This window comes from Aeromonas bestiarum (assembly GCF_000819745.1).
Lineage (GTDB): Bacteria > Pseudomonadota > Gammaproteobacteria > Enterobacterales > Aeromonadaceae > Aeromonas > Aeromonas bestiarum.
On sequence record NZ_CDDA01000030.1, the window covers coordinates 151,335 to 209,005 of the forward strand.

53 protein-coding genes (2 of these 53 cut by a window edge) are annotated in these 57,671 nt (G+C 61.8%); 12 read left to right on the top strand and 41 right to left on the bottom strand.

What is annotated here, in order from left to right; all coding sequences use genetic code 11:
* From BN1118_RS15780 to BN1118_RS15805, 6 genes are all read left to right on the top strand, one after another.
* Positions 1 to 267 carry the 3' portion of a MarC family NAAT transporter gene (locus BN1118_RS15780; RefSeq protein WP_043139769.1) on the top strand. 450 nt of this gene lie to the left of the window's left edge, so only the last 267 of its 717 coding nucleotides appear in the window; its start codon lies beyond the left edge, outside the window; its stop codon occupies positions 265 to 267.
* Positions 268 to 428: 161 nt separating this feature from the next.
* Positions 429 to 632, top strand: coding sequence for a hypothetical protein (locus BN1118_RS15785; protein ID WP_042868639.1), 204 nt, complete (start codon positions 429 to 431; stop codon positions 630 to 632).
* A gap of 286 nt (positions 633 to 918) precedes the next feature.
* Positions 919 to 1,815: an N-acetylmuramic acid 6-phosphate etherase gene (murQ, locus tag BN1118_RS15790; protein WP_043557070.1), complete on the top strand. Its 897-nt coding sequence runs from the start codon at positions 919 to 921 to the stop codon at positions 1,813 to 1,815.
* A gap of 117 nt (positions 1,816 to 1,932) precedes the next feature.
* The gene (gene murP / locus BN1118_RS15795; RefSeq protein WP_043557007.1) at positions 1,933 to 3,375 is read left to right on the top strand and encodes a PTS N-acetylmuramic acid transporter subunit IIBC; all 1,443 of its coding nucleotides are present in this window, start codon (positions 1,933 to 1,935) and stop codon (positions 3,373 to 3,375) included.
* Between the two features lie 100 nt (positions 3,376 to 3,475).
* Positions 3,476 to 4,549 (top strand): porin, encoded by a 1,074-nt coding sequence (locus tag BN1118_RS15800; protein WP_043557009.1) that lies wholly within the window; start codon positions 3,476 to 3,478, stop codon positions 4,547 to 4,549.
* A 52-nt stretch (positions 4,550 to 4,601) separates the two neighbouring features.
* Positions 4,602 to 5,216 carry a DUF2057 family protein gene (locus tag BN1118_RS15805; protein ID WP_043557011.1) on the top strand — a complete coding sequence of 205 codons (615 nt, stop codon included), beginning with the start codon at positions 4,602 to 4,604 and terminating at the stop codon, positions 5,214 to 5,216.
* 63 nt (positions 5,217 to 5,279) lie between these two features.
* Here the strand turns inward: BN1118_RS15805 and BN1118_RS15810 are convergent, their stop codons facing one another.
* The 27 genes from BN1118_RS15810 to BN1118_RS15940 form a co-directional block, all read right to left on the bottom strand.
* Positions 5,280 to 6,143, bottom strand: coding sequence for an SIS domain-containing protein (locus BN1118_RS15810; RefSeq protein WP_043557013.1), 864 nt, complete (start codon positions 6,141 to 6,143; stop codon positions 5,280 to 5,282).
* A 32-nt stretch (positions 6,144 to 6,175) separates the two neighbouring features.
* Entirely contained in the window at positions 6,176 to 7,624 is a 1,449-nt protein-coding gene (tldD, locus tag BN1118_RS15815; RefSeq protein ID WP_043557014.1) for a metalloprotease TldD, read from the bottom strand.
* A 211-nt stretch (positions 7,625 to 7,835) separates the two neighbouring features.
* Complete coding sequence (locus BN1118_RS15820; RefSeq protein ID WP_043557015.1) at positions 7,836 to 8,657, bottom strand: carbon-nitrogen hydrolase family protein; 822 nt, start codon at positions 8,655 to 8,657, stop codon at positions 7,836 to 7,838.
* 25 nt (positions 8,658 to 8,682) lie between these two features.
* Entirely contained in the window at positions 8,683 to 9,003 is a 321-nt protein-coding gene (locus BN1118_RS15825) for a Dabb family protein (protein WP_043557016.1), read from the bottom strand.
* A gap of 37 nt (positions 9,004 to 9,040) precedes the next feature.
* On the bottom strand, positions 9,041 to 12,940 hold the full coding sequence (locus BN1118_RS15830) for a YhdP family protein (protein WP_043557017.1): 3,900 nt from the start codon (positions 12,938 to 12,940) through the stop codon (positions 9,041 to 9,043).
* Positions 12,941 to 14,410 carry a ribonuclease G gene (gene rng, locus BN1118_RS15835; protein WP_042868629.1) on the bottom strand — a complete coding sequence of 490 codons (1,470 nt, stop codon included), beginning with the start codon at positions 14,408 to 14,410 and terminating at the stop codon, positions 12,941 to 12,943.
* A gap of 194 nt (positions 14,411 to 14,604) precedes the next feature.
* Positions 14,605 to 15,192 carry a Maf family protein gene (locus BN1118_RS15840; RefSeq protein WP_042868627.1) on the bottom strand — a complete coding sequence of 196 codons (588 nt, stop codon included), beginning with the start codon at positions 15,190 to 15,192 and terminating at the stop codon, positions 14,605 to 14,607.
* 51 nt (positions 15,193 to 15,243) lie between these two features.
* Positions 15,244 to 15,729, bottom strand: a complete 486-nt coding sequence (gene mreD, locus BN1118_RS15845) for a rod shape-determining protein MreD (protein WP_042037959.1) — start codon at positions 15,727 to 15,729, stop codon at positions 15,244 to 15,246.
* The gene (gene mreC, locus BN1118_RS15850) at positions 15,729 to 16,634 is read right to left on the bottom strand and encodes a rod shape-determining protein MreC (RefSeq protein ID WP_042868624.1); all 906 of its coding nucleotides are present in this window, start codon (positions 16,632 to 16,634) and stop codon (positions 15,729 to 15,731) included. Before mreC ends, mreD begins: the two co-directional genes overlap by 1 nt.
* Positions 16,635 to 16,676: 42 nt before the next feature.
* Entirely contained in the window at positions 16,677 to 17,717 is a 1,041-nt protein-coding gene (locus BN1118_RS15855; protein WP_005308111.1) for a rod shape-determining protein, read from the bottom strand.
* Positions 17,718 to 17,921: 204 nt separating this feature from the next.
* Positions 17,922 to 21,569 (bottom strand): DUF6701 domain-containing protein, encoded by a 3,648-nt coding sequence (locus BN1118_RS15860; RefSeq protein ID WP_043557018.1) that lies wholly within the window; start codon positions 21,567 to 21,569, stop codon positions 17,922 to 17,924.
* A complete protein-coding gene (locus tag BN1118_RS15865) occupies positions 21,566 to 22,036 on the bottom strand; it encodes an MSHA biogenesis protein MshP (protein ID WP_043557019.1) in 471 nt (156 codons plus the stop codon). Before BN1118_RS15865 ends, BN1118_RS15860 begins: the two co-directional genes overlap by 4 nt.
* Positions 22,026 to 22,937: a PilW family protein gene (locus BN1118_RS15870; RefSeq protein WP_084214152.1), complete on the bottom strand. Its 912-nt coding sequence runs from the start codon at positions 22,935 to 22,937 to the stop codon at positions 22,026 to 22,028. The genes BN1118_RS15865 and BN1118_RS15870 overlap by 11 nt, the downstream gene beginning before the upstream one ends.
* Positions 22,937 to 23,497 carry a prepilin-type N-terminal cleavage/methylation domain-containing protein gene (locus tag BN1118_RS15875; protein WP_043557021.1) on the bottom strand — a complete coding sequence of 187 codons (561 nt, stop codon included), beginning with the start codon at positions 23,495 to 23,497 and terminating at the stop codon, positions 22,937 to 22,939. The genes BN1118_RS15870 and BN1118_RS15875 overlap by 1 nt, the downstream gene beginning before the upstream one ends.
* Positions 23,484 to 23,984 (bottom strand): prepilin-type N-terminal cleavage/methylation domain-containing protein, encoded by a 501-nt coding sequence (locus tag BN1118_RS15880; protein ID WP_043557022.1) that lies wholly within the window; start codon positions 23,982 to 23,984, stop codon positions 23,484 to 23,486. The genes BN1118_RS15875 and BN1118_RS15880 overlap by 14 nt, the downstream gene beginning before the upstream one ends.
* Before the next feature lie 53 nt (positions 23,985 to 24,037).
* Positions 24,038 to 24,472: a prepilin-type N-terminal cleavage/methylation domain-containing protein gene (locus tag BN1118_RS15885; RefSeq protein ID WP_043557023.1), complete on the bottom strand. Its 435-nt coding sequence runs from the start codon at positions 24,470 to 24,472 to the stop codon at positions 24,038 to 24,040.
* A gap of 14 nt (positions 24,473 to 24,486) precedes the next feature.
* Complete coding sequence (gene mshB / locus BN1118_RS15890) at positions 24,487 to 25,158, bottom strand: MSHA fimbrial major subunit MshB (protein ID WP_043139708.1); 672 nt, start codon at positions 25,156 to 25,158, stop codon at positions 24,487 to 24,489.
* Between the two features lie 77 nt (positions 25,159 to 25,235).
* Entirely contained in the window at positions 25,236 to 25,697 is a 462-nt protein-coding gene (locus BN1118_RS15895) for a hypothetical protein (RefSeq protein ID WP_043557024.1), read from the bottom strand.
* Positions 25,698 to 25,760: 63 nt separating this feature from the next.
* A complete protein-coding gene (gene mshG / locus BN1118_RS15900; RefSeq protein ID WP_043557025.1) occupies positions 25,761 to 26,981 on the bottom strand; it encodes an MSHA fimbrial biogenesis protein MshG in 1,221 nt (406 codons plus the stop codon).
* Between the two features lie 68 nt (positions 26,982 to 27,049).
* The gene (gene mshE, locus BN1118_RS15905; RefSeq protein ID WP_043557026.1) at positions 27,050 to 28,759 is read right to left on the bottom strand and encodes an MSHA fimbrial ATPase MshE; all 1,710 of its coding nucleotides are present in this window, start codon (positions 28,757 to 28,759) and stop codon (positions 27,050 to 27,052) included.
* Positions 28,760 to 28,791: 32 nt separating this feature from the next.
* On the bottom strand, positions 28,792 to 29,877 hold the full coding sequence (locus BN1118_RS15910) for a tetratricopeptide repeat protein (protein WP_043557027.1): 1,086 nt from the start codon (positions 29,875 to 29,877) through the stop codon (positions 28,792 to 28,794).
* Entirely contained in the window at positions 29,874 to 30,764 is an 891-nt protein-coding gene (locus BN1118_RS15915; protein WP_043557028.1) for an ExeA family protein, read from the bottom strand. The genes BN1118_RS15910 and BN1118_RS15915 overlap by 4 nt, the downstream gene beginning before the upstream one ends.
* An 83-nt stretch (positions 30,765 to 30,847) precedes the next feature.
* The gene (gene mshL / locus BN1118_RS15920) at positions 30,848 to 32,527 is read right to left on the bottom strand and encodes a pilus (MSHA type) biogenesis protein MshL (protein WP_043557029.1); all 1,680 of its coding nucleotides are present in this window, start codon (positions 32,525 to 32,527) and stop codon (positions 30,848 to 30,850) included.
* A 70-nt stretch (positions 32,528 to 32,597) separates the two neighbouring features.
* Positions 32,598 to 32,918: a SctD/MshK family protein gene (locus BN1118_RS15925; RefSeq protein ID WP_043557030.1), complete on the bottom strand. Its 321-nt coding sequence runs from the start codon at positions 32,916 to 32,918 to the stop codon at positions 32,598 to 32,600.
* On the bottom strand, positions 32,911 to 33,558 hold the full coding sequence (locus BN1118_RS15930) for an MSHA biogenesis protein MshJ (protein ID WP_043557031.1): 648 nt from the start codon (positions 33,556 to 33,558) through the stop codon (positions 32,911 to 32,913). Before BN1118_RS15930 ends, BN1118_RS15925 begins: the two co-directional genes overlap by 8 nt.
* The gene (locus tag BN1118_RS15935) at positions 33,558 to 34,151 is read right to left on the bottom strand and encodes a PilN domain-containing protein (RefSeq protein ID WP_043557032.1); all 594 of its coding nucleotides are present in this window, start codon (positions 34,149 to 34,151) and stop codon (positions 33,558 to 33,560) included. Before BN1118_RS15935 ends, BN1118_RS15930 begins: the two co-directional genes overlap by 1 nt.
* Positions 34,151 to 35,014, bottom strand: coding sequence for an MSHA biogenesis protein MshI (locus BN1118_RS15940; protein ID WP_043557033.1), 864 nt, complete (start codon positions 35,012 to 35,014; stop codon positions 34,151 to 34,153). Before BN1118_RS15940 ends, BN1118_RS15935 begins: the two co-directional genes overlap by 1 nt.
* A gap of 69 nt (positions 35,015 to 35,083) precedes the next feature.
* Between BN1118_RS15940 and BN1118_RS15945 the strand changes: the two genes are divergently transcribed.
* The gene (locus BN1118_RS15945) at positions 35,084 to 36,031 is read left to right on the top strand and encodes a 1-aminocyclopropane-1-carboxylate deaminase/D-cysteine desulfhydrase (RefSeq protein ID WP_084214154.1); all 948 of its coding nucleotides are present in this window, start codon (positions 35,084 to 35,086) and stop codon (positions 36,029 to 36,031) included.
* A gap of 22 nt (positions 36,032 to 36,053) precedes the next feature.
* Here BN1118_RS15945 and BN1118_RS15950 read toward each other — a convergent pair whose 3' ends face one another.
* Positions 36,054 to 37,982 (bottom strand): EAL domain-containing protein, encoded by a 1,929-nt coding sequence (locus tag BN1118_RS15950; RefSeq protein ID WP_043557036.1) that lies wholly within the window; start codon positions 37,980 to 37,982, stop codon positions 36,054 to 36,056.
* 543 nt (positions 37,983 to 38,525) lie between these two features.
* Here BN1118_RS15950 and BN1118_RS15955 point away from each other — a divergent pair.
* Positions 38,526 to 40,055, top strand: coding sequence for an EAL domain-containing protein (locus BN1118_RS15955; protein ID WP_043139772.1), 1,530 nt, complete (start codon positions 38,526 to 38,528; stop codon positions 40,053 to 40,055).
* A gap of 15 nt (positions 40,056 to 40,070) precedes the next feature.
* Here the strand turns inward: BN1118_RS15955 and BN1118_RS15960 are convergent, their stop codons facing one another.
* Positions 40,071 to 40,721, bottom strand: a complete 651-nt coding sequence (locus BN1118_RS15960; protein ID WP_043557037.1) for a class I SAM-dependent methyltransferase — start codon at positions 40,719 to 40,721, stop codon at positions 40,071 to 40,073.
* Positions 40,722 to 40,985: 264 nt separating this feature from the next.
* On the opposite strand from BN1118_RS15960, the gene BN1118_RS15965 reads away from it, so the two are divergent.
* On the top strand, positions 40,986 to 42,083 hold the full coding sequence (locus tag BN1118_RS15965) for a calcium:cation antiporter (RefSeq protein ID WP_043139740.1): 1,098 nt from the start codon (positions 40,986 to 40,988) through the stop codon (positions 42,081 to 42,083).
* Between the two features lie 70 nt (positions 42,084 to 42,153).
* Here BN1118_RS15965 and hutH read toward each other — a convergent pair whose 3' ends face one another.
* The 10 genes from hutH to ftsY form a co-directional block, all read right to left on the bottom strand.
* The gene (gene hutH / locus BN1118_RS15970; protein WP_043557039.1) at positions 42,154 to 43,686 is read right to left on the bottom strand and encodes a histidine ammonia-lyase; all 1,533 of its coding nucleotides are present in this window, start codon (positions 43,684 to 43,686) and stop codon (positions 42,154 to 42,156) included.
* 1 nt (position 43,687) lies between these two features.
* The gene (gene hutU / locus BN1118_RS15975) at positions 43,688 to 45,391 is read right to left on the bottom strand and encodes a urocanate hydratase (protein ID WP_043557040.1); all 1,704 of its coding nucleotides are present in this window, start codon (positions 45,389 to 45,391) and stop codon (positions 43,688 to 43,690) included.
* Between the two features lie 55 nt (positions 45,392 to 45,446).
* Entirely contained in the window at positions 45,447 to 46,391 is a 945-nt protein-coding gene (gene hutG, locus BN1118_RS15980; RefSeq protein WP_043557041.1) for a formimidoylglutamase, read from the bottom strand.
* The gene (hutI, locus tag BN1118_RS15985) at positions 46,384 to 47,619 is read right to left on the bottom strand and encodes an imidazolonepropionase (RefSeq protein WP_043139748.1); all 1,236 of its coding nucleotides are present in this window, start codon (positions 47,617 to 47,619) and stop codon (positions 46,384 to 46,386) included. The genes hutG and hutI overlap by 8 nt, the downstream gene beginning before the upstream one ends.
* Before the next feature lie 156 nt (positions 47,620 to 47,775).
* A complete protein-coding gene (hutC, locus tag BN1118_RS15990; RefSeq protein ID WP_043139749.1) occupies positions 47,776 to 48,480 on the bottom strand; it encodes a histidine utilization repressor in 705 nt (234 codons plus the stop codon).
* A gap of 11 nt (positions 48,481 to 48,491) precedes the next feature.
* Positions 48,492 to 49,151, bottom strand: coding sequence for a carbonate dehydratase (gene can, locus BN1118_RS15995; RefSeq protein ID WP_042868573.1), 660 nt, complete (start codon positions 49,149 to 49,151; stop codon positions 48,492 to 48,494).
* A gap of 125 nt (positions 49,152 to 49,276) precedes the next feature.
* Positions 49,277 to 50,131, bottom strand: a complete 855-nt coding sequence (rpoH, locus tag BN1118_RS16000; RefSeq protein ID WP_011899178.1) for an RNA polymerase sigma factor RpoH — start codon at positions 50,129 to 50,131, stop codon at positions 49,277 to 49,279.
* A 452-nt stretch (positions 50,132 to 50,583) separates the two neighbouring features.
* Positions 50,584 to 51,537, bottom strand: a complete 954-nt coding sequence (gene ftsX / locus BN1118_RS16005; RefSeq protein WP_042868569.1) for a permease-like cell division protein FtsX — start codon at positions 51,535 to 51,537, stop codon at positions 50,584 to 50,586.
* Positions 51,538 to 51,646: 109 nt separating this feature from the next.
* Entirely contained in the window at positions 51,647 to 52,315 is a 669-nt protein-coding gene (gene ftsE / locus BN1118_RS16010; RefSeq protein WP_043139753.1) for a cell division ATP-binding protein FtsE, read from the bottom strand.
* A 69-nt stretch (positions 52,316 to 52,384) separates the two neighbouring features.
* Entirely contained in the window at positions 52,385 to 54,358 is a 1,974-nt protein-coding gene (gene ftsY, locus BN1118_RS16015) for a signal recognition particle-docking protein FtsY (protein ID WP_084214156.1), read from the bottom strand.
* Between the two features lie 111 nt (positions 54,359 to 54,469).
* Between ftsY and rsmD the strand changes: the two genes are divergently transcribed.
* Positions 54,470 to 55,099 (top strand): 16S rRNA (guanine(966)-N(2))-methyltransferase RsmD, encoded by a 630-nt coding sequence (gene rsmD, locus BN1118_RS16020; RefSeq protein WP_043557043.1) that lies wholly within the window; start codon positions 54,470 to 54,472, stop codon positions 55,097 to 55,099.
* Between the two features lie 110 nt (positions 55,100 to 55,209).
* On the top strand, positions 55,210 to 55,521 hold the full coding sequence (locus BN1118_RS16025; RefSeq protein WP_043557045.1) for a DUF1145 domain-containing protein: 312 nt from the start codon (positions 55,210 to 55,212) through the stop codon (positions 55,519 to 55,521).
* Positions 55,522 to 55,559: 38 nt separating this feature from the next.
* Here the strand turns inward: BN1118_RS16025 and BN1118_RS16030 are convergent, their stop codons facing one another.
* Together BN1118_RS16030 and fabR are read right to left on the bottom strand one after the other, a co-directional pair.
* On the bottom strand, positions 55,560 to 55,925 hold the full coding sequence (locus BN1118_RS16030) for a YijD family membrane protein (protein ID WP_122974306.1): 366 nt from the start codon (positions 55,923 to 55,925) through the stop codon (positions 55,560 to 55,562).
* Positions 55,926 to 55,945: 20 nt separating this feature from the next.
* On the bottom strand, positions 55,946 to 56,566 hold the full coding sequence (fabR, locus tag BN1118_RS16035; RefSeq protein WP_043139764.1) for an HTH-type transcriptional repressor FabR: 621 nt from the start codon (positions 56,564 to 56,566) through the stop codon (positions 55,946 to 55,948).
* A gap of 149 nt (positions 56,567 to 56,715) precedes the next feature.
* Here fabR and BN1118_RS16040 point away from each other — a divergent pair, with 149 nt between their 5' ends.
* Positions 56,716 to 57,671, top strand: partial view of a fatty acid desaturase gene (locus tag BN1118_RS16040; RefSeq protein ID WP_043557047.1) — the 5' portion only. Its footprint extends 163 nt past the window's final position; the window shows 956 of its 1,119 coding nt (coding positions 1-956); the start codon lies at positions 56,716 to 56,718; the stop codon falls past the right edge of the window.

The following is a 57,671-nucleotide window of genomic DNA, read 5'->3' on the forward strand; positions in this document are numbered from 1 at the left end:
GCCTTCGCCCTGATGAGCGCACTCAGCTGGGGCGTGCTCAAGCTGGCGGATCCTGTCTGCAAGATCCTCGGTGCCACCGGTATAGATGCCATGACCCGGATCATGGGCTTCCTGCTGGTGTGCATGGGCATGCAGTTCTGCATCAACGGCATCAAGGAAGTGGCACAGGATCCCGTGTTCCACGGCGCCACTGCGGCACAAACGGCACCTGCATTGCCACATGTATCCGGTGCACTCGAACAATTGGAAGAGGCCCGCCAGCCCTGACTGAAAACGGTGTCATAACCGCCGACAATCGTCACTGATCTTGCGCCTGATCATGTTGCTGACACATAAATGAGATAGTGTGTTTTTTGTACAGACTCGATTCAGAGTGTGCTTGATAGGTTTGTGGGTGGAGACACCCACTCACTGCAGGAGATGTGCAAATGGAAAAGATGCTGACCGAGATTGGAAGCTACAGCCTGTTTCATGAATATCTGAATGTGGTCGGTGCAGCCAGCCCCGCCCTGGCCAGGATAAAAACACGGTGGGAATACAAACAGAGCGATCGTCTGGTTGCCCAGATCAGGGTCGATCCACAAGGCAATGCGCGCTTCTACATAGACGCCAGAGCCATATCGGTCAACTGACCCAGTCACCCTATCCACCAGCCCCGGCCATGTGCCGGGGCTTTTTGTTGTCCGGCACCCGATACGCTGATGAGGCACGCGCTTGCAGCCGGCCTTCCTCTCCTTGATACCCAGCAGCCAGAGACTCATTCAAGAAGGAATATTAAAACCAAATAATTATTTTATTTTGGAATAATTAATTATGCGATATTGATCTCATAACTGAAATCAAAAATCGATGAACATAGCCACCATCAAGAAGAGGACTCTTCGCAGGGACAAGCGACCCGCTGACACAGAGGAAATGATGACTATAGATTTATCCAGCATGATCACCGAAACCCGCAATCCGGCCAGTAACGGGATCGACCGTCTGCCGACTCTGGCAATGCTCAGGGTGATCAATCAAGAAGATCAACAGGTTGCTCTCGCCGTTGACCAGATCCTGCCCGAGATAGCCAGAGCGGTCGACGCTATCACAGCCGCCTTCCAGCAGGGTGGTCGCTTGGTGTATGTAGGTGCCGGCACTTCTGGCCGGCTGGGCATTCTGGATGCAAGCGAGTGTCCGCCCACTTATGGTGTCTCACCCGAGCTAGTTGTCGGCCTGATCGCCGGGGGCCACAAAGCCATCTTGCAAGCGGTCGAGAATGCCGAAGATGACCGGGAGCTCGGCGCCCAGGATCTGCAGCGGATCGATTTCTCGGCCAACGACGTGCTGGTCGGCATCGCCGCCAGCGGACGCACCCCCTACGTCCTGGGTGCCATGGCCCACGCCCGTACTCTTGGCGCCACAGTGTGCAGCATCAGCTGCAACCCCGGCAGCCCCCTCGCCCGGGAAGCAGACATCAGCATGGTGGCCGTAGTCGGCCCCGAGATCGTGACCGGCTCTTCTCGCATGAAGGCAGGCACGGCGCAGAAGCTGATCCTCAACATGCTGTCCACCGGTGCCATGATCCGTACCGGCAAGGTATACGGCAACCTGATGGTGGACGTGGAAGCGACCAACGCCAAGCTGATCGAGCGCCAGAAGCGCATAGTGATGGAAGCGACAGAATGCGATCGTGCCACCGCCGAGACTGCGCTGGTGGCGGCCGACAGTCACTGCAAGACAGCCATCGTCATGATACTTGCCGGCCTGGGTGCCGATGCTGCCCGCCAGAAGCTGCAGCAGCAAGGTGGATTCATCAGCCCATGCGGTGCCTGAACATCCCTGGCCAGGGATGGCTCCGGTTTTAAATAAACACATAACAATAACGAGCAGACGCCCTTTTTATTTGGCAAGTCACCCTCCACACAAATTCAGAGACTGACTGGGAAGGATATGGCAAAAATAACTGACACCATGATTGGACAAATTATTCAGGCCATTGGCGGCCGTAATAATATTGCCAATTGCGGCCATTGTATGACCCGACTGAGACTTGGCCTGACGAATAACCAATATGCCGATCACGATGCCATCAAGCGCATTGCCGGCGTACTGGGCGTTATCGTCAGCGATAAGCAGTTTCAGATCGTTCTGGGGCCAGGCAAGGCGCAAACTGCCTGCGAGATGATGAGCGACATGTTGGCCAACACTGCGGACAACGGCCCGGATTCCAGCGAGCTGAAGGATGTGGCCGCCGCCAAGAAGCAGGAGCTCAAGCAGAAGCAAACCAGCGTGGCCCATCGCTTTCTGGCCAAGTTTGCCACCATCTTCACCCCGCTCATCCCCGGTTTCATCGCCGCCGGCCTGTTGCTCGGGGTAGCCACCCTGCTGGAGCAAACCTATATGCTGGAAGGCCAGCAGACCGGCTCCATGATGGCGGAAGTGATCAGCTACATGAAGCTGTTCAGCAAGGGATTGTTTAGCTTCCTCAGCATCCTCATCGGCTACAACGCCCAGAAGGCGTTCGGTGGATCCGGGGTCAATGGCGCCATCCTAGCCTCCCTGTTCGTGATGGGTTATGACCCCCAGGCAACCAGCGGCGTCTATTCAGGGATCAGCGACTTCTTCGGCCACCAGATAGATCCGCGCGGCAATATCATAGGGGTACTGATCGCCTGTATTCTGGGGGCCTCAGTGGAGCGTCAGGTACGCCGCTTCATCCCTGACAGTCTGGACATGATCCTCACCTCCTGCATCACCCTGCTGTTCATGGGCGTGATCACCTTCCTGCTGATCATGCCGATCGGCGTCCAGCTCTACAACGGCATGTCCTGGCTCTTCATCAACCTCAACGGCAACCCGATCGGCACAGCTATCCTGGCCGGCCTGTTCCTGCTCTCTGTGATGTTCGGCATTCACCAGGGGTTCGTGCCCGTCTACTTCGCGCTGATGGATGCGCAGGGGTTCAACTCCCTGTTCCCCATACTGGCACTGGCTGGGGCCGGCCAGGTGGGCGCCGCACTCGCGCTCTACAGCCGGGCTGGCAAGGACTCCCTGCTGCGCACCCAGGTGAAGGGCACCATAATCCCCGGCATTCTGGGGGTCGGTGAGCCGCTGATCTATGGCGTCACCCTGCCGAGAGTCAAACCCTTCATCACCGCCTGTCTGGGTGGTGCACTGGGCGGCTTCTTCGTCGGTCTAGTGGCTTACATGGGCCTGCCGGTCGGTCTCAATACCGTGTTCGGTCCCTCCGGTATAGTGGCCCTGCCGCTGATGACCTCCGCCCAGGGGATCTTCCCCGGCATGATGGTCTATGCCGCCGGTCTCGCCATCGCCTACTTCGGTGGCTACCTCTTCACCCTGATGTTCGGCTGCAAAGACGTCGATTTGAGCTGATCCCCGATTTACTGCCAAGACCACGGGTTCCGATTCATCGGAACCCGTCAAAAACATACCTGAAATCTGCTCGTCGGATTATTTAAGGAATAATTATCCCATGAAAAAATATATTCTGGCCTCGTCCATTCCCGCCCTTATTTTTTGTGCGACCAGTCATGCTGCCGTTATTTATCAGGCCGATGACGGCTCCAACGTAGACCTGTATGGTCGACTCGGATTCAATATTTCAGACAAGAAGAGCGGCAATAACCAAGGCGACTTCGATGGCCGCATCGGTTTTACCGCCAGCCAGACCGTCAATGATTCCGTCTCCGTGATTGGCATGGCGCAATATCAAGTAAACGCCGCCGAATATGCCAATAACGTGCAGAAGAACAGCAGCGACCTCACCGCCCGCTATGTCTGGGCCGGTATCGATGCTGGCCAGTATGGCAAGCTGACCGGTGGCCGGGTCTCCTCCGGTCTCATCATGTTTACCGACATAGGTGACGTGTTTGCCGCCTCCGACGTCGCCATGGCCCGTCAGGCCAGCAAGATAGACGCCACAGCAGTGCAGGTGTTCCGGCAGGATGGCACCCTGCAGTATCAGAACAGTCTGGGCAATCTGGACTTCTCCCTCGGCTATATCCTGGGCAATGGCACCTCGGATCTCGATTACGGCTACAACGCCGCCCTGCGCTACACCATCGACATGGGGGCTGCGGGTCGGCTGGTACCCGTACTGGCCTATCAGCAGAGTCAAGCCGCCCAGAGTGATGCCAGCATGGTCAGCGAAGATGCCGACCAGTATCGCTTCACCGGTGTCGGCAGCCGTTATTACCTTGGCAAGCTGATGCTGGGGGCGCTCTATGCCAGGGATCAGGTGAGCTATCGCCACGGTCTGGCTGACAGTGAAGACAAGGTATGGGAGCTGACTGCCGTCTATGACATCGATCCCAAGTGGAGTCTTCGCGCCGGTTACCGCCACCTGGACAACGAAGGAGGTGATGGCATGGCGCTGCGCGACACCACGCTAGAGGTGCAGTACAAGCTCACGCCTAGATCCTCCCTCTACAGCGCCTATGTCTTCCGTGATGGCGAGGATGGCCTGCAGGGCAATACACGCACCAGTTTTGGGGGCAGCAGCAACAGCGATGACTTCTATCATCTGGGGCTGAGATACGAATTCTGATCCTGCCAAAGGGGCTGGCCCGTGCCGGCCCCGTCACCGAGGAACCATGTCCATGATAAAACCCATCCGAACCCTGCTGCTGGCGACACTGACCCTGAGCCAGGGCGCCTGGGCTACGACTCTGACCCTCGCCGATAATCTGGCACTGCTGGCAACCCAGATGGCTAGCCCCACCACCTTTGAGCAGACCTTACCCCTGCCAGAGAGCGACACCCACCTGCTGGTGCGCTTCGACAGCCCGCGAGATCCTCGTTCTGCCAACGAGAGCCAGGGCAGGATCACCTCTTCCCCCTTGCTGCTGACTCTGAACGGCAAGGAACGGGGACAATTGCGACTGAGCACGCCCCCGCTCGACACGCCACAGGCGGTGCGTGACTTCGCCCGCACCCCACGCCTGTTGCTGCAAGATGAGCAGGGCCAACCTGTGCCCTTCACTCTGCGCCCGCTCAAAGGCGGTACCCTGTTTACCGACTATCAGGCCCTGCTCGCGACCGAACTGGCGCCACAGCCCTCATGGTCGGCGAGACCTGCTGCGCCGGTCACCGCCAGCCAGCTGCCGGCAGGTGCCCTCAACCAAGAACAAGCCGATAAACTGCTGCGCACCCTCTATCAGCAGGCGGACGGCGAGCGCCGCAAGTCCTTCATGCGCTGGGCGCTGGATCTGTAGAGCCGGGAACGACTATCGACCCGAATGCCGGAAACGAAAAGGGGAGCCGAGGCTCCCCTTTTGTCACTCCTTGTTGAGCCGGTCGATGGCGCCCCGGGTGCCATCGATCAGGGCCCAGGCCTGCTCATCACGCCGTTGTACCAGCCCCAGGAAGAGGATATCCGTGATGGTGTTCTGAGCCGTGCGCGACGAGATGGAAGAGATGCGCAGTTCGTTCTCCTCAGCGACCGTATCCAGCACCAGATCCGCCATCTGTCGTAACGGTGTGCTGCGAAACGAGGTGACCGCGATCAGGGTCGCACCATTGCGTTTGGCCAGCTCGGCCGCCGCCAGCACATCCCGGCTGGAGCCGGAGTAGGAAACCACCAGTTGCACATCGCCCGGCCCCAGCGTCTGGGCGATGGAGATCTGCACATGGCTATCCTGGGCAAACAGGGTCGTCACCCCGATCTTGAGCAACTTGTACCAGAGATCCTTGGCGGTCAATGCCGAGCCGCCTATCCCCACCAGTTGCACTCGCCCCGCCTGATTGATGGCATCAAGCACCCGCTCCAGCGTCCCGTTATCGATCGCCTGGGTCGTCTCTATGATGGAGTTGATCTTCTCCTGTGCCAGCTTCTTGGCCATGGTCTCCAGATCGTCGTCCCGACCTATGCCGTTGTAGAGATCACCGATATTGTCAGTCTTGATGGCATGTTTGCGACCCAGATCCTCGCTGACTGCCAATTTGAAGGCGGTGAAGCCCTTGAACCCTATCTTCTGGGTGAACTTCACTATGCTCGACTGGCTCACATCGGCCTGCAGGGCCAGCTCCTGCGAGGAGAAGTGGGTCACCTGCTCCGGGCTAGCCAGGATGTAATCAGCGATCTTGAGCTCGCTGGGGGAGAGCTGACTCCTGATATTGGATATTTTTGACAGGGTAAGCATGGGTTCTCTCTGTTCTTGTTTTGCCGAAAACCTTACTGGGTGCCACCCACTGTGAGCTGGTCCAGCTTGAGGGTGGGCTGGCCGACCCCGACTGGAATGCTCTGCCCCTCCTTGCCGCAGACGCCGACCCCGCGATCGAGCGCCAGATCCCGACCCACCATGGAGACCTGGCTCATGGCCTCGGGGCCGTTGCCGATCAGGGTCGCGCCCTTGATGGGGGTCGTTATCTTGCCATCCTCGATGAGGTAGGCCTCGGAGGCGGAAAAGACGAACTTGCCGGAGGTGATATCCACCTGACCGCCGCCGAAGTTGGGGGCATAGATGCCCTTCTTCACCGAGGCGATGATCTCCGCCGGATCATACTGACCCGCCAGCATGTAGGTGTTGGTCATGCGCGGCATCGGCAGGGCGGCGTAGGATTCGCGGCGACCGTTGCCGGTGAGCGGCACGCCCATCAGGCGGGCGTTCTGCTTGTCTTGCAGATAGCCTTTCAGGATCCCGTTTTCGATCAAGACGTTGTAGCCGCCCGGCGTCCCCTCGTCATCTATGCTGACGGAGCCGCGCCGACCCGGCAGGGTGCCGTCATCGACTATGGTGCAGTGTTTGGAGGCGACCTGCTCGCCGATGCGACCGGCGAAGGCGGACGAGCCCTTGCGGTTGAAGTCCCCCTCCAGACCATGGCCCACGGCTTCGTGCAGCAGCACGCCGGGCCAGCCGGCACCGAGCACCACCGGCATGGTGCCAGCCGGGGCGTCTATGGCCTCGAGGTTGACCAGCGCCTGACGCACCGCCTCGCGCACATAGCCGAAGGCCCGGCTCTCCAGCCCGTCCAGCTCCAGGAAATAGTCATAACCACAGCGACCACCGCCACCCGCGCTGCCGCGCTCGCGGCGATCCCCCTTCTCGGCGATCACTGTCACCGACAAACGTACCAGCGGGCGCACGTCGGCGGCGAGCGTGCCGTCGGTGGCGGCCACCAGTATCTCTTCATAGACGCCGCTGATGGAGGCCATCACCTGATTGATCGCGGGATCCAGGCTGCGGGCAAACTTGTCCATCTGCTCCAGCAGGGCGATCTTTTGGTGCTTGTCGAGGGTCTGCAGGGGATCCATGGCCGGATAGAGCAGGTTGGCCTCCGTGCGGGCCCAGGCCTTCACCTTGCCCTGGGCACCGGCGGCGGCTATGCCACGGGCAGCGGTAACCGACTGTTGCAGCGCCAGCAGGCTCAGCTCATCGGAATAGGCGAAGCCCGTCTTCTCGCCACTGACGGCGCGGACCCCGACCCCCTGGTCGATGTTGTAGCTGCCATCCTTGACGATGCCGTCTTCCAGCATCCAGGACTCGTGCCAGCTGCGCTGGAAATAGAGGTCGCCGAACTCCACCTGATGGCTCATCAGGCTGCCGAGCAGCTGCTGCAGGCGGCCTTCATCTAGGTCGTTCGGGGCCAACAATGAGGCACTAACCTGGCTCAATAGACTCAATCTTCTTCTCCACTCTCGTAACGAGATGTTTTAACCGTTTGTCGACTCGCAGGGTCGATTGGCCGCATGGCGGCATCATCGAATGGCTGCGAATCCAATTGCATAGGGTCTGCATCACGGCCGATCAGGCTTTGCCCAATCGACCCGACAACAGCCGGACCCGGCTTAGTAGCGGTCAGCGGCTGCGTTTCAATAATTGTTCATCACGCCATCAGAGCAGACGGGCGTGGCTCAGCACCGGCATAGTGCGCTTCAATTCATCGACAAGCCTGGCATCCATCTGTGCCAGCACTGTGGCGCGGCCCGTTGGCTGGCAGGCCAGCACCCGGCCCCAGGGGTCGATCACCATGCTGTGGCCCCAGGTCTGACGCCCCGTCTCGTGGGTACCGCCCTGATTGGCGGCCACCACATAGCACTGATTCTCGATGGCGCGGGCCCGCAGCAGCGGTTCCCAGTGCGCCTCGCCGGTCACGGCGGTAAAGGCGGCAGGCACCAGCAGCACGCGGGCTCCGGCCCTGGCCAGCTGGCGGTAAAGCTCGGGAAAGCGCAGATCATAACAGATAGAGAGGCCGAGGGGACCAAAGGGGGAGTCCACCAGCACAGGCTGGCTCCCCGGGCTGAAGGTCTCCGACTCCCGGTAGCGACCCTGATTGTCGGCCACGTCCACATCGAACAGGTGGATCTTGTGGTAGTGCCCCTTGAGCTCGCCACTCGGGTCAAACACCAGCGAGCTGGTATGGATATGCTCCGAACCTGCGCTGGTGGTCGGCATGGCCCCCGCCACCAGCCAGATGCCGTAGTCGCGGGCCCACTCGGCCAGCTGTTGCTGGATCGGCGCTGCTCCGCCCAGATCGGGGCCTATGGTCTCAGCCCCGTCCAGATAGCCCTGCCGCTCGCCAAACAGGGCGAAGTTCTCCGGCAGCAGCACCAGCAGTGGCCGCTCACTCGGCAGCAGGGCCAGCTCGGCGGCGATCTGCTCCCGGTTATCCTGCCAGCAACGGCCGGACACCAGCTGTATTGCGGCTAACCACATGACTCTCTCCTTGTCGCTCTGGCCGTCAGACAGTGACAGCATCCCCCGCTTGCAGGGTGTAATCCAGCACTATGATGCGTTCCAGCACGGGACGAAAGAGCGCCTTGAGGGCGTCGTGATCCGGGTGGGGCAGATAGCGCTGGCGGGCGGCCTCGTCGGCGAAGGTCATCAGCACGCTGTGGGTAAAACCCTCGGCACGCCCCTCCGGACTGTCATTTTGGCCCCACTCCACGGCCAGCACGCCACTGACCTGATGGGGGATGGCGAGAAAGGCCGCCCTGACGGCCGCGATAGCGTCGGGACTGGCCTCACCCTTGAAGGTGATCAGCAGAATATGTCGGATCATGGCTCACTCCTTGTGATGGCAATACCCGCCACCAGCCTCAGCGCTGGGCGGGCCCCGCGTGTTTGGGGGTCAGCAGGAAGGGGGTGACCTCCTGCGCCGGCAGATTGGGCGCCACCGCATCGACCGCCTCCTTCTGCTGCTGGTTGAGCTTGATGCGAGCCCTGTCCCGCCCCGCCTCGATCAGCTTGGGAGCATCCAGCGGACCCGAAACCCGAAAATCGATGCGGGTGACCACGTCCACCACCGGCTCCAGCAGCTTGGAGAGGGCCAGCACATAGAGGCCGGTGATCGGGGTCAGGGAGAAGGCCGCCACCACCGGCAGGGTACCGCCCAGGTTGGGGGAGAAGCTCAGCTCGTAGTCGAGTCGCCAGCGTACCAGGTCGGCGATGCCTTCGCCGCGCAGGTTGCCCGCCGCTCCCTTCATGTAGAAGTCCTGATTATCCACCACCCCTTGCTTGATCTTGGCGGAGGCGGACATGGATTCGAAATAGAAGCCCTTGTCGAACACATCGCGGAAATCAAGCCGCAGCTTGCGCAGCAGGGAATCGAGGCTGAGCAGAGAGAGCAGGCGCGCGCCCTTGTCATTGACCTCGCGCAGCGTGCCCCCCTCCAGCTGATAGTTGGCACTGCCGGCCAGGGTCGGCACATCCAGCCGATAGGGCACATCGTTCCAGTTCAGATCCAGCGCCATCTTGCCGGGCGCATCGCCGATGGGCGAGGTATAGCCGAGCCGCTTGAGCAGCAGCTCGCTGTTGTTGCTGCTGATGCTGGCACGGGCATGGGTCTGCATCCGGCCGGGCTGGGCCAGCCAGTCCACAGTGCCGGTCAGCTGGCTGCCCGCCAGCCGCATGTCCAGCCCCTTGAGGGTCAGCTTGTTGGCGCCGGGCACCAGCTCTCCCTTCACCTCCCCCAGCGGCAGGGCGCCGAAGCGGCAGTCCACGCAGCTGAAGGTGAGCCAGGGAATGGCGTCCATGATAGCCCTGTCCTGTCTGGCATCGGGCTCGGGGCTCAGATCCGAACTCTTGCCGGACCAATAGATGCGGGCAAATTTCGCGTCTATGGGCTGACGCTCGGTCACCGGCAGGCGCACCACTCCCATCACATCCGGGCTGTCGATCATCACCTCGGTGGCCTGCTTGACCGGCCCCACGGTGAAGTGCACCGCCTTGAGGTTGGCGCTGCCGATGTCGGCGCGGGCCAGCTGGCCGTCCACCCACCACTCCTGGGGCAGGAAGGCGGGACCGACCACGGCATTGCCGCCCGCCGCCGTGCTCGCCGGCAGCCATTGCTTGAGTCGGGCCAGCCAGCCGGCCACATCCGCCTGCTGCTGGTTGATGGCCAGCAGCAGGGGCTTGTCACGCAGCACCCGGGCTCCGGGCTGACCCACGTCCACCCGCACCCGGCTGAGGTAAGGCACCCCATCGCCATAGACCAGCCGGCTCTGCATATCCACATCCGCCCCCAGCACGGCGCGAATGTCGGCGCTGCCGTCGCGGCCACGGGCTGTCACCTTGAGCGGCAAGCGGCTGTTGGCGTCCTTGGCCAGCGGCGAGGGCAGATCCAGCCCCATGCCCTGCAGGTTGGAGTCCAGCGCCAGCTGGAAGCTGAACGGCTTGTCATTGGGCAGGGTCAGCCCCAGGGTGCCGGCCCAGTTGCCACGCCCCTTGAGGATGTCGAGCACAGGCAGATCGCGGCGCTGGCGGCTGCTGTCCCACAAGCCCTTGAACTTGAGGTCGACCTGATAGCGGTTCGGCTGCTGCCGGCCCTGATAATCCAGGGTCAGCGGCTGGTTCCACAGGCTCGCCTTGAGGTTGCTGAAACGGGTCTGCTCGTTGTCATATTCGAGCCGCCCCTGCACCTGCTCCAGCGGCAGATCCAGGCTGGCCACCCGCACCTTGTTGTTGCTGAACAGGGCGTCGCCGCTCGCCTTGACCTCGCTCTCGCCATCGAGGGGGATATCCAGCTTGACCGAGCCCTTGAGCGGGCCCCGGATCTCGATCTCCCGCAGCGCCTGACCGACGGAGTCCCCCAGCGGGGAGTCCTGCAGGTAGTCGCTGATGGCCTTGCCCTCGCCCTCGACCTTGGCATCCACATAGAGGTGGGCGCCCGGGTAGAGATCCGGGATCCAGGCATGGACCGAGTCGGAGCCGGCCTTGCCGAGCCGGGTGGAGCGGCTGTTCATGTCGAGACTGGCGTTCTGGAACAGCAGGTCTATCTGCAGATCGGTGAGCGGTTGCCAACCGGGGAAGAACTGGAAGGTGGCCCGTTCCAGCGGCACCGCCACCTGGAAGATGCCCTCGCCCTTGCTGTAGGGGAAATCCTTGAACTCGCCGTACCAGAGCAGATCCGCGCCCCTGGCCTGGCCGCCCTTGATGGCACCGCTCAGGTAGTCCACCAGGCTCTTGCTCATCACCTGCAAGGGATAGTAGCGATCCGCATTGCCCGCATTCTTGACGTCGATGCGACCGGTCAGGGCGAGGAAGGTGTGTTCGTACAGATCCATTCTGAAACGGCTGGCGAGGGTCAGATCCGGGTTGTCCAGCGCCACGTCCTGACCATAGAGCACCCAGCCCCTGGGATCCTGCCACCAGTCGAGCCGCGCCGAGAAGCTGTCAACCGGGATCGGCTCCTTGAAGTGGCGAGCCGGATCCACTTTATCCTTGTGCAGCGCCAGCCGGGCGCTGCCGCCGGTCGGGGTCAGCCAGAACTCGCCATTGAGATCCTGCACGCCGGGCACGTCCTGCCAGGCGGTGACCTTGATGTGGGAGAGCTGGCCGCTGAGGGAGAGCCCGCGCCAGTCGGCGTCGGCCTGCAGGACAAGATCCTGCAGCTGGCCCTTGGGCTGGGTGCGCTTGAGGGTTTCGGTCAACTCTGGGTAGAGGCCGGAGACCAGCTGGCTCAGATTGGCGACCTGATCCAGATCGATGGAGGGCACATAGCCCTGAATGCGGGAGCCAACCCGCTCGAGCTGCAACCGGCTCTGCAGCCAGGGCTTGCCGTCGAGCTTGAAGGTCACGTCATGGCTGGCAAGCTGCCACTCTTCGCCGTCCCGGCGCAGCTGGATCTTGCCCCCCTGCAGGCCGAGACGGTGCATGGCACCCTGCTTCTCATCCTGCCAGATCAGGTAGTTGTTGCCGAATGCCAGCAGGGATTCCCCCAGCTGACCGCTGGCAAAGGTGCTCCAGAGCTGGAAATCGAGCTGGCCGGCCACCCGTGGCTCGCCGGCATGGATCCGTGCCAGCATGGGGCTGATGTCAAGCTGGCTGGCCCCCAGATAGAGCTGCCCCTTGAGCCGATCGAGCCGCGCCTCGGGGGCATCCACATCCAGGATGAGATCTATGGTGCTCTCGCCCACCCCGTTGATCAGATAGGCCTTGCCGACCCCCTGATGGCGCTTGCCGCGGTTCTGCCAGCGCAGCTGGGCGATGTCGAGGGCCCGCACCTCCCCCAGCGCCGTGGTCAGGCTGAGGCGGGTGTCGTGAATGTCGAAGGTGGAGAGCTGGGTCAGCAGGAAGCGCAGCAATGCCTGCTGCTGATCACGGCCGTCACTGGGCTCGGGGTCGGCCGGTTGGGCCAGATCCAGCGCTATGTCGCCATCGCTCAAGATGAGCTGGCCGAACACAGGCCTGAGTTCATTGAGGGAGCGCCAGAAGTCGAGGTGCGCCCATACCTTGCCAAGGCGCAGGGCAAAACGGCCGGAATCCGGCGCTATCACCAGCTGTTGCAGCTCGAGAGCCGGGCCGCGCTGGGTCCAGTCCAGGCCGATGCGATCGACGCTGGCTTCCAGCTTGCTGTCAGCCAGCAGGGTGTCGAGCAGTGCCTGTCTGTGCTGGTTGAGCAAGGGGCCGCCAAAGCGCACCAGACTGACCAGGATGGCCAGCAGCACGAAGAAGACCCCGAGGGCTAACCAGCCCCGACTCAGCCAGCGATAGACCAATTACATCATCACCACATCGAATTGTTCCTGGCCGCAGAGCGGTTCACTCACTACCCGGACCTGCTTGCCGATGAACACCTCCAGCTCGGCGAGGCTGTGGGACTCTTCACCCCGCAGGTAGTCGGCCACGGCCGGTGCGGCGTAGACGGTGAACTGATCCGCATCGTAGGCGCGATTGACCCGGATGATCTCCCGCAGGATCTCGAAGCAGACCGACTCCACCGTCTTGACCCGACCGCGCCCCTTGCACTCGGGGCACTCGGAGCAGAGCACGTGCTCCAGGCTCTCGCGGGTACGCTTGCGGGTCATCTCCACCAGGCCGAGCTGGGAGAAGCCGTTGACGTTGGTCTTGGCCCTGTCCTTGGAGAGCGCCTGCTCCAGGCTGTGCAGCACCCGTCGGCGATGATCCTCGGACTGCATGTCGATGAAATCGATGATGATGATGCCGCCGAGGTTGCGCAGGCGCAGGTGACGGGCGATGGCCGCCGTCGCCTCGACGTTGGTATTGAAGATGGTCTCTTCCAGATTGCGATGGCCGACGAAGGCGCCCGTGTTGATGTCCACCGTGGTCATGGCTTCGGTCTGGTCGATGATGAGGTAGCCGCCGGATTTCAGCTCTACCTTGCGATCCAGCGCACGCTGGATCTCGTTCTCCACGTCGTAGAGATCGAAGATGGGCGACTCGCCGGAGTAGTATTCCAGCTTGCCGGCCAGTTCGGGCACGTACTCCTCGGTGAAGCGCTTGAGCTGATCGAAGCTCTGGCGCGAGTCGACCCGGATCTTGTCGAGCTCGGCGCCGACGAAATCGCGCACCACCCGGAAGGCCAGGCTGGGATCTTCATAGAGGATCTTGCAGGGCGGGTACTTCTGCTTGCGCTCCAGGATCTTGCGCCACAGCCGCTTGAGGAAGGCGGCGTCCTGCTCCAGCTCCTGCTCTCCCACCCCTTCGGCGGCGGTGCGAATGATATAGCCACCGAGATCATCCACATAGCTGGCCACGGTACGCTTGAGGCGCTCGCGCTCCGCTTCGGACTCGATGCGCTGGGACACCCCCACATGCGCACTGCCCGGCATGAACACCAGATAGCGGGATGGCAAGGTGATGTCGGTGGTGAGACGGGCGCCCTTGGTGCCCAGCGGATCTTTCACCACCTGCACCATGATGTCCTGCCCCTGGCGTACCAGCTCGGCTATGTTGCCGGCCTGGAACTGCTCCTTCTCCTTCACCGCCACACACTCGGTGTGCGGCACTATGTCGGAAGCGTGCAGGAAGGCCGCCTTGTCCATGCCGATATCGACGAAAGCCGCCTGCATGCCGGGCAGCACCCGGCTGATCTTGCCTTTGTAGATGTTGCCCACTATGCCGCGCTTGGCCTGACGCTCTACGTGCACTTCCTGCAGCAGACCGTTTTCGACCAGGGCGACCCGGGTTTCGGAGGGGGTGACGTTCACCAGCAGTTCTACCGACATAAGTTACCTTGCCTTTCTAGTTTTAAATTCTGGCAGCCAAACCGGCGCGTGCCCGGTGAGTAACGCAGTAAGAAACAGCCGGCGAGTTTCACCGACCCATGCCTTGCCTGTGATGGCTTCAAATTCTGACCGCCATGTTCCGACCCTGTGCCTGCCCGCGGAACGGGCCTTGCAGAACATGGCTGGCGGATAGATTACCGAGACTGTTCCAGATGATGCTTGATCAGCAGATCCGTTTCCAGCAGGGGCAGGCCGACCACGGCGCTGTAGCTCCCCTCGATGCGGCTGACAAACTTGCCGGCAATCCCTTGAATCGCATAGGCACCGGCCTTGTCGCAGGGCTCACCCGTGCGCCAGTAAGCCTCGATCTCGGCCTCGTCCAGCTTGCGAAACGCCACGTTGGTGGTGACCAGGCGCACATCGCAGCGCTCCGGAGTCGCCAGCGCCACCGCCGTCATCACCTGATGCACCTTGCCGGAGAGCGCCTCCAGCATGTCTTTGGCATCGAGCAGGTCGGACGGCTTCTCCAACACCCGATCCCCCAGCACCACTATGGTGTCGGCGCCCAGCACCGGCAGCGCCGTCGGGGCTGCTGCCACCCCGGCCATCGCCTTGTCACGGGCGAGGCGGCAGACGTAATCCTGCGCCTTTTCACCCTCTTCCCGCCGCTCCGGCACATCCAGTCTGAGTACCTCGAAGCGGTACCCCAGCTGGGCAAGCAGTTCATGACGGCGGGGCGAGCCCGAGGCGAGATACAGTTGCAGTTCGTTGTGCTTGTTCATATTCACTTAATGAGATGAGGTAAAGTTACAATGCATTGTTTTTGCTCATATTCACTTGATATTGAAGCGGCGGCGCACCTTGCGCAAGACCAGAAACACCCAGGGCCATATTAGCATCGTGCTCAGGGTCGACCAAAAGTAGGCAAGATTGAGGCTGGCACGGCTGAACAGGTGTTCGGCCCAGAAGATGGTCACCTTGCCCACCAGCGAGAGACAGCCGATGATCAGCGCCTGTTGCCAGAGGGAGAAGTTGCGGATCTTCTGGAACTGGAAGGCCGCCAGATAGGTGGTGATGGCCATGGCCATGGCCCGCACGCCGAGGGTGCTGCCCAGCAGCACGTCCAGCAGCAGGCCCGCCACCCAGGCGGAACCGACGTTGGTCCTGTGCGGCAACGCCAGCGCCCAGTAGATGAGCACCATGGCGAGCCAGTCCGGACGGAAGGGTTCAAATTGAAAGGGAAGCGGCAGGATCGACAGGCACAGAGCCAGCAGGATCGAGATCCAGATCCAGATCCTGCCGCTGGCGGGTTGCAACATCAGCGCGTCGCTCCCGCAGCCGAGGCTGCCGCTACCGGCGCAGCCGCCGGGGTCGGCGCCTCTTCATCATCGTGCACGTCCGGCTTCTTGTCGGTCCAGAGCAGCAGCAGATAGCGCAATCTGTCCAGTGCCACCAGCGGCTTGGCCTCGACCTGGGCGAAGGGCTTGCCCTCCACATAGTCGGAGCGGGTCACGGTCGCCACCGGATACCCTTCCGGGAAGCGGCCGCCAAGGCCGGAGGTGACCAGCAGGTCGCCAACCTGAACATCGGTGTTGCGCGGCAGGTTGCGCAGCTCCAGCTTGTCCAGCTCGCCGCTGCCGGAGGCAATGGCGCGCAGGTCGTTGCGCAGCACCCGCACCGGGATGCCGTGGCTGGAGTCTGTGATGAGCAGGACGCGGCTGGTGGTGGAACCCACGTGCAGCACCTGACCTATCACCCCCTGATCGTTGATCACCGGCTGGCCGTTGTAGACACCGTCCAGCGCACCCTTGTTGATCAGCACCTGATGGCTGAAGGGGTCGGAATCCACCGACAGCAGCTCGGCCACCATCTTGCGGGACTCCTTGTGCACCGGAGAACCGAGCAGCTCACGCAGACGCTGGTTCTCGTGCTCCAGATGGTCCATCTTGAGCAGGCGCGAACGCAGGGTGAACAGCTGTTGTTCCTGCTGCTTGGTCTGCTCGATCAGGCCGGCCCGGGTCTGCACCTGGGTCGACATGGTATCGAGCATGATACCTGGCGCATTGGCCATGTATTGCAGCGGGCTGACGAGCGAACTGAGGTAGACGCGGACATGGGTAAACACACCGAAGCGAGAGTCCGCTACGATGGCAGCAATGGAGATGATGACGGCGAGAAACAACCGTAACTGAAGCGAAGGGCCTCTACCAAAAATGGGTTTCATGAGTCGTCAAAAAAGAGCCGGCGCGCTGGCCGGCTTTGGGTCTTATTCGTAGTGGAACAGGTCGCCACCGTGCATGTCGATCAGCTCCAGCGCCTTGCCGCCGCCACGGGCCACACAGGTGAGGGGATCTTCGGCAACCACTACCGGTATGCCGGTCTCTTCCATCAGCAGACGGTCGATATCCTTCAGCAGTGCGCCACCACCGGTCAGCACCATGCCGCGCTCGGAGATGTCGGACGCCAGTTCCGGCGGAGACTGCTCCAGCGCCACCATCACGGCGGAGACGATACCGGACAGCGGCTCTTGCAGCGCTTCCAGGATCTCGTTGGAGTTGAGGGTGAAGCTGCGCGGCACACCTTCGGCCAGGTTGCGACCACGAACTTCGATCTCGCGCACCTCTTCGCCCGGATAGGCGGAGCCGATTTCGTGCTTGATGCGCTCGGCAGTGGCTTCCCCGATCAGGCTGCCATAGTTGCGACGCACATAGCTGATGATGGCTTCGTCAAACTTGTCGCCACCGATCCGCACGGACTGGGAGTAAACCACGCCGTTCAGGGAGATGATGGCCACTTCGGTGGTACCACCACCGATGTCGACCACCATGGAACCGGTCGCTTCGGAGACCGGCAGGCCGGCACCGATGGCGGCAGCCATGGGTTCGTCGATCAGGTAAACCTCACGGGCGCCGGCGCCCAGTGCGGATTCCTTGATGGCACGGCGTTCTACCTGGGTAGAGCCACACGGCACACACACCAGCACACGCGGGCTGGGGCGGAAATAGTTGTTGTCGTGAACCTGCTTGATGAAGTGCTGCAGCATCTTCTCGGTCACGTAGAAGTCGGCGATGACGCCGTCTTTCATCGGACGGATGGCGGAGATGTTGCCTGGGGTACGACCCAGCATCTGCTTGGCGGCATGACCGACGGCAGCGACCGATTTGGCGTTCCCGCGCTCTTGGCGAATGGCGACAACTGAGGGTTCGTTAAGGACGATCCCTTGATCTTTTACGTAGATCAGGGTGTTGGCAGTTCCCAAGTCGATCGACAGATCGTTGGAAAAGACGCCTCTGAGCTTTTTGAACATGGCTACGGGAAATCCTAAGAATTTGGAGGTGCAGAAAACCGGCTAACTTTACCAATGCCCACCCCAATGGGCAAGCGCTCAAACTGTCGCCAACCCATCAGGCGCGACAAAAATGCGAGTCATCACTCACCCGCACAGGCTGACAAACGCTAATAAACAAGAAGATAGGGGGGAAGATCGCGAAGATCCGCCGCCCCGCCTCCATTACGGCATCACTTCACGCCGATAAATAATTCTGTCATTGCCCCGGCTGGAGCCAAAAATGGCCTCGCCTTGCAGAGTAACAGGGTCAGACAACCAGAGCGGCCGTGATGGCTGTTTTGACAAATCGACCTTGTAGGGGATCCGTACCGAGATATCCGGCTTGGCAAACTGGAACAGGATCTCGCCATCTTTCGCCTGGGCAGATTCGCCCCCCGGCGCCGCACTACCCAACCCCAGCCGGATCTTGCGATTGCCTCCCAGACTCAGGTCACGGCTGGTCGCATCAAAGGTCTGGCCCGGATTGAGGAAACTGAACCCCTGATTGGCCAGAGAGAGCTGGGTACATTGGTCCAGCTTGTTCAACTGCCAGTTGCCCGCCTCGTAATATTGCATCTGCAAGGGAACGGCCAGCGGCGCAGAGGCAAGACCCGCCCCCGTGCCCGCCAGCAATCGACCGAAATAGACCTGCATGGCCACACTGTCGATCAGCCGGGCATTGCAACCAGCGCCGCTGCAATTGCCGGCCACGGCATCGTTGAAGTCGGGGCTGGCAATCAGGGTACGTTCGCCATCGTTGTCTTTCATATAGAGGCCAAACAGCAAAGACTTGTAAGGGCCATCCTGTTGAGTGTCGGAGAGGCGCACAAACTCGCTGCTACCGGTAGTCAAGGCCGCCCGGCCATTGAGCCAGGGCAGAGCAGACAGGCTGCGCAACCGGGCCGACAGGGATTTGCCATCCTTGTTGTTGGCAACCGAGAGATAGGCACTCCCCTTGGCAAACAGCCCCGTATAGTTCTGGGTCTGCCCGCCAGACAGGTTGCGGGCCCGCACATCCAGCGTGACCCCAAAGGGCTGCCCCATATAGGAGAAGGCATTGCAGGCCGGCACTATGTCGCCGCTGACCAGATTGAAATCGGCGGGGATAAAACGGCCCACCGGCTGGCTCTGGGCGGATGGGATTGTGTAAGTGAAGTAACCGTTGGCTGGCGGGGTCGCCGTCATTCGGAACACCCCCACCTCGCTCACCGTCTGGTTGACGCTGTTGAGACTGTTGGCGGCGGCCCCATGGTTATAGCTGGTGGTGCCAAGCGCGGCATTGGTGCCCGGGCTGGGTGCCACCAGGGTGCTGCCCAGACCTATGCCGCTCAGTACAAAGTTGGGCGTGGTCTGATTTCCGGCGCAGATATCCCCATCATTGGCGGATTCCCAGGCCATCGCCTTGATGTCTAGCTGGAATGTTTCTCCCGCTGTCTTGAACACAGGGCAGCTGCTATCCCCTGCCGCACACACACCTTGCGGGGGTGTAATGCACAAGCCGACAGGACGCGCCACAAACTGGTCGGCGCCGAGCATCACCAGACCCGCCTCACTGCCCGTGCCGTCGTAACGGGCATCCAGTTGCACCTGACCGGCGTCCGGGTAGCTGACCGTCATGGTCGACTGCCCCTGGGCATCAAACATGAGGGACACTGGCGTCGCAGTGCCCAGACTGGTACCGATCACACTGCTGTTGACACTCATCTTGCTGTTGTAGTTATTGCTATTCGGCAAGAGATAGCTGCTCCAGAACTTGATGCTCTTGCTCTGGCTGGCGAAACCCGGCACGCACTGCTGAGTCAGGTCGCTCTTCTTGACCGCCTTGATGGTCACCGTCTGCGGCTGGTTGGAATAGGTATCCGGCACGTCGAAGAAAAAGCCGCTATCGGCAAAATTCAGGGTACAGGCTGCCGCACTGGGCGTCCCGGCGCCAGCCTTGCACAAGGTGGTGCTGAATGGCTTGGTGGCAGGGGTCGAGCCGGACACCCCTATGGTAACCGCAGTGGCGGTGTTGTTGCGCAACTGAACGGTCGTGGAGCCGCCACTGAAGGTCACAGTATTGCCGCCGATCCAGCCATTGCTGATGGAAACTGGATCCAGACTCAGGGTCGCTGTCACAGGGTCGGTGATCAAGATGGTGCAAGCCACATCTGCACACGCCTTGATAGTCACAGTCTCCGGATTGCAGGTCAGCGCCTGACCCGAGTGATCGAGCTGGAAGTGGTCGATCTGCACCCCGACCGGGTTGGAGCGCAGAGCGCAGATCCGCACGTTGTCGATCTCGTGGTAGTTGGTTACCGAACCGGTGGAGCCGGTCAGGGAGAGCAGGAAATTGGCTGGCACTGCCGCCTGGCCGGCCTGACTCGCCATGTTGATGGGACTGATCAGGGTGCTATAACCCGAGCCGGTATCCCGCTCTACTTTCGCCAGCGAGCTGCCAGTCGTCCGGGAGTCGACTGTGATGCGGTAGCGGTGGGGGCGATTGCCGTTGATGCCGCTGTCGACGGACGGACTCAGGTTGCTGACGGTACCGGCCAGATAGTTGTAGCCGGAGGTGCCCGAACCCGAGCCACGGATGGAAACCGCCTGAGGACGGGACCCCCAGTTGTAGCTGCCCCCTTCGTTGGCATAGTTGCCGTACTCGTCGAGCCCCACCCCGAGCCAGCCGCCCGCGAAGCCGCTGATCCCTGTCTTGAAGCCATACCCCAGCGGACCGCCAAAGGCACCAGGCTGGGGGGTCAGAGTCGCATCCGAGAGTACCACCGCCATCCCATCCGCCCCGCTCGTGCCAAAGGTCTTGTAGGCGTATTGATCGAATTCGACCGTCACCAGGTTGCCGGCTCCCGGGAAGAGGCGCTGGAAGGTGGCCGAGGTGGCCTGGTCGGTGACGTTCTGGGTGAGGCGCAGACGACCATTTTGCACCGATGGCAAGGTGCTGTTGTTGCGCTGGGCCACCACCCAGCCGTCCGGGTTGATCTGGGCGCTGTCAAAACCGTCCTCGAAACAGGTCAGTGGAGGAGGAACGGCATAGTCGTTGATGCTGGATTGGGTATCCATGCTCAGATAACGGGCCGTCACCCGCCCATAAACGGTGGCATTGTTGTTCATGGTCAAACGACCATCGGTGTAGAGGTAGCCATAAAATCGGGAGTTGTTGTCTATGGTCATGTCGCCATAGTTGACCCAGACAAGCCTGCCCTGATTGGTCGCATTGATGTTGACCGTGTTGAGCAGCTTCACGTCCTGATTGACAAAAATACGGGTCGTGCCGCTGCCGGACAGGCGGATGGTGGCATTGTCGAGGATCAATGAATCGATAAAGTAATCCCCATCCCCCAGCACCAGAGTACCGTTGTTGCGAACGCTCAGCGATTTGATCTGGTAGGTGCTGCGGCTCGGGAAGGTCACTGTGCAGTTCTCGACCGTGGCAGCCCCGTAGTCCGAAAAGAGAGCGGTCTGCTGGCCCTGCTGACAAAGAAGCGGCATCACAGACGTGATGGAGGGAAATGCGTTGTTTCCTGTCAAAGGGAGGCCACGAATATCGCTGCCGGTGATGGCACATACTTTGTAGCCACCGACATCATTATCACAGCGGGGGGTATTGTTCTGATCGGGCCGAATGGAGCAGAAGTTGAGCGGCAGCCCGCCGGTGCCATTGATCTTGGGATTGTTGTATTGCGTCAGCTGATAACCGCTGATCTGGTGGCAGGTGTTGTTGTTGTTGCCATGATGGCCCTGCACCACGGCAGGGAAGAAGGTGCTGGTGTCGATGGGGTCAAATGCCCAGACCGGGCTAGTGAAGAGGGCCAGCGCCCATAGCCATTTCATCATGAACCTCCATCATAGGCTTCAACGGCCAGAGTGCGGCTCACGGCAAAATCCGGGTTGGCACTATTGATATCCTCTACCCCACAAGCCCCTGTGCTGACCAGACGGTAACCGTTCGTGACGTTGCCATTGTAGGTAACAGGCACCCTGGCGCAGCTCACCTCGGCCCTGCAGCCGGCAAGGCCCGCATTGCCGGGGAAAGAGGTCACAAAGCTGGCGTCACAGAGCGCCGGCGGCAGAGGTTGCGCCAGGGTGCGATTCGGGAACAGCCGATAAAGAGTGACCTCAAGCCCGCTCTGGGCTGCCAGCAGGGCACGCACACTGCGCACCTCCACCGTGTTTTTCTCGCTGCTGTCGGTCAGGAAGCGGCCCATGGCGGCCGCCAGCAGTGCCATCACCACTATGACAAACAGGGCTATCATCAGGGCGCTGCCCCCCGCCCGTCTCGGTTGCCTGACATCAGGGCACATTGAGCACCCCTATCTTGTGGTTGAAGGTGACAGATTCACCTTTGCGCTCAAACACCAGCCGCATGCCAAACTCCCCTTGTGCGTTGAAGGCCAAGGTTTCCCGATAGAAAGCGCCAGTACGAAGGGACTCCGCCATCAGTACTCCCGTGGCAGGTAACGCAGTAGCGATGGCAGCGCTGGCACGGGTGAGCCGGTTCCCTGCCATGCAGTAGCGCACCTGCTGGCTGGCAAAGTAGACCCGACTGCCCGGCGAGAGGCCTGCCAGGGTCTCGCTACTGCTGTAGCGAATGGTCTGGGCCCCGGATACCGGAGCCAGCACCTCGGTCACTCGGGCGACACAACGGCCATACTCACAACCAGCGATCAGTGAATCCACGCCTGAATCCGGCACCGGGAAGACGGCCATCAGATCCCCTGCCTTGACGGCATTGGCATCCTGACTCAGTGGATTGGCCGCAGAGGCGGGGGTTGCCATCACCAGCTCCAGGGTAGCGCCGCTGCCCGACATGGCTCGATTGAGGGCAAGATAGCGGCTGGAAGCACTGATGGGCCAGAAACGCAGGCAGGCCCCCTCGTCAAGCCAGTTGCCATTCTGGTCTTCAATCCGCTCTGAACCCGGCACAGCATCACGCAGCTCGCGATTGAGCCGCTCCATGGCGAAGCGGGCATCACTCATCAACTGCTCGCGGCTGCTGGCATCGCCATAAATCTGGGTGCCAATGCCGATGAACTGGCTGGTAAAGGTCGCCATTATGCCCAGCAGCAGGATCACCATCACCAGTTCGACCAGAGTAAAACCGCGGGCACGCCCAAGTCTGGCGCAGGTTCGATTAGTCTGCTGGCGTAATCGGACATCGGAAGCAGGATTGGACACTCGGAAACGATCGCAAAGCCGATCCATCAGTAGTTCCCCCGATAGAAGGAGAAGTCGAGCCGACTCTCGTCAGGCAGCTTCACTTGCAGATCAATGCGTTTGCCCACAGAGCAGGGGGCGGCGCAGCTTTTGAAAGTGCCATCGCTGAAATCGACCGCATTTACCGCGATTTTGACCCGATAGTTGCGATACTCCTCGCTGCTGATCCCCGCTGCCGTCTGGGTAAACAGATTGGCATCCACCCAGTTACCCGAGGTATCGAAGTCATCCACATCGTTGAAAGCATAAGGGGCTGGCTCGCCATCCGGGCCATAACGGGTCGAACAGGGGAGGATGACGACGCCGACGACCGCCTCGCCACAGCGGTAACGGCCACCGTTGTGATCCGAGTTCTCATCGAACGACTTTTGCAACATCTCCCCGGCCAGGCGCTGGGCCAGCTGGGCGGCACGTACCTGCTGCACCGGGCCCACCGCCTGGGGCGCCTGATTGATCAAGAGCCCGAGAATGCCGGTCAGCGCCACCGCCAGCAGCACTATGCCGACGATCAGCTCTATCAGGGTAAAGCCGCGCTCAGGGGCTCTCATGGATATACCCCTCGGATTCGATCTTGATGCGGCTGGTCTCACGGCCATCGCTCACCTGCAGAGTGCAGCCCCCCGCACAGGCGCCAAGCGGCCGTCCCATCTGATCAAAGCGGAGCACAAAACGATCATTACCGGTACCGACCAGAGAGATCTGCAGGCCGGATGAGGCGCTCACCACTCGACCACGGGTCAGTTGGTTGTCAGTCCAGCCAGTCAAGGGATCGCTGCCCGGACAAGGCGTCTGGGCCGTGACGCCATAGGTGCGATGGGCAAAACGTGGGGAGGCGACGATCAACTGAGTACAGCGGCTGGCAGGTTCGTGCATATTGACGGTCTGCACCAGCCGCAGCCGGGTCAGCAGCTCATCGCGGAGGGTTTGAGTTTCAAAGCCGCCTTTGCCCAGCAATTTGGGCACGGCAAAGGCGGCCAGAATCCCGAGCAACAGGATCACCAGTACCAGTTCAATCAGGGTGAAACCTCTGCGCATTGAAATCTCTTATGACAAAGAAAGGCGAGGCACTTGGCCTCGCCTGATACCTATCACTCACAACCGTTCAAAGTTGTTGCTGCAGCGGAAGTTTCGGATGCTGCAGTGTAGTTCACAGTGCATTTGGAACTACTGGTCGAGAAGACATAGGAGTTACCAGACACTTTACCACTCCAAGAGCCATCGATGGTGACTGCATTCTTGATCCCATCATCGGTTGCTTCCGGATAACCATAGACAGTTTTAATCTTTGTACCGTCAGAACCAGTAACCACTGCGCTGCTAGCACGCTCTTTACCTTCCAGTGCTGACTTGCTGTAAACCAGCTGAGCTGAGCTGCTGACTGCGGCCTGTACGCCCTGAGCGGCGGACTTCTTGGCATCGTCCTGCAGATTCAGGAACTTGGGCGCAGCTGTCACTGCCAGAATGCCCAGAATGATGATCACTATGACCAGCTCGATCAGGGTAAAACCCGCCTGTTTTTTCATTTTACTTTCCTCTGTCAATTGATATTGGTGGTCACCTGACCGGAAGCCGGACGGTAACTGAAACTCATGAATGCATCAGTACTGCCTTGCGGATCCTGATACTTGCCATCACTACCCTTACTCAAACTATTGACCAGATAGTAGCGGCAGACTGAGTCCAGGCCGTTATTGGTCACACTGACATAGTATTTCAGGTCATTGCCGCTACCGCGCACCTCGTTAAAGCTGGCAGTAGCCTTGGGCGGGTTCTGCAACAGACCCTCCCAAATCTTGAGACAGCGCGGGGCCGTCAGGTTGGCCGGGTCCACATCGATACCGCCACCCGCCGAGGTATCCATTGGATAACCGGGGGAGAGCTCGCCATTGCTGACCTGGGTCTCGGTCGGCGTGGTCAGATAGAAGCGGGAACCGTCATACAGCACAGTATTGAGGCTGTCCTGCTTGGCACGTCCCTCCGCCTCCCACTGGGCCCGCACCAGGGAAACGCCGGTGGCAAAGCCGCCGGAGACCCCTTCCACGCTGGCCTTCTTGGCCTCGTCGGTCACATCGAGGAAGCGAGGCAAGGCGGTCACCGCCAGGATCCCCAGGATAACGATGACGATCACCAGTTCGATCAACGAGAAACCCGCCGCCCGAGACGTCATCACCAACCCGGGATGTGTTGGTGCCATTCGATTTGTTGCCATGGTCCCTCCGTAATAACCCGCATTATTTCATGCAGATATAAAAAAATCATTTAACTGAGCCACACAATCGGCCTCATTCAAGGCTTTTGTTGCACTCTGCCATCAGAAAATTGATAAATCAGCCAATTATCTTCCCAACCGAACTCGCATCCCCCGCCATCGCGGCTCGCCAGCGCTTGCAGCGGCGGCAGATCCTGGCTCTGTGCACCTATGATCGACAACCAGAGCTGGCGGCAATTTTCCGAGGGCGCCAGCGGGGATCCGGCCCCGATCGGCCAACCCCTGTCATCGAACTGCCAGGCCAGACCATCGGCGAACAGACTCGTGGGACGGCGCTGATCCAGCCAGAGCCCGTGCAACCTTTGTGCCCGCTCGGCAAACTGTTCCCCCAGCAGGGCCAGGCTGAGGGCCAGCGCCTCCGCTCTGTGGGTGCGATAGCTCTGGGCCAGGGTCGCCACTATGATCAGCAGCAAGATCAGCACGGCCATCCGTCTATATCCCCCCAGCCAGCGATCATCCTGTTGTGACTGTCTGCTCACCCGTTTCGCTCCACATCTTGCCGCTTATCCACTCCCCGCATCACTGACGGTAAAGCTGCCTGTTTACTTGCCACGCACGGCCCGCATCATGTCCCACATGGGCGTGAAGATACCGAGCGCCAGCACCAGCACCATGACGGCGACTATGCCGATCAGGATGGGCTCGATACGGGCGGTCAGGCTCTTGAGGTCATAGTCCACCTCCCGCTCGTAATACTCGGCGGCCTCGTGCAGCAGATCGTCGACCTGCCCCGTCTCTTCCCCCACCGCGATCATCTGCATCACCAGGGGGGTAAACAGGCCGCTGCTGCCGGCGGTGCGCAGCAGACTCTCACCCCGTTCGATACCGGCCCGCATGTCGCGGATCTGGCCCGCCATCCAGGCGTTGTCCACCGCATCGGCGACCAGGGTCAGCGCCGTATTGAGCGGCACCCCGGCCTTGAGCATCATGGAGAAACTGCGGGCGAAGCGGGCCAGCAGGGAGCGCTCTATGATGGTGCCGACGATGGGCAGCCTGAGTTGCCATCTGTGCCAGGTCAGCTTGCCCTTGACCGTGCTCACCCAGCGGCGCCAGCCAAACACCATGGCCAGCAGCATGCCGAGCAGCAGCCACCAGTAGTGGACGAAGAAGTGGGAGGTGGCGAGCAGGATCCGGGTCGCCAACGGCAACTCGACGCCGAACTTGGCAAACATGCCGGCGAAGACCGGGATCACCATGATATTGAGGATCACCATGGCGATGCCGATGGCCACCAGCACGAAGCTGGGGTAGCGCATGGCGGTCTTGATCCGCTTGCGGGTCTCCAGCTCCAGATCGAAATAGTTGGCGAGCTGCAAGAAGGCCTCTTCCAGCTGACCCGTGTTCTCGCCCACGTGAATAATGGCGACGAACAGGCTGCCGAATACCTTGGGGTGGGCCTGCATCGAGCTCGACAGCGGCCGGCCGTTGCCAAGATCTTCCCCCAGCGCGTGCAGCGCTCGCTTGAGCGGCTTGCTGTGGGCGCTCTCCTCCAACCCGGCGATGGCACGCAGTATGGGGATCCCCGCCCGGGTCAGGGCGTACATCTGGCGGCTGAACACCACCAGTTCATCCAGCTTGACGCCCCCTTCCAGCAGCAGCGACCAGTCAATGGCAGCGGATTTCGCCTTGCCCGGCTTGAGTTCGGTTGGCATCACGCCGCGGCGCATCAGCTGCTCGGCCGCCGCCATCTCGTTGGCGGCGTCCACCACGCCGTTGACGGCATTGCCCTGGCTGTCGCGCCCCTTGTAGGCAAAGGTACTCATGAGGAATGTCCCTGACCGACAGCGTCATGGCAACCAGCACGGGTGTTGGCGTTGAAGTGAGTCATGGCTTACCCCAGATCCTCGGCCAACCGCAGCACCTCGTCCACCGAGGTGATCCCCTGTCGGGCATAATCCAGCGCTGTCAGGGCAAGCGGCCGGTAGTGTTCATGTTGGCGCGCCGCCTTGGCGAAGCCCTCGGCATCGTTGCGGCGCAGGGCATCCATCATGGGTTGATCCAGCTCCAGCAGCTCGTAGACCCCGATCCGGCCAGAGTAACCGGTGAAGTTGCAGCTCTGGCAGCCACGCCCCTTGTGATAGACATGCTGACCGGGCGCCTCCCCGGAGAGCACTGTCAACCAGGTGGCCTGCCCCTCGTCCGGCGCCCTCTCCTCGACGCAGTGCTCGCACACCCGTCGCACCAGCCGCTGGGCCACCACGGCCCGCAGCGCACTCGCCACCAGATAGCCAGGCGCGCCCATGTCGATGAGGCGCAAGGCGCTGGTGACCGCATCGTTGGTGTGCAGTGTGGTGAGCACCAGGTGGCCGGTGATGGCGCCACGCAGGCCTATCTCCACCGTTTCGTTGTCCCGCATCTCGCCCACCAGCAGTATGTCCGGATCCTGGCGCAGGGTGGAACGCAGCACGTGGGAGAAGGTGAGGCCAATCTTGGGGTTCACCTGCACCTGGTTGACCCTGGGTAGCCGGTATTCCACCGGATCCTCCACCGTGATGATCTTGTGGCTGGCCTGATTGAGCTCTGAAAGGGCGCCGTAGAGGGTGGTGGTCTTGCCGCTCCCGGTCGGGCCCGTCACCAATATCATGCCGTGGGGGCGTTTGAGCTGACGACGGAAACGGGTCAGGATCTCCGGCGGCATGCCGGTCTCGCTCAGCGACAGTATGCCGGAGGATTGATCCAGCAGACGCATCACCACCGACTCGCCGTACTGCACCGGCATGGTGGACATACGCACATCCACGTCCCGGCCGCGCACCTTCATGTTGAAGCGGCCATCCTGGGGCAGCCGCTTCTCGGAGATGTCGAGTCCTGCCACCAGTTTCAGGCGCAGCACTAGCGCCTGGGCGATGCGCACCTCGTTCAGGATATTCTCGTGCAAGATGCCGTCGATCCGCTGGCGAATGCGCAGCACCTTCTCATCCGGCTCTATGTGGATATCGGAGGCCCCTACCTGCACTGCGTCCTCGAACAGGGAGCGCAGCAGCTTGGCGACCGTCGCCTCCCCCTCGTCGTTGGCCCCCAGATTGCTGGAGCCCAGCTCGAAGCCGGTATCCTGATACTCCTCGTGCAGCTGTTCGGCGAAGCTCTCGATCTCGCGGGTACGACGATAGAGGCGGTCGAAATACTCCAGCAGCTGGCCTTCCCGCGCCACTGCCAGCACCATCTCCCTTGGGCGCAGCAGCGCCGCGATGGCGTCGAGGGCGCTCAAGTCCGCCGGATCCGACATGGCCACAGTCACCCGGTTGTCGGTGAGGTTGACCGCCAGCGCGCGATAGCGACGTGCCTGTACTTCGGGCAGCAACGGCACCGCCGAGGCGTCTATGGTGAGGTTGTTGAGATCGAAGAAGGGCACGTCCAGCTGGCGGGCAAGAAATTGCAACAGCTGTACCTCACTGATGAAGCCGAGATCGATCAGGGTGGTGCCCAGCTTGCGGCCGGTCTGACGCTGCTGCTGCAGGGCAAGCTGCAGCTGATCATCCGAGATGATCTGCTCTTGCACCAACAGGTCGCCGAGGCGCATTTTCAGTCTGGGTTGTGCCATGCAAACTCCAAAAAAGTTAACCGTCTCGCCCGTCAGGGGGCAAGCTGGGCAATTCGCTGTTCAATCCAGCTGGCCGATGCCTCGCCGAGGTTGCCGTGCAGCTGGGCGTTGCGATAGGCGTCGAGCGCCCGCTGGCTGTGACCCTGGCCATCTTCGGCCACGCCGAGCCCGAGCCACCAGCGGCCCTGATCCGGCTGCTGACGCAGCAAGGTCACATAAATCTCGGCCGCCTCGGCGTTACGGCCCAGCTCCTGGGTCAGGCCGGCCCAGGTGGCGTAATAATCCAGATTGCTGGCCAAATCAGGTTGATAACCGGTCAACCAGCCGAGCGCCTTGAGCTGATCGCCGCTGCTGATAGCAAGCCGCGCCAGCAACAACCGAAAATCCGCCTGTGTGGGATCTAGCCGGATCCCCTCTTCCAGCAGTTGGGTGGCCTCGCTCAGCCGACCCTCGCCATAAAGCAGACCCGCCAGTTGTTCACGGGCGCCCTGATTGTGCGGGTCGTGGGCCAGCACCTGATAGTAGTTGTCCTGGGCATCGCGCAGTTGCCCCCTGGCCATGGCGGTGGTGGCCTTGCGCTCGGCCAGGGTCGCCAGCTCGGCCTCGGAGAGGTTCACCGTCTCTATCTTCAGCACGCCCGGTTTGCGCGGCGGCGGGGCCACCGCCTCTTGTTCCGCTTCCAGCTCGGCATAGAGATCGGGCTGCAGCGCCTCATCGCTCGGGGGCACAGCGTCATAACCGGTTTCGTCCTGATCTTCCGCCGCTGGCTCGGGGTCAGCGGCAGCGTGGGGCTCGGACCTGGCGCCCGGGGTGGGCAAGGCCACCACCAGATCCACCGGCTCCTGCTCCTCGTCCGTCGGCCTGATGGGCACGGCGCGGGCAACCGCATCAGGCCCGGGTTCGCTGGCCGCCTGCGCCAGACTCTGCGGTGCAACCCGCTGGCTCTGCTGCCAGTAGATCCAGGTCCGCCAGCCGAGAATGCCGAGTGCCAGGCCGCAGATCAGGGTCAGCACCAGCATCCACCAGCCCTGCTGCCGCACGGGAGGCACATAGACTGCCCCCTCGCCCCCCTGCTGACGCTGTTCCAGATCCTTGAGCATCTGGTTGATCACGCTCATGGCCAGACTCCATAGGCCAGGGCACACCCCAGCAGTAGTAACAGTGGCCACCAGCGCCCTCGACCGGGGCGACTGGCATCGTCGGTATCGCGAATGGCGAGGTGCACCAGACCGGCATCGATCTGGCGCTCACCCCGGCCATAGGCCAGCATCAGGCACTTCTGCGCCAATATGTTGATGAGTCGCGGTATGCCACGGGAAGCACGCCACAGCAGACGCATGGCGCGGCCACCGAACAGCGGGGCCCCGCGATAACCCGAGACCTGCAATCTGTGCTCCAGATAGGCGCGGGTCTCGTCAAAGCGCAGCGGCCGCAGGCAGTAGGAGAAACCGATCCGCTGGCGCAACTGGCGCAAATGGGGTTTGGCCAGCCTGGTGTCCAGCTCGGGCTGGCCGAACAGCACTATCTGCAGCAGCTTGCTCGACTCGGTCTCCAGGTTGCCGAACAACCGGATCGCCTCCAGGGTCTCGTCCGGCAGGGCCTGCGCCTCGTCAATAAGCACCACCACCCGGCTGCCCTGCTGATGCAGGCCTATGAGGTGGCGATGAATGCGATCCGTCAGATCCAGCTCGTTGCCTTCGCGCACCGACAACCCCAGCTCCAGGGCCAGCGCGGTGCGCAGCTCGGCCGGGCTGAGGTGCGGGTTGGGCAGCCAGGCCAGGCGCACAGGACAGGCCTCCGAGCCCAGCTCGCTCAACAGCTTGCGACAGAGCAGCGTCTTGCCGGTGCCGACCTCGCCGGTCACTTTGATAAAGCCCTCCCCCTGCATCAAGGCCCAATTAAGAACCTGCAGCGCCTCCTCATGGGGAGGCAGCCCGTAGTAAAAACCTGTGTTGGGGGTGAGGCCGAATGGCACCTCCTGCAAACCGAAGTGGTTCAGGTACATGAGTCGTCACCGGCCTGGGGGCCTGCCGTGGCACCGAGCCACAGGCCGCATGGAACAAGGCCAACCGCGTGCTGTGTCATGGCTTAGCCCTTGGGCGGATACCACTTGTCGAGCAGATCGGAGGAGCGCTGCAGTTCGTTCTGCCAGGTGTCCTTCTCCACCACGGTCGGCTTGAGCAGGATCACCAGCTCCACCTTCTTGGTGCTCTCGCGCCGGTTGGTGAAGGCCTCGCCAATCCAGGGGATGTCCCCCAGCAGCGGCACCTTGCTGACGATCTCCTGCTTGTCGGTCTTCATCAGGCCGCCGATGACTATGATGTCGCCGTTGTTGGCCTGCACCACTGTATCGGACTCGCGGATCGAGCTCTTGGCCAGCGGCAGTTCCAGCTTGCCGCCTGTGGTGCCCATGTCGATCACCTTGTTCTGCTCTTCGGTATCGATGACGGAGGGGTGGATGTGCAGCAGCACCTTGCCCTCTTCGTCTATCTGCGGCGTCACGTCTAGCGCTATGCCGGAGAAGAAGGGGGTCAGCTCCACGTTTGGCGTTTTATCCGAGACGCCAGACGAGTTGGTAGTGATGGTGGTGGAGGCATTGGTGACGAAATATTCATCCGTCCCCACCTTGATCACCGCCTTCTGGTTGTTGGTGGCGGTGACGCGCGGGCTGGAGAGGGTATTCACATCGCCCTGGGTCTTGAGCAGGTTGACCGCCACGTTGAAGTTGCCGTCGGAGATCTTGAAACCGGCCCCGCCCCCCAGCGCGCTGAAGATCTGGTTGGGTGTGGTGGGCAGTTGGGAAGACGCTGCCGAACCGCCACCAGTGATCCCCTTGTTGCCATCCCAGCTGGCAGAGAGGCCGCTCCAGTCCACCCCCTGCTCGTAACCCTCGTTGAGGGCCACTTCCAGAATGCGCGCCTCCAGCACCACCTGGCGCTTGAGGTGGGTCTCGGACTGGCTGAGGAATTCGCGCACAGCTTTGAGCTCTTTCGGATAGGCGCGGATGGTGACCAGACCCGCCTGCGGGCTGGTGATGACGGCACGACCATCGCCACTGCCGATCAGCATCTCCAGCGAGGTGCGCAGATCGGTCCAGTAGTCGCTGTTGGTGTCTGTCTCTATGCGGGTGCCGTTACTGTTATTGGAACTGGCATTGCCGTTGGAGGCATTGCTGCTACTGCTGTTGTTACTGCCGCCGTTGGCGTTGTCGAAGCTGCTGTTATTGCTGTTGTTGCTGTCGTTGGCCGTCACCCCGCCCGTGCTGACCGAGGTACGGGACAGGCCACGACGGGACATCATCAGGTAGTTGACCGGTATGGTTTCGGTGCGCAGCCCAGCCGGATAGACGTGGAACACATTGCCCTTGCGCTGCACATCGAAGCCATACATGTCACCCACCACCGCCAGCACCTCGGGCAGGGTCACGTCCTTGAGCTCGACGGAGATCTGGCCGGCCACGCCGGGATGCACGGCCACGCTGTAGCGGGAACCCTTGAACAGGGAACCGAAAAACTCCACCGCATCCACATCGTGGGCGGCGATGCGCAACCGCTGTTCCGGCATGCTGAGGGCCTGGGGCGGCCGGTTCATCTGCAGCAGTTCGCTCTGTACCGACTTGGGCACGGTCGCCAGTGCCCCGACTTTGTTCTGCTCGGTCATGGCGTGCTTCAGTGCGTCCTTGGCCTGCACGGGTTCGGGGTGCCGGTAACTGGTACAGCCTGCCGCCAGCACGGCCACAGAGATCAGGCAGAGATGATTTTTTTTCATGTAATGAGTGCACCCTGACTTGCAATTAAACTCGACAAACCTTGCCCCACCCATCCCGGGCGGGGCGCGTTCAGATGCGGACCTTGCTGGCGAACAGGGTCAGCGACTGGCGCTTGCCCCCCTTCTCCAGCACCACGGCATCTGCACTGATGGCCACCAGTCGATATCCCTCGACCTGCTGGCCCACCCGGTAACTTTTCCCGTTGAGCACCGCCAGTGCAGGGCCATTGCCCAGCATCACGCTCTGCAATGTTGGCAAACCTGCGCTCTGGCTGGCGGTGGCTCCCGCCTGACTGTTCATCCCGTCCAGCGGTTCCGTGGGATCCTGCAGCACCTCGGCCTGGGCCACCGGACCCAGCAGACAACACAATAGCGTCAGCCATCTAACCACGAATAAACTCCTTGCTGGTGCTCAGGGTGTAGATTTCCATCTCCACCACGGCCTTGGGATGCTCCTGCACCTGGTAGTCAAACTGCTTCCAGTAGAAGTGGCGGGGCAGCGCCTCCAGCGCCTTCAGGTACTGATAGACATCGAAGTAACCGCCCTCCAGCTTGAGCCGGATGCCGTGCTTGAACAGGTTGATGCGCTGATCCCCCGCCATCAGCGGCTGGGGAGCGAGGGAGGTCAGCGCCAGCATGTGCAGATTGGCCGAGCGCGACAGCAGGGCCTCCAGCACGGCCGGCATCTCGTGGGCCTGGATCAGGTCCACCGTCTGGGCCTTGAGCTCGGCATCCAGCTTGCCGATATCCCCCTCGACCCGCACCAGCTGCTCGCGCACGTTCTGATCGGGATCCCGCGCCAGCCTGGCCTGCTTGCCCAGGTTCTCGAGATCCATGATCTCCAGATCCCGCTGGACCGTGGTCAAGGCCACCCTGTCCTGCTCCAGCCGCAGGGCGGCGCCATCCAGCCAGCCATAGATGGCGCCGGCACAGACCAGCACCAGACCGGTCAACAGGATCAATACCCGCTCGCGCTGGCTGAGGGCGGCAATCTTGTCCGCCCATGCCTGCCATTGTGCTTTCAGGCTCATCAGGGCTTCTCCCGCTCGATGCCGCTGAGCTGGAAGGCCAGCCGGCCCTCCTTGTCACGGCTCAGGGTCAATTCACCAAACTGCTTGCCCGCCAGCGACGGGGTCTGCTTGAAACGGTTTACCCAGGCGGGCACATCCTGGCTGCGACCGGCAAAGCCGGACAGATTGATGCGCCCCTCGGCGATCTCGATCCGCTGCAAGGAGAGCTGCCTGTCCCGAATGCGGGAGAGATCGGCCATCAGACCGGCGTAGCCCTGGGATTTTTGCAACGCCAAACTGCCCAGCTGGCGCATCAGCCCCTGCTTGGCGGTCAGTTCTTCCTGCTTGCTGGCAAGCTGCTGTTGCAGCAGGGTATTGGCCTGGTGGCGGGTCAGCTCGGCATCCAGCCGCTGGGCCTCGCCCCGCTTGACCTCCAGCGCCGCGCGCACCTGCGCCAGCTCACGGCCGACCCCTTGCTGCTGCCAGCCGTAGAAGGCAGCCATGCAGAGCAGCAATGCCACACAGCCACCCCACACCAGCGCCATCTGGTTGAGGCTGGCCCACTGGCGTCTGGGGCGAAATTCGGCGCCATAGAGGTTGATCTGACGTTTCATCAGGCATCCTCCCCGAGGGCGGCGGCATAGGCCGAGAGATATTCAACGCCAGAGAGGATCGCCTTGTTGGCCATGGCGGAGACGGCAAAGCCGAAGGTCTGCTCCATGTGGCGCACCAGGGTGCCGATGAAGGAGGAGGCGATGGCGAGCTGCATCTGACCCAGCTCAGGCAGCTTGAGCTGGCCCACCAGGTAATCGAGAGAGCGCTGGATCTCCAGCGCCAGGGAGTCGAGCAGCATGCTGTCCGGCTCATGCTCGCCGGTGAGGGCGGTGAAGCCGCGCAACTGGCGGGAGAAGCAGAGGCCGCCCTGATGAAATACCAGCAACTGCAGATCCTGCCCCCTGGGTTGCCACAGCAGCATGCGCACCGTGTTGTCGGCCTCATAGAGCGCCGTCATGGCCAGCTCGTCGCTGACGATGGCATCCAGGCTGGCAATGCCGTTGACCGCATCCGCCAGTTGCTGCACCCGCGCCTTGGGCACGCAGATCACGCTGATGCGCGGCCGGCCGGCAGGCGGCGTGGGCAAATCCACGTAGTCCATGGCGAGCTGCAACACGGGTTCATTGACGTAATCCTTGACCGCCCAGGGCAGGGCGCCGGCCATTTCGGCCTCGGGCACGGCGGGCTTGTCGATCTGGACTTGCTGATAAAGGCTGGCGGCGAGGGCGACCCGCACCTTAGACTTGGCGAGGCCATGGCGGCTGAACAGCTCGCTCATGGCAAGCGACCACTCCTGCGGGCCATTGATGGCGCGGGTAGCGAACACTGGCTGGGGCCCCAACGAGGCCAGCATGATACGATCGCTGGCCAGCAGGATCCCTACCTGACGGCTCGGGGTCGAACGTCTGAAAAGTTGTTTCATTGAAACCCGCACCTGGCTGCATAAAACGGATTAAACCTTAGCATAAACAGGGTATTAGCCTCCAGATAAATGATGGATCACTCATTGCAACCCAACTCGACCCGCTCGCAGGTGTTTGCCCTGCAGCCGACCCGGCTTCCCTCGCCGCTCCAGGCCATCTCGCACCCTCTGCTGACAGCACATGGCGTCACGCTCTGGTGCAAGCGGGATGACCTGATCCACCCGACCATCTCGGGCAACAAGTGGCGCAAGCTCAAGTACCAGCTGCAACACGCCCGGGCGCAGGGCATAAAGCACCTGATCTCCTTTGGTGGTGCCTACTCCAACCACATACATGCACTAGCGGCGGCAGGGTGCCAATCCGGCCTTAACACTACCGGCATCATACGCGGTGAGCCGGAGGCTGCCAGCAATTCCACCCTGAGCGCGGCAAAAGGCTGGGGCATGGATCTCATTTTTGTCGACCGCCAGAGTTACCGGCGGCGGCAGGATCCGGACTGGCTGGCCCAGTTCGCGGCACCCGATACCCTGATAGTGCCGGAAGGGGGCAGCAGCCCGCTCGCCCTTCCCGGGGTGGCCGAGCTGGTCGACGAGGTGCCCTTCTCGCCGGATCTCTGGGTGCTGCCCTGCGCCAGCGGCGGCACCCTGGCGGGCCTCATCGCCGGCAAGCGGGAGCAGGAGCGGATCCTCGCCATCGCGGTACTGAAAGGCGCAAGCTTCATCGCCGACGAGGTGTGCCGCCTTCACCCGGCCGCGGCCACCACCCCCGGCTGGCAGATAGCGCTGGATCACCATGATGGCGGCTATGCCAAATTCAGCCCGGCGCTCTGGCAGTGGGTGCAAGCCTTCAGTGCAGAGACGAGCCTGCCGCTGGAGCCCATCTACAGCGGCAAGGCCATGTGGGGGCTGTTTCGCGAACTGGCCGCCGGGCGCATCCCCCGCGGCAGCAAGATAGTCTTCATCCACACGGGTGGCATGCAGGGACTCGCGGGTTTGCAAGAACAGGGCCGGATCTGAAAACGGCCCTGCGGTCACAGGATCAGGCGCCGGCCGGTTCCATCACCAGCCGCTCCGGCTCGGCGAACCAGGGCCCCTGCCCGGCATGGACGCCGAGGTGGCGCAGCATCTTCCACTCGTCGCCACTCTCCACCCCCACGGCTATGACCCGGGTACGGGTGTTGGCACAGCCTCCCACCAGGCTGCGCACCGCCATCTGGTTGACCTGACGGGTGTGGATCTCCCGCACCAGACTGGGGTGGAGCTTGAGGAAGTTGATCTCGAACTCCTTGATGTATTGGGTACTCACCACATCCTGACCGGCGTGATCGATGGCCAGCTGGCAACCCAGCATGCGCAGCGCCCGCAGCGGCCGCTTGAGCGCCTCGTAGTGGCGGGTCACCTGGGCCTCCGACAGTTGCAGGACCAGCCGCTCGTTGGTGCTGCGCGGCAGCTGGAACAGATCGAAGAAGAGCCAGCGCTGGAACTCGCGGTGCAGCAGGCTCTGGGCGCAGAGGGTCAGGCTGATGGGGCAACTCTGCTCTGAGCGCTGACGCAGCAGTCGCAGGGTCTGCTCCGCCACCAGCCGATCCAGCGGCAACAGCAGCCCCGCCTTCTCGGCCATGGGCATGAAGACACCGGCCTGCAACTCCCGCCCCTGCTCGTCGTGAATGCGGATCAACAAGTCCTGCTGCAGCACCACCTGATCCCGCTCCTGCTGCACCGGCTGGACGTAGAAGTCGATGCCGTGCTCCTCGATGCGACGGCCGATCAGGGTGCGCCAGCGTACCGTGCCCTTGCTGCTCTGCTCCTCATCCAGCTGCTTCTCGTAGAGGAACCAGCCGGTGTGTCCCTGCAGCCGTGCGCTCTTGAGCGCCAGCTCGGCCTCTTCCTGCACCTTGAGCAGGGAATCCTGCGCCTGATAGCAAACGGCGCCGAGGTAGACGGCGGTTTCGACATTGACCGCCTCGGGCCAGTGCAGCCGTTGCAGACTCTTGTGCAGCTGACCCGCACCGTCCACCATCTCGCTCTCGGACATGTTGGGCAGCAGCACGGCGAACACCTGGCCGGCGTAGCGGGCCTGCAGGGCACCGTTGTGCTTGCGCACGAAGGCGGTGATGGAGGCGCTCGCCTCCATCAGCAGATCCTGGCTCTGGCGCCCGCTCAGCTCGGGATCCAGATCCTCCAGCCCGGCCAGCTCGATCAGCAGCACGCCACCGCTCATCACGCTCGCCTCCATGATGGCGCTCTCCAGCCGGTTGTCGAAGAACAGGCGGTTGCCTATGCCGGTCATCTTGTCGACGAAGGCGTTGCTGCGAATGAAGTTGTCGAAACGACTGCGCTCCTTGCGGGCATCCGTCAGCTCGGCCAGCAGATAGTCGAGGGCCTGGCTGGCGGAGACGGGCCACTCATCGGCCGGATCGTGGGCCAGCTTGGTAAGCTTGTTGTCGAGGATCAGCTGGGCGCGCTCGGCCAGCAGCTCGGCGCCCCGCAGTTGCAGCCGCAGCCAGCGAATGGAGTACCAGAGTCCGAAGATGACGATGAAGACGCCGAGGGAGATGCCGGACATGGCCCGCATGGAGTATTCAAACTCCTTGAACGGCCGCTCCAGTTTGAAGTCGGCCTGCATGCCGGCCTGATGGGAGATGGGCTGGCTATAGGAGATCAGCAGGCTCTCGTCGGTCTGCTGCTGCACGTCGCGAAACCAGTAGACCCGCTGCTTGCCCTGACGGATCTCCAGCTCCACCACATGGGCCGAACGCAGCAGGGTCGGCAGCCAGCGGGTGAGATCCTGGTGGTCGTCGGCCACTTCCAGCTGCTTGTCGATGATCTCGACCAGGGAGTTGACCTTCTTCTGCTGCAGCTCCATGCCCAGCTCGCGAAAGCTGAATACCCCGCCGAGCAGCACCATGGCCATGGCGGCGATCACGCACAAGGTAATAAACGAGACAAGCTGAGTGGTCAGTTTCATGTGCCTTTCCGTATGCCCGACAACATCCATGTGGCTTCATCGTATCAGCCAACGCCGAAGCGCGCCTATGGACGAAGATCCCGCTTCTGGAATTAAGCGGGCGAGCATAACCAAATGGGCACCGGAACACCAAGCCTGACGGCAAGCCGGCCATGAAAAATGGCCACGGGGGCAGGAAACGGGAGATGGGCGACGGGATCAGGGAATTTCAGGCAGAAAAATGGTCCCACTAAGGGGACCGAAAGAAACACTCATATCAAAACTAACACTCTGTGCTACTGACAAAAAAACAGATACAGGAGTATTGAACACACGGTGAGTCAAACCGCACGGCTACTCTAGCCATTTCAGATAAGCTGGACAATTGTCACTTATGACAGGTCAGCGATTGAATCTTCATCATGTGTTTTCACAAAACCCTTATTTATCAATGTGTTAATTTTTAAGATAGAAGAGTGATCTTCCTCGCTCAAATCGATGTAGCTAATGATCTATGATATTGCCACCCATATGCATCCCATCTCCACATCAGGCAGGTGTACCTTGCGACGAATTTCCCCTCTCTGGATCAGTTTGCTGCTGTTCTGTTTGCCCGTGCTGGCGAGTCTGCCCCTCAGCCAGTTGCTCGGCAAACCGCTGGCACACCATATGTTGCAACAGAAGCGGGAGGAGATAGAGGCCGCACTGGTGGAGCGACGCCGGGATTTGGACGATAGCATTCGCGTTCAACTGGCCCAGTTCACGTTTGACTGTGGGCAGAAGGACATGGCGCTGTTGCGGGATCCCCGTTTCTACAGTCGTCACATCCGGATCCAGGGGCTCAAGCTCGCCTCGGGAGCTGGTTGCTCCAGCTTGGGTGAGGATCTTCCCTTCACCGCCGCCGACCTTCCCCCCTATTCCAGTCAGGAGCTGTTCGGCCTCGCGGCCACCAAGGCCTACTTCAACACGGAGCAGGAGCTGGTCGCCTATTTCCGGGTGGGAAACAATACCGCCTACTGGGTGCTGAACAACAGCTGGAGCCATGCACTGTTGCAATATCCTTGCTCCGACTGTTTCTACCTCGAATTTCACCAACAGATCCCGGACGGGGCAACACCGGTTTTCCCCCGCGGCAGCACGTCCATCAAGGAAGAAGGGAGTAGCCAGAGTCTGGGCTTCTTTGATCCCAACAATCACATCAAACAGACCCTATGGGCGGGCCAGGCACTGGAGCGCTATGCCCGGCAGCAGGCACGGCACTATGGGCTCTGGTATGGCGGTGCGCTGGGGGCTTTGCTGGTCGCCGCCTACTGGGGACTGCGCAACTATCGACGATCTCTCAAGGGGTTGCTGCAAGCCGGGCTGGCCCGGCGGGAATTTGTCCCCTTCTATCAGCCCATAGTGGATAGCCGCAGTCAGCAGGTGGTTGGCTTCGAGGCGCTGCTACGCTGGCAGCGGGGGCGCGAGCTGGTGCCGCCCGGTGCCTTCATCGACTACGCGGAGGAACAGGGGCTGATCCTGCCGATGACGGAACAGCTGCTGGAGCGGATCATGACGGATCTTCCGCGGCTGGCGCCGGCGCAGTGGGTCAGCGTCAACATAGTGGCCACCCACCTGGAGCAACCCCATCTGCGCTCCCTGCTGCAGCGACACGGCTGGCCCTCACCGACCCGGCTCACCTTCGAGCTGACCGAACGCAAGCCGATCACCGATATCAAGGCGGCGATCGGCGAGATCACGGCGCTGCAGCAGCTGGGCTATCACTTCAAGCTGGATGATTTCGGCACCGGCTATGGCGGCTTCGCCTACCTGCAGCGACTCGGCATCCGCCAGATCAAGATCGACAAGATGTTCGTCGACACCATAGGCACGGACGACCTCAAGCGGACGCTGCTGGACTCCATCATCGCCTTCGGCCACGAATCCGGCATGGAGATGATCGCCGAGGGGGTCGAAACCGGGGAACAGGTCGAGTATCTGCGCCAGCACGGCGTGCATCTGATCCAGGGCTATGTGTACGCTAGGCCCATGGCCCTGGCCCGGCTGCAGATCTGGTTGTTGGCATGGCGACAAAACCATGCCGGAGAAGGCTGACGCAGGTGAGAAAGGTCAACGCCGGTATTGCAGTATCTGGCCGCGAAAGGGCTGGCTCAGATAGCTCACGTCCAGCGGCTTGTGCTGGCTGTGCGCATAGCCAAGGCTCATCATCAGCTTGCTGAAGCGGCCCTGCTGGCCACGCCCCGGATCCACCAGGATCACCTCGCAGTGCGACTTGGCGTGCTGCTCGATAAAACCGGCCAGGGTCTCGACCTGCCCGCGTTCATAGAGCAGATCGCTGCCAATGATGAGATCGAAGCGGCCCAGCTCGGTGACGGCATCTTCCCAACCGGTACGGATGAAGGGGATGAGCGCCCCCTTGTTGAGCAGCACGTTGGCAGCCAGAAAGGCCCCCGCCTCCGGGTGATAATCGGTGGCCGTGATGTCCGCCAGCCTGTGGTTGAGCACCAGACTCGCCAGGGCTATGCCGCACCCCACCTCCAGGATCCGCAGATCCGCCACCTCGTGCTCCACCATCAGGTGGGCCAGCACATTGCCGGAGTCCCAGACGATGCCAAACAGCGGCCAGAACGCAGAGGAGATGCCGAGCGCCTCCGCCTCTCCCTCGTCATCGGAGAACTGCTGGTTGTCGCGCAACGTGCGCAGGTGAATGTCGAGTTCGCCAAACTCTATGGTGTGATAACGCAGACGCACAACAGACATGGGAGTCCCTGGTCAGGATGCCGCCAGATCCACGGAAGCATGAATTCGACCGGCATGCCCCCATGCTACGCAGTAAGCGGGCAGATACCTATCTATATCCCGACCCGACGGGGCAGCTGCGGCAGATTACATCCTGCAACAAAATGATTTTCCCCTGGCGGTACAACTCCCTTTATCATTAGCGGGCCCGCCACACCCGTAGCGGCGCCGTTTTGCCTCCATACCCCGTCGGCCCCGGCCGCTCCGAGATGAGAACCATTGCCTATGAAGTCATTTATCCGGCAAGAGATTGCCCTGTCCATTGGCCTGCTGACCCTGCTGTTTTTCAAGACGCTGGGCAGCGACCTGCTGACAGAGGCCACTCCGCTTGCGATTTATCTTCCTGTCTCGGCGGCGCTGCTTGCCATCGTCACCTGGGCCATCTTCTCTGTGGTACGCCACTCGGACGCCCTCGCCATCAAGCTGGGTGAACCCTTCGGCACCCTTATCCTGACACTCTCCGTCATCTCGCTGGAAGTGGTGATGATCTCCTCCGTCATGCTGACCGGCGACCCCAATCCCGTGATGGCCCGTGACACCATGTTTGCCGTGGTGATGCTGGTCACCAACGGCCTGGTGGGCTTCACCCTGCTGTTCGGCGGCTGGCGCTACCACACCCAGAGCTTCAATCTGGATGGGGTCAAATCCTATCTGGTGGCCATCATACCGCTGGCCCTGCTCTGTCTGGTGCTGCCCAACTTCACCCGGGGCGGCACCATTGGCAGCATGTCGAGCCCCATGTCCTGGATGCTGATCATCATCTCCATCCTGCTTTACGGTATCTTCCTGCTGATCCAGACCCGCAGCCACAGCCACTTCTTCGTCGACAGCGACCACGAGGATTACGAAGAGCACCACGGCCCGCTGCAGAGCAACCTCTACCACACCCTGTTGCTGCTCGCCTATCTGGTGGTGGTGATCCTGCTGGCCAAGACGCTGGCGATCCCCATCAACTACGGGGTCAAGGTGATGGCTGCGCCGCCTGCGCTGGGTGGCTTCATAGTGGCCTGTATCGTGCTCGCACCGGAAGCCGTGGGCGCCATCAAGGCAGCCTTCAACAACCAGTTGCAGCGCGCCATGAACCTCTACTTCGGCTCTGTGCTGGCCACCATAGCCCTGACAGTGCCCGCCGTGCTGTTCATCGGTGCCATGCTGGGCCAGGAGGTGCGCCTCGGCCTCTCCGCCGCCGACATGGTGCTGCTCGTCACCACCCTCATGGTCTGCAAGGTCACTTTCAGCAGCGGCCGCACCAATGTGCTGCACGGTGCTACCCACCTGGTGCTGTTCGTGGTCTACCTGTTCCTGATGTTCGAGCACGAATAACGGATCAAGCCACCGCAGCAACGAAAAGACCGCCCCTGAGGGCGGTCTTTTGCTATGGAGCGAATGGGACTTAGAGGCTGGGCAGCACACCGGCCGGGATCAGGTCGTTGTAGCTCGCCTGAGCCAGCAGCTCGGCGGCCGCTTCGATGTCCGGCGAGAAGTACCTGTCCTTGTCGTAGAAGCTGACCTTGCTGCGCAGCCGACCCTTGGCCAGCTCAAGCAGCTCAGTGGTGCGCAGCGGAGCACGGAAATCCAGCCCCTGCGCCGCCGCCAGCAGCTCGACCGCCAGTATGCCACGGGTGTTCTCCGCCATGTCCGCCAGCCGGCGCGCGGCGAAGGTGGCCATGGAGACATGATCCTCCTGGTTCGCCGAGGTGGGCAGGCTGTCCACCGAGGCCGGGTGGGCCAGGCTCTTGTTCTCGGAGGCGAGCGCCGCCGAGGTGACCTGGGCGATCATGAAGCCGGAATTCACCCCACCGTTGTTGACCAGGAAGGCGGGCAAACCCGACATGCGCGAATCGATCAACAGCGCCATGCGACGCTCGGACAGCGACCCGATTTCGGCGATGGCCAGTGCCAGGTTGTCGGCGGCGAAGGCCACCGGCTCGGCGTGGAAGTTGCCGCCGGAGAGGATCTCCTCATCCTCGGCAAACACCAGCGGGTTGTCGGAGACCGCATTGGCCTCGCACACCAGCACCTCGGCAGACTGACGGATCTGGGTCAGGCAGGCCCCCATCACCTGGGGCTGGCAGCGCAGGGAGTAGGGATCCTGCACCTTCTCGCAATTGTGGTGGGACATGCCGATCTCGCTGCCATCCACCAGCAGCTGGCGGTAGCAGGCGGCGGCATCGATCTGGCCGAGCTGACCGCGCACCTCATGGATGCGGGCATCGAACGGACGACGACTGCCCAGCGCCGCCTCCACGCTCATGGCACCTATGGTGATGGCGCCGGCGAACAGATCCTCGGCGTGGAACAGGCCTTCCAGCGCAAATGCCGTGCTGGCCTGGGTGCCGTTGAGCAGGGCCAGTCCCTCCTTCGGTGCCAGAGAGATGGGCTCGAGGCCCGCGATCTTCAGCGCAGTGGCGGCGTCCATCAGCTCGCCCTTGTGGCGGGCCTTGCCTTCACCAATCAATAAACAGCTCATATGGGCCAGCGGCGCCAGATCGCCGGAGGCACCGACGGAGCCCTTCTTCGGCACCACAGGATAGACTTCGGCGTTGATGAGCCGCATCAGCGCCTCAAGCACAGTCAAGCGGATGCCGGAGAAGCCCCGCGCCAGCGAGTTGACCTTGAGCACCATCATCAGCCGCACTGTGGCGTCATCCATGTAGGTGCCGATGCCGGCCGCATGGGAGAGCACGATGGAACGCTGCAATTCGTCCAGCTGCTCCACCGGGATGCGGGTGTTGGCCAGCAGGCCAAAGCCGGTGTTGATGCCGTACACCACGCGATTCTGCTCGATCACCTTGGTGACCACGGCAGCGGAAGCGTGGATCCCCGGCAGCGCGGCCGGATCCAGGCTGATATGAACCGGCTCGCGGCTGACGCGGCGCAGGGTATTGAGGCAGAGCTTGCCCGGTAACAGATTGAGTTCAAACATCTTATTTAACCCCTTTGCCCGTTGCGGTCAGCATCGGCAGATCCAGTTTCGCCTCATGGGCGCAGTTGATGGCAATCTCGTAGCCTGCGTCGGCGTGACGCATCACACCGGTGGCCGGGTCGTTGCGCAGCACCCGACCGACGCGTCTGGCGGCGTCATCGGAGCCGTCACAGACGATCACCACACCCGAGTGCTGGGAGAAGCCCATGCCCACACCGCCACCGTGGTGCAGCGACACCCAGGTCGCGCCGCCGGCGGTGTTGAGCAGGGCGTTGAGCAGCGGCCAGTCGGAGACGGCATCGGAACCATCCATCATCGACTCTGTCTCGCGGTTCGGGCTGGCCACAGAGCCGGAGTCCAGGTGATCGCGACCTATGACTACGGGCGCCTTCAGCTCGCCATTTTTCACCATCTCGTTGAAAGCCAGGCCCAGGCGAACCCGATCCTTGACCCCGACCCAGCAGATCCGCGCCGGCAGGCCCTGGAAGGCGATGCGCTCGCGGGCCATGTCGAGCCAGTTGTGCAGGTGGGGATCGTCCGGGATCAGCTCCTTGACCTTCTGATCCGTCTTGTAGATGTCTTCCGGATCGCCGGACAGCGCCACCCAGCGGAAGGGGCCTATCCCCTCGCAGAACAGCGGGCGGATATAGGCAGGCACGAAGCCGGGGAAGTCGAACGCATTCTTGACCCCCTCCTCCAGCGCCATCTGGCGGATGTTGTTGCCGTAATCCAGCGTGGCGGCGCCACGGGATTGCAGGGTCAGCATGGCTTCCACCTGGCGGGCCATGGAGTGACGAGCAGCCTGGTTCACCTCCTGGGGTGCGGATTTTTGCAGCGCGCGCCACTGGGCGACGCTCCAGCCCTGGGGCAGGTAGCCATGGATGGGGTCGTGGGCCGAGGTCTGGTCGGTCACCACGTCCGGCGTGATGCCGCGGGCCACCAGTTCGGCAAAGACATCGGCGGCGTTGCCGAGCAGGCCGACCGAGACGGCGGTGCCGCTGCGTTTGGCCTCCTCGACCATGGCCAGCGCCTCATCCAGGCTATGGGCCTTCTTGTCGACGTAGCGGGTCTTGAGACGGAAATCGATGCGGGTCTCGTCGCATTCGACGGCGATCATGGAGAAGCCTGCCATGGTGGCGGCCAGCGGCTGGGCGCCGCCCATGCCACCCAGACCGCCGGTCAGGATCCAGCGGCCCGCAGGCTCGCCGTTGAAGTGCTGGTTGGCCACCGCGAAGAAGGTCTCATAAGTGCCCTGCACTATCCCCTGGGTGCCTATGTAGATCCAGGAGCCGGCTGTCATCTGGCCGTACATCATGAGGCCTTTCTTATCCAGCTCGTTGAAGTGTTCCCAGTTGGCCCAGTGCGGCACCAGGTTGGAGTTGGCGATCAGTACCCGAGGCGCATCCTTGTGGGTCTGGAACACCCCGACCGGCTTGCCGGACTGCACCAGCAGGGTCTCGTCTTCCTCGAGCCGGGTCAGCACCTCGACTATCTTGTCGTAGCAGGCCCAGTTGCGGGCGGCGCGGCCGATGCCGCCATACACCACCAGGGATTGGGGATGCTCGGCCACTTCCGGATCCAGGTTGTTCATCAGCATCCGCAGCGGCGCCTCTGTGAGCCAGCTTTTCGCGGTCAGCGCGGTACCACGGGGGGCACGGATGACCCGGCTCGGATCCTGACGGGGATCCAGGTGTTGCTCAGACATACACACTCCTTGTTTTATCAATGCAGCAGCATGGCGACCTGCCCTCGGCAGAACGCTACTTGGTTAACTGATGGACCAGCCGGGCGGCCACGCGGGCGCTGCGGTTATCCTGATCCAGGTTCGGGTTGTACTCGGCCAGATCGGCGAGCCGCAGCTTGCCGCTGGCCCGGATATGGGCAATCAGGGGTTCGATGACCGCCAGCTCGACCCCGCGGGCGGCGGGGGCGCTCACCCCCGGCATGACGGCGCCGGGCAGCACGTCGAGATCGATCGTCAGATAGAGGTGATCACAACGGGCGATGAAGCCATCCAGCCCGTTCAGAAGCTCGGGCAGATCGGCCTGGGTCATGGCCTCATCCAGCTCATACCAGACCCCCAGTTCATCGGCGCGGGCAAACAGCGCCTGGGTATTGGCGGTCTCGGCCACCCCGAGGCAGGCGTAATGAAACCCTGTGCCCTGGGCGGCGCACTGCTCGGCGATCTGGAAGAAGGGGGTGCCCGAGCTGGCCTGCTCCACCTTGCGACGCAGATCGAAGTGGGCATCGAAGTTGATGATGCCGACCCGACCCTGACCGGCCAGATGGCGGTTGAGGCCGCTCCAGCTGCCGAACGCCACCTCGTGGCCGCCCCCCAGCACCAGCGGGAAGTGACCCTCATCCAGCAGGCTAGCCACCCGCTCGGCCAACCGGCCGTGGGCGGCATCGAGATCGCCGTCGTCACAGCACAGATCGCCGCTATCAAAGACGGGACGGGTAAGATGCCAGGCACTGTTGGCCAGCAGCTTGCGGATCGCCAGCGGTGCGCCGGCCGCCCCCGTGCGCCCCTTGTTGCGGCGTACGCCCTCGTCGCAGGCAAAGCCCACCAGGGCGACGCCGGGTTCGGCTGTTCCGATCAGCGGCCAGGCCTGCACCTTGTCGTGCCAGCGCAGGGCAAGCTCGCCATCTTCCGGATCCTGGCGCCCCTGCCAGACCGACATATGGGGCAGGCTGAACTTATCCATGCAGCGTCTCCTCGCCGTTGACGATACGGCTCACCAGCTGATCGACGCCGATGAGGTAACTGAGCTCGGCCGGGTGCCCGCAGTTCCAGACCAGGAAGTCCGCCAGCATGCCCACTCTCAACTGCCCCAAACGCTCCTGCTCGCCGAGCGCGCGGGCGGCGTTGCGGGTCACCCCGACCATGGCCTCGACCGGGGTCAGACCGAACAGGGTACAGGCCATGTTCATGGCCATCCGCAGCGACACTATGGGAGCCGTGCCCGGGTTGATGTCGGAGGAGACCGCCATGGGCACATGGGCCTTGCGCAAGGCGGCGACCGGGGGCAGCCTGGTCTCTTTCAGGAAATAAAATGCGGTGGGCAGCAGGGTGGCGACCACGCCGCGGTGGGCCAGCGCCTGGATCCCTTCCTGATCCAGATGCTCCAGATGATCCACAGAGAGGGCGCCAAAGTTGGCGGCGAGCGCACTGCCCCCCAGATTGGAGAGCTGTTCCATGTGGCCCTTCACCGCCAGGCCGTATTGATCCGCAGCCAGATAGACCTGCTCGGTCTGGGCCAGCGAGAAGCCGATGTGCTCGCAGAAGACGTCCACCGCATCCGCCAGACCCGCCTCGGCGGCCGCCGGAATGATCTCCTGGCAGATGGTCTCGACCCAGGAGTCGGGATCGTCGCGATATTCGGGCGGCACCGCATGGGCCGCCAGCAGGGTGGTCTTGACCCGGATCGGCAGCGCCTCTCCAAGCCTGCGGGCAACCCGCAGCATCTTGAGCTCGTCATCCAGCGTGAGGCCGTAGCCGGATTTGATCTCCACCGTGGTGACCCCTTCCCGGATCAGGGATTTGAGCCGCGGCAGTGCCAGCTCAAACAGCTGCTCCTCGCTGGCGGCACGGGTGGCCCTTACCGTGCTGAGGATGCCGCCACCCTTGCGGGCGATCTCGGCATAGGGCACCCCTTTCTGGCGCAGTTCAAACTCTTCGGCCCGGCTGCCGGCGAAGATGAGGTGGGTGTGGCAGTCGATGAGGCCGGGGGTCACCAGCTTGCCCTTCATCTCCTGCCAGTGGGCGGGATAAGGGCCCTTGAGATCCTGCATGGGCACCAGGGCGTGGATCTTGCCTTCATGAACGCCGAGGGCGTGGGGTTCCAGCAGACCGTAGTCCGCCAGATCGGGGCGCAGGGTGGCGGGTGTCACGTTGAGCCAGACCCGCTCGCAGTTCAACAGTTCCTTGTTCATACCGACCTCTAAATGTATATACATTAATTTATATCCGATCTCTGGCAGGAAAGAAAGGATCAAATTCACATCTTGATAACAGCGCTGTGATTAGAGTTTAAGCACAAAAAAGCCCACCATGAGGTGGGCTCTGTTAAAAACAATATGTATATACAATCAACTGAGGCTAGTCTTGGAACTCAGCTTGTAGCGGGAACCCGGCGAGAGCAGGCGGGCGTAGGAGACCAGGTAACCTTCCGACCAGGTACGGCGGTGCAGCAACAGACAGGGGGTATCGACCCGCACCTGCAGCAGACCGGCCTCGCCGGCGCTCGGCAGTACGGCTTCCACCACGTGCTCCATCTCGGAGAGGGGACAGACCTCCATCAGATAGCGGTTCGGCGTCTGCTGGGTGAAGTCCTGCTCGCCGTAATCCGGCAGGCGCTCGGCATCGACGAAGCGCTCCTCCAGCTGCAGCGGCTCCCCATCGGCCTGATGGACGATGAGGCTGTGGAAGATGGGGGCGCCGACCCGCAACCCGAGCTGGACCGCCACCTTCTCGTCGGCGGCCTGGCGTTGCAGCCGGATCACCCGGGCGCTGTACTCGCTGCCGCGCTCGGCGATCTCGTCGGCTATGTTGCGAATGGCCAGCAAGGGCGACTCGGTGCGCCTGTCCGCCACGAAACTGCCGGAACCGGCGGTGCGCACCAGCCAGCCCTCGGCCACCAGCTCACGCAGCGCCTTGTTGACCGTCATCCGGCTCACGGTGAACAGCTCGCACAGGGCGGCCTCGGTCGGGATCCTGTCCCCCGCCTGATAGTGGCGTTCGCGGATCCCGTCCAGGATGTGCTGCTTGATCTGAAGATAGAGGGCTGGCGCCAACGGCAGGTTCCTCAGCGACGGCGGTGGGGCGGACGCATGTCCGGCCAGGCGCGGTAAACATCGGGGATCTGATCCGGCCCGCTGATGCAGAGATCCAGATCGTGCAGCAGACCGTCCTTGATGCCATAGATCCAGCCGTGCACCGCCAGCTCCTGCCCCTTGCGCCAGGCATTCTGGATGATGGTGGTGTGGCAGACGTTGGCCACCTGCTCGGCCACGTTCAGCTCGCACAGGTAATCGAAACGCTCGTGCTCATCTTCAATGGCATCCAGCTGTTCGCGATACTTGAAGTAGACATCCTTGATGTTGCGCAGCCAGTTGTCGATGAGCCCCAGCTCCTGGTTCTGCATCGCTGCCTTGACGCCACCGCAGCCATAGTGGCCGCAGATGATGATGTGCTTCACCTTGAGCACCTCGACCGCGTATTGCAGCACCGAGAGGCAGTTGAAATCGGTGTGCACCACCAGGTTGGCGACGTTGCGGTGGACGAACACATCCCCCGGCAGCAAGCCCATCAGCTGGTTGGCGGGAACCCGGCTGTCGGAGCAACCGATCCAGAGGTATTCGGGGGCCTGCTGGGCGGAGAGGGTAGCGAAGAAATTCGGGTCCTCGGCCTTGATCCGTTCCGCCCACTCGCGGTTGTTGGTAAACAGGTCGTTCAACAGTTTCACTATCTGCTCTCCCTACTGTGGCAGTGGCGGCAACATAACATAGACAAGGGTAACCAAGGCAAGGCCGACCAGATGCTCGTGAAACAAAAACAGGGCCATCAGGCCCTGTTTTTGTGAGGGAGGCATCAGGCCTCCATGGCGTCTTTCAGCTTCTTGAGTGCGTTTTTCTCAAGCTGACGCACCCGCTCGGCAGAGACACCATAGGTGTCGGCCAGCTCCTGCAGGGTGGTCTTGCTGTCATCATCGAGCCAGCGGGCGCGGATGATGTGCTGGCTGCGCTCATCCAGAGTGGCGAGGGCCGAGCTCAGGCGACGGGTCGCATGGTCATCCCAGTTGTCATTCTCTATGGTGGCCGCCAGATCGGACGATTTGTCTTCCAGATAATGAACCGGGGCGAAGCCGCCTTCGTCTTCATCATCACCGACCAGATCGAACGCCTGATCGTAGTTGCTCATGCGTGCTTCCATCTCGGTCACATCGGTCGGGGAGACCCCCAACTCGGCGGCGACGGCCTGCACTTCATCGTGGCTGAACCAGCCCAGACGCTTCTTGGATTTGCGCAGGTTGAAGAACAGCTTGCGCTGGGCCTTGGTGGTCGCCACCTTGACCATGCGCCAGTTGCGCAGGACATATTCGTGGATCTCGGCCTTGATCCAGTGCACGGCGAAGGAGACGAGTCGCACCCCGACGGTCGGGTCGAAGCGCTTGACGGCCTTCATCAGGCCGATATTGCCTTCCTGAACCAGGTCAGCCTGGGGCAGACCGTAACCGGCATAACTCTTGGCGACGTGAACGACAAAACGCAGATGCGACATGACCAGCTGACGGGCAGCCTCGAGATCGCCGCCCTGCTGCAAACGCTCAGCCAGCTCACGCTCTTCCTCTGCGGTCAGCACAGGAATCGAGTTAACTGCCTGGATATAGCCTTCCAGACTACCTTGCGGAATCAGAGCCATAGTGCGCTGCAATGAAGTTCCCATGTTCTACCTCTTTCTTTTCAATCGAATCAGTCTAACACCCTGAGAGGGTCTGTCTACTGACCGGACGCCATTCTGCGGCCTGTATCAAACATAGTGAGCATGTCTGAACCGGGGTTATCTTAGGCCGGCAGGATGAATCATGAATGAACAGTCAAAAAAAGGGGGTCACAATAAAGGACCCCCGAAAAGTAGCATGCTAAGTCCATTGTTGCGGAGCTCGCAACCTTCACATGCTTGCCAAGTCAGACGAGCAAGGCAGAGGGGCCACACCCGTATAAGTTCTTCAGCACTTGTAGACTGCTTATAAATCAGAAGGTTCACAGGATCCAGAGAAGATCCCGAAGATCGGTACCGTTCAGATTACTCTCAGAACGCTGGCCGTGCCAGAAACGGCCCCTCTTTTACTTGATCCGTGTCTCAAAATCCAGCGCTTTAAAACGCTGATAAATTAATCAGGATGGTTCTATGTCGCGAATGTGGCGATGGACCGAGAACCAGGAGGCGATCAGCCCCAGTAGAGCCCCCAGCAGAATCAGATTAATCCCATCCACCGCCCCCATGCCGACCAGCCGGAAATTGCTGTTATACAAGCCCGCCAGCTCCTTTACCACACCCTCGCTCCAGATCACCATCACCTCGGTCAGCCACCAGGCCAGCATGCCGCCGATGACCCCGAACCAGATGCCGGTATACAGGAAAGGACGATGAATGAAGGCATCGGTCGCCCCCACCAGCTTGAGCACTTCGATCTCGGATCGCTGGTTGAGTATGTTCAGACGCAGGGTATTGCCGACGATCAGCAGCACGGCGGAGAGCAGCAGCACGGCTATGCCGGTAATGGTGTGGCGCAACAGGTTCATGATCCCCTGCAAGCGGGTCAACCACTGCAGATCCAGCTTGCCCTGTTCGACGCCATCCTCGTTGTTCAGCTTGTTGAGCAGCTCGGCGGCCCCTTCCGGATTCTGCCAGCGGGGATCGGGAATAACGCTCAGCACAGGCGGCAGCGGGTTGCTGTCGAGGTAATCGAGCGCGTCGCCGAAACCGGAGATCTCGCGAAACTCCTTGAGCGCCTCATCCCGGCTCATGTAGGTGACGGACTCCACCTCGGGATAGAGCAGGATCCGCTGCTTCATGTCGAGAATGCTCTGCTCGGGCAGATCCTTGCGCAGATAAAGGGAGATCTGGGAACTGGTCTGCCAGCTCCCCTCCACCACCTCGGCGTTTTTCAGCAGCACGTGGAAGCAGGAGGGCAGCGCCAGGCTGACGCCAAGCACCGCCAGCGTCATCAGGGAGGCGAGCGGATTGCGCCACAGCTCGCCCAGACTGGAGAAGGCCTGACGGGCGTGGTCGACCCAGTACATCATGAACCGGCGCAGCGGTGGCTGTTTATGACGAACGATAGCCATCAGAACATCTCCCCTGGCAAGTGGCTGGCGAGCAAAGAGCGGGCATGATCCTCACCCCACGCCAGCATGAAGCGGCACTGTGGTGGCTGCTTGTGGCGGAAAATAGCCATCAGAGCTCCTCCCCTGCCGAATACATGCGCCCCGCCTTGAGGGTCAGGGTGCGATAGCGCATGCGGGCGATCAGCCCCAGATCGTGGGTGGCAATCAGCACGGAAACGCCGAAGCGATTGAACTCCTCGAACAGCCGCATGATATCCATGGAGAGCTGGGGATCCAGATTGCCGGTCGGCTCATCCGCCAGCAGCAGAGGCGGCTTGTTGACGATGGCGCGGGCGATGCCGACCCGCTGCTGTTCACCACCGGAGAGCATGCGCGGCTGGTAGCGCTCCTTGCCGAGCAGCCCCACCTTGTCCAGCGCCGCCGCCACTCGCTTGTTGATGTCGGCATGGCTGTAACCGTCGATCACCAGCGGCAGCGCCACGTTGTCGAACACGGTTCTGTCCATCAGCAGCCGGTGATCCTGAAAGATCATGCCGATCTGGCGGCGCACATAGGGGATATCGCCCCGCTTGATATGACTGACATCGTCGCCGTGAAAGAAGACGCGCCCGTCGGTCGGCCGCTCCATCACGCTGATGAGCTTCAAAAGGGTACTCTTGCCCGCCCCTGAGTGCCCGGTCAGGAAGGCCATCTCCCCCTTGCGCAGGTGAAAGCTGACCTTCTGCAACGCCTGATGGCCGCCGCTGTATACCTTGCTGACCTTATCGAAACGAATCATAACGGATCCCTGACAGTGACAAGCCCCGACCTGAGTCGGGGCATGTGGCGCTTACCATGGCGCCTGAGCTTACTCATCGCGACTGAACAGTGCCTCGATAAAGTCGTTGGCGACGAAGGGGCGCAGATCGTCGATCCCCTCGCCCACCCCGATATAGCGGATCGGGATCTGGAACTTGTCGGCCACCGCGAAGATGACGCCGCCCTTGGCGGTTCCGTCCAGCTTGGTCAGGACGATACCGTCCAGCCCCACCGCCTCGCTGAACAGCTTGGCCTGGCTGAGGGCGTTCTGGCCTGTGCCCGCATCCAGAGTCAGCATGACCTCGTGGGGGGCCTCTTCATCCAGCTTCTTCATCACCCGCACCACCTTCTTGAGCTCTTCCATCAGGTTGCTCTTGTTCTGCAGGCGGCCGGCGGTGTCGGCGATCAGTACGTCGGCCCCACGCGAGCGGGCAGCCTCGATGGCATCATAGATGACGGAGGCAGAGTCGGCGCCGGTATGCTGGGCGATCACTGGGATGTTGTTGCGCTGACCCCATACCTGCAACTGCTCGACCGCAGCGGCACGGAAGGTATCGCCGGCGGCCAGCATGACGCTCTTGCCTTCGGCCTGGAACTGCTTGGCCAGCTTGCCGATGGTGGTGGTCTTGCCGACACCGTTCACGCCCACCATCAGGATCACGTAGGGCTTCTTGCTGGTGTCGATCACCAGCGGCTGCTCGACCTTGGCCAGCATGGCGCCCATGTCCTGCTTGAGCAGACCGTAGAGCGCCTCGGCATCCTTGAGCTGCTTGCGATCCGCATGCTGCACCAGGCCATCTATGATGCGGCGCGTGGTATCGACCCCCAGATCGGCGGTCAGCAGCTGGGTCTCCAGCTCTTCAAACAGCTCATCGTCGATCTTCTTGCCACTGAACAGGCCGAAGAAGCCGGAGCCAATATTCTCCTTGGTGCGTATCAGACTGCGCTTGAGGCGGGCAAAGAAGCCCTCTCGCTGCGGCTTGTCCTGGGTATCGTCATCCACCTTGGCGGCCAGCGGCAGGGCAGCCAATGCGGCGGCTTCAGCTTCCATCTCGGCGACCAGGCGAAGATCTTCCGCTCTCTGGGCTTCTTTGGCGATACGAGCCTCTTCAGCAGCCTGCGCCTCGGCGGCGATGCGAGCAGCTTCGGCAGCCTGCGCCTCGGCGGCGATACGAGCGGCTTCTGCAGCCTGTGCCTCGGCAGCGATGCGGGCGGCTTCGGCAGCCTGTGCCTCGGCGGCGATACGGGCGGCTTCGGCAGCCTGCGCCTCGGCAGCGATACGGGTGGCTTCGGCAGCCTGTGCTTCGGCGGCGATACGGGCAGCTTCGGTAGCCTGCGCCTCTGCAGCGATACGGGCAGCTTCCGCAGCCTGAGCCTCGGCGGCAACACGGGCAGCTTCGGCAGCCTCTGCCTCGGCAGCGATACGGGCAGCTTCGGCAGCCTGCGCCTCGGCAGCGATACGGGCGGCTTCGGTAGCCTGCGCCTCAGCGGCGATACGAGCGGCTTCCGCAGCTTGTGCCTCGGCAGCGACACGGGCAACTTCGGCAGCTTGTGCCTCGGCGGCGATACGGGCAGCTTCGGCAGCCTGTGCCTCGGCGGCGATACGGGCGGCTTCGGCAGCCTCTGCCTCGGCGGCGATACGAGCAGCTTCGGCAGCCTCTGCCTCGGCAGCGATACGGGCGGCTTCGGTAGCCTGCGCCTCGGCACTCTCCTGCTCGATCAGCAGTTCATTGACGATGACGGGCTCCAGCTCGGAGGCACACTCTTCCACCACCAGCGGACCCGCGTCCAGATCGGTGGGAGCACAGCAATCGTCATCGTGCGCAGCGCCAGCGGGCAGGAGATCATTCTGTGCGCTGACGGGCAATTCAGTGGGCACTACCGGCGTAGTATCGGAAACGGGGTGAGCAACGACCTCAGGCTCAACGATAATGGGGGTGGCTTGGGGTGTCTGTGGTTGGACAGCCTCAGCCTCTTCTTTCTTGCGGCCGAAACCCAGCCAGGAAAACAAACCTTTTGCCATCTAAAAAATACTCACTTCGTTGGCTGACTGCTAAGATAGCCGTCCCTCGGCGGGTCGGCATAAAAATGAACCGCCTTATACTACCACTTTATTTTCTGACGACGAAACGCGATGCCCAGAGTGAAATCCAGCCATAACAGCCCGAGCAAGAGCCCAGCCCCACAGGGGAAATCAGGCTTTGTCAGAATCATCAGCGGCCAGTGGCGAGGCCGCAAATTGCCGGTCAAGGATGTGGAGGGGCTCAGACCCACCACGGATCGCGTCAAGGAGACCATCTTCAACTGGCTGGCCCCCCATGTCCGCGGTACCCGCTGTCTGGACCTGTTCGCTGGCAGCGGCGGCCTGGGGCTGGAGGCGCTGTCGCGCTATGCCGAACAGGTGACCCTGATCGAAATGGACAAGGGCGCCGCCGACCAGATCAAGAAGAATCTGGCCGCCCTCGGCAGTAGCCAGGGCCAGGTGATCCAGTCCGATGCCGTCAGCTGGCTGCAAGGCCCGGCCACGCCGTTCGATCTGGTGTTCCTCGATCCGCCGTTTCGGCGCGAGCTGCTGCCCCAGGCATGCGAACTGCTGGAGCAGCGCGGCTGGCTGGCACCGGATGCCCTCATCTATCTGGAGCGGGAGAAGGAGATGGCCGATCTGGCACTCCCTGCCAGCTGGCAACTGCTCAAGGACAAACAAGCAGGTCAGGTCTGCTACCAACTCTATCTGCGGGACACCAAGAATGACGCTGCGGTTTAAATGCCGGGTGGGAGATGGGTGCTGTGCCCCTCCTCGCCAATTTGGGCAACGGCTCAAGGACAAGCAGGCCGATCAGGTCTGCTATCGACTCTATCTGCGGGAGGTAAACGATGACGCGGGTATTTAATCTGTTGGCGATGGGGCTGATCCTGTTCTTCTGGTTCGGCGTGCTGGTCAGTCTGCTCGCCCCCCTGCCAGGCAAGCTCAACGGTTTTCTGCCGGTCTGCGGCGTGATAGTGATCCTGATGCACTGGGTGCAGGCCAGCCTGGTCAAGGCCGCCTGCAAGCCCTACTTCGCGGTGAGCCGGCTCGAATTCGTCCAGGTGCTGGTGTTCGGCGTGTTCGGCATGGTGGAGATCCGGGCCCGACTGCAGGCCATAGTGGACGCCAAGCAGCGCGGTACAGACAACAAGGCCGGATAAACCCGGCTCTGTCATGATTTATCAGGAAGGAGTGCGCGTCACTCCTTCTCTTTTTTCCCCACGCTGATGCCCAGCTTGATCGACAGCACGGCCAGCAGCAGCAGCATCATGATGAGCGAGAAGAAGTTGCTGCCAAGCTCGGGGTACTGCACCTTGACCAGCGCCGAGTGGCCGAAGCCGCCGATGAAGAGGCACAGCAGCATGCAGAGCGGGGTATTGCCCTCCAGCGAGACGTGACGATAGTGCTGGTAGAGCTGATAGGCCGCCAGCACCAGGGCAATCATTGGGAAGAAGGAGAAGGGGATCACTGACTCGGTCAGCACCGACAGGGAGGCATCCCCACAGATGCCGATGAGCAGGGCCAGCAGCAGGGGTTTCTTCGGGATCGGATTCTGATCATGCATGGAAGTGTCCATCCTTTGACTTAAGAGAGAGGTTGGCGGCGCTTCTGGTTCTGAACCTCGGCGCCCATGGCGATCATGCGCAGCTGGCTTATGGTGCGATCGGACAGGGCCCGGCACTCTTCGCTGGTCATGTCGAGGGCATCGGCACCGGCGCTGAAGACGATGGTCACCATGGCTTCGGCCTGGATGTAGGCCTCTTCCCTCGGCGCCCCCGTGGTAGCTTCGAGGTAATCTGTCAGCTCGGCGATGAAGTGCTGTATCTCCCGCGCCACCGCCTGCCGAAATGCCGCCGAGGTGCCGGAACGCTCACGCAGCAGCAGCCGGAAGATGTTCGGGTTGTTCTCGACGAACTCCATGAAGGTCTGCACCGAGGTGCTGATGACGCTGCCGCCACCGGCGATGCGCTGACGCGCCTGACGCATCAGCTGGCGCAGGGTCAGGCCCCCTTCATCCACCAGAGTCAGCCCCAGCTCCTCCATGTCGCGAAAGTGACGATAGAAAGAGGTCGGCGCTATGCCCGCCTCCCGCGCCACTTCCCGCAGGCTGAGGTTGGAAAAGCTGCGATTGGCGCACAGTTGGCTGAACGCCGCATCGATCAGAGTACGCCGGGTTTTTTCTTTTTGTTGCGCGCGAATACCCACGAAAACAGTCACCTTCAGGTTATCGAGGCCAAATGATAACCCGAAGGCCGAGCCGGGATCAGGTTTGTCTCCTACTTTTTTACCATTGACCCGAATTCTGGCTGCGTGGAGAATGGCGCACAGCTGTTCGCTGAAAGGAACCGAGTGAGATGGAACGCCCCCCGATCATCATGACCAATACCCTGCTGTTTGCCCTCTCCGGGCTGACCGCACTGATCGCCGTGCCCTGGTACGGCATGACCCATGGCTATGACCTCTGGCAGTGGAGCTGCTTCCTGCTGCTGTTCTGTTACAGCGGCATCTCCATCACGGCCGGCTACCACCGCCTCTGGTCGCACAAGGCCTACAAGGCCCACCCGATCCTGCAGTGGATCTTCGCCATTGGCGGGGCCCTCGCCTTGCAAAACTCGGCCCAGCACTGGTCTTCCGATCACCGTCGCCACCATCGCCACGTGGACGACAACCTGAAGGATCCCTACAGCGCGGGTCGCGGCTTCTGGTACTCCCACATCGGCTGGATGCTGCGCGAGTACCAGCGCGATATCTACAACGATTACAGCAACGTGCGGGATCTGCAGAACAACCCCGTCGTCGTCTTCCAGCACAAACACTATCTGGCGCTGACCCTGGCTACCAACATTGGCATCCCGCTGCTGCTGGGGCTCGTCCACGGCGATCTGCTCGGCATGCTGCTGCTGGCCGGGGTGCTGCGCATGGTGATGACTCACCACACCACCTTCTTCATCAACTCCCTGGCCCACATCTGGGGCAGCCAGCCGTTTACCGACCGCAACACGGCGCGGGACAACGGCATCCTGGCCTTCTTCACCTTCGGTGAGGGCTATCACAACTTCCACCACCTGTTCGAGAACGACTATCGCAACGGCATCCACTGGTGGCAGTTCGACCCCACCAAGTGGCTGATCCGCAGCGCCTCCTGGTGCGGGCTGACCCGGGATCTGAGATCCTGTCCGGAAGAGCTGATCGAGCAGGCCAGACTGGAGATGCAGCTCAAGCGGGCGCAGGCCAAGTTGCGCAAGCAGGAAGACAGGGAGCTGTGGCAGGCGCTGTTGCAGGAGGAGTACGACAAGCTGAGCCAGCAGTT

Bases quoted from the DNA above. Each gene is read 5' to 3' on its own strand.
- hutI (WP_043139748.1), bottom strand. From the start codon at position 47,619: ATGAACAAGGAACTGTTGAACTGCGAGCGGGTCTGGCTCAACGTGACA.
- BN1118_RS15810 (WP_043557013.1), bottom strand. From the start codon at position 6,143: ATGCTTACCCTGTCAAAAATATCCAATATCAGGAGTCAGCTCTCCCCC.
- BN1118_RS15825 (WP_043557016.1), bottom strand. From the start codon at position 9,003: ATGATCCGACATATTCTGCTGATCACCTTCAAGGGTGAGGCCAGTCCC.
- mshB (WP_043139708.1), bottom strand. From the start codon at position 25,158: ATGGCAACAAATCGAATGGCACCAACACATCCCGGGTTGGTGATGACG.
- BN1118_RS15875 (WP_043557021.1), bottom strand. From the start codon at position 23,497: ATGAGAGCCCCTGAGCGCGGCTTTACCCTGATAGAGCTGATCGTCGGC.
- BN1118_RS15935 (WP_043557032.1), bottom strand. From the start codon at position 34,151: ATGAAACGTCAGATCAACCTCTATGGCGCCGAATTTCGCCCCAGACGC.
- BN1118_RS15800 (WP_043557009.1), top strand. From the start codon at position 3,476: ATGAAAAAATATATTCTGGCCTCGTCCATTCCCGCCCTTATTTTTTGT.
- mreD (WP_042037959.1), bottom strand. From the start codon at position 15,729: ATGTTGCAACCCGCCAGCGGCAGGATCTGGATCTGGATCTCGATCCTG.
- rng (WP_042868629.1), bottom strand. From the start codon at position 14,410: ATGTCGGTAGAACTGCTGGTGAACGTCACCCCCTCCGAAACCCGGGTC.
- mshE (WP_043557026.1), bottom strand. From the start codon at position 28,759: ATGGCACAACCCAGACTGAAAATGCGCCTCGGCGACCTGTTGGTGCAA.
- murQ (WP_043557070.1), top strand. From the start codon at position 919: ATGACTATAGATTTATCCAGCATGATCACCGAAACCCGCAATCCGGCC.
- BN1118_RS15855 (WP_005308111.1), bottom strand. From the start codon at position 17,717: ATGTTCAAAAAGCTCAGAGGCGTCTTTTCCAACGATCTGTCGATCGAC.
- ftsX (WP_042868569.1), bottom strand. From the start codon at position 51,537: ATGGCTATCGTTCGTCATAAACAGCCACCGCTGCGCCGGTTCATGATG.
- ftsE (WP_043139753.1), bottom strand. From the start codon at position 52,315: ATGATTCGTTTCGATAAGGTCAGCAAGGTATACAGCGGCGGCCATCAG.
- BN1118_RS15915 (WP_043557028.1), bottom strand. From the start codon at position 30,764: ATGTACCTGAACCACTTCGGTTTGCAGGAGGTGCCATTCGGCCTCACC.
- murP (WP_043557007.1), top strand. From the start codon at position 1,933: ATGGCAAAAATAACTGACACCATGATTGGACAAATTATTCAGGCCATT.
- BN1118_RS15860 (WP_043557018.1), bottom strand. From the start codon at position 21,569: ATGATGAAATGGCTATGGGCGCTGGCCCTCTTCACTAGCCCGGTCTGG.
- BN1118_RS15930 (WP_043557031.1), bottom strand. From the start codon at position 33,558: ATGAGCCTGAAAGCACAATGGCAGGCATGGGCGGACAAGATTGCCGCC.
- BN1118_RS15885 (WP_043557023.1), bottom strand. From the start codon at position 24,472: ATGAAAAAACAGGCGGGTTTTACCCTGATCGAGCTGGTCATAGTGATC.
- BN1118_RS15910 (WP_043557027.1), bottom strand. From the start codon at position 29,877: ATGAGCGTGATCAACCAGATGCTCAAGGATCTGGAACAGCGTCAGCAG.
- rpoH (WP_011899178.1), bottom strand. From the start codon at position 50,131: ATGGGAACTTCATTGCAGCGCACTATGGCTCTGATTCCGCAAGGTAGT.
- BN1118_RS15865 (WP_043557019.1), bottom strand. From the start codon at position 22,036: ATGTGCCCTGATGTCAGGCAACCGAGACGGGCGGGGGGCAGCGCCCTG.
- BN1118_RS15840 (WP_042868627.1), bottom strand. From the start codon at position 15,192: ATGAACAAGCACAACGAACTGCAACTGTATCTCGCCTCGGGCTCGCCC.
- hutU (WP_043557040.1), bottom strand. From the start codon at position 45,391: ATGTCTGAGCAACACCTGGATCCCCGTCAGGATCCGAGCCGGGTCATC.
- mshG (WP_043557025.1), bottom strand. From the start codon at position 26,981: ATGAGTACCTTTGCCTACAAGGGGCGCGACAGCCAGGGCAATGCCGTC.
- BN1118_RS16030 (WP_122974306.1), bottom strand. From the start codon at position 55,925: ATGCATGATCAGAATCCGATCCCGAAGAAACCCCTGCTGCTGGCCCTG.
- rsmD (WP_043557043.1), top strand. From the start codon at position 54,470: ATGCCCAGAGTGAAATCCAGCCATAACAGCCCGAGCAAGAGCCCAGCC.
- BN1118_RS15870 (WP_084214152.1), bottom strand. From the start codon at position 22,937: ATGGATCGGCTTTGCGATCGTTTCCGAGTGTCCAATCCTGCTTCCGAT.
- hutG (WP_043557041.1), bottom strand. From the start codon at position 46,391: ATGGATAAGTTCAGCCTGCCCCATATGTCGGTCTGGCAGGGGCGCCAG.
- BN1118_RS15950 (WP_043557036.1), bottom strand. From the start codon at position 37,982: ATGAAACTGACCACTCAGCTTGTCTCGTTTATTACCTTGTGCGTGATC.
- BN1118_RS15965 (WP_043139740.1), top strand. From the start codon at position 40,986: ATGAAGTCATTTATCCGGCAAGAGATTGCCCTGTCCATTGGCCTGCTG.
- BN1118_RS15940 (WP_043557033.1), bottom strand. From the start codon at position 35,014: ATGAAACAACTTTTCAGACGTTCGACCCCGAGCCGTCAGGTAGGGATC.
- mshL (WP_043557029.1), bottom strand. From the start codon at position 32,527: ATGAAAAAAAATCATCTCTGCCTGATCTCTGTGGCCGTGCTGGCGGCA.
- BN1118_RS15880 (WP_043557022.1), bottom strand. From the start codon at position 23,984: ATGCGCAGAGGTTTCACCCTGATTGAACTGGTACTGGTGATCCTGTTG.
- BN1118_RS15785 (WP_042868639.1), top strand. From the start codon at position 429: ATGGAAAAGATGCTGACCGAGATTGGAAGCTACAGCCTGTTTCATGAA.
- BN1118_RS15945 (WP_084214154.1), top strand. From the start codon at position 35,084: ATGATGGATCACTCATTGCAACCCAACTCGACCCGCTCGCAGGTGTTT.
- ftsY (WP_084214156.1), bottom strand. From the start codon at position 54,358: ATGGCAAAAGGTTTGTTTTCCTGGCTGGGTTTCGGCCGCAAGAAAGAA.
- BN1118_RS15960 (WP_043557037.1), bottom strand. From the start codon at position 40,721: ATGTCTGTTGTGCGTCTGCGTTATCACACCATAGAGTTTGGCGAACTC.
- BN1118_RS15820 (WP_043557015.1), bottom strand. From the start codon at position 8,657: ATGTGGTTAGCCGCAATACAGCTGGTGTCCGGCCGTTGCTGGCAGGAT.
- BN1118_RS16025 (WP_043557045.1), top strand. From the start codon at position 55,210: ATGACGCGGGTATTTAATCTGTTGGCGATGGGGCTGATCCTGTTCTTC.
- mreC (WP_042868624.1), bottom strand. From the start codon at position 16,634: ATGAAACCCATTTTTGGTAGAGGCCCTTCGCTTCAGTTACGGTTGTTT.
- hutH (WP_043557039.1), bottom strand. From the start codon at position 43,686: ATGTTTGAACTCAATCTGTTACCGGGCAAGCTCTGCCTCAATACCCTG.
- BN1118_RS15805 (WP_043557011.1), top strand. From the start codon at position 4,602: ATGATAAAACCCATCCGAACCCTGCTGCTGGCGACACTGACCCTGAGC.